Consider the following 56,593-nt stretch of genomic DNA (forward strand, 5'->3'; position numbering starts at 1 on the left):
CATCGCCCCACCCAAACACAAAAAAAAACACAAAAAAACAATACTTGTGGTCGCCGGCCGATCGGGCCGGACACCCCTCCGCCCGTGCGGGCGCCGCGTCACTGCCGTGTCAGTGCGCCGCGGACTCCCAGTCCGCGCCGACACCGACCGAGACATCGAGCGGGGCACGCAACTGCACCGCCGTCGACATCTCGTGGCGCAGGATCTCCTCGACCTGCTTGCGCTCGCCCTTGGCGATCTCCAGCACGATTTCGTCGTGGACCTGGAGCAGCATCCGCGACTTCAGCTTCGCCTCGGTCAGCGCCCGGTCGACGTGGAGCATGGCGACCTTGACGATGTCCGCCGCCGTGCCCTGGATCGGTGCGTTGAGCGCCATCCGCTCGGCCGTCTCGCGTCGCTGCCGGTTGTCGCTGTTCAGATCCGGGAGATAGCGGCGGCGGCCGAAGACCGTCTCCGTGTAGCCGGTGGCCCGGGCCTCCTCCACTACCCGGTGCAGATAGTCACGGACGCCGCCGAACCGCTCGAAGTACGTGTCCATCAGGCCGCGTGCCTCGCCCGCCTCGATGTTCAGCTGCTGCGAGAGACCGAACGCGGAGAGGCCGTACGCCAGTCCGTAACTCATGGCCTTGATCTTGCGGCGCATCTCCGGGTCGACGGCGGACTTGTCGACGCCGAAGACCTGCGACGCGACCGTGGTGTGCAGATCCTCGCCGGACGTGAATGCCTCGATCAGGCCCGCGTCCTCCGACAGGTGGGCCATCACCCGCAGTTCGATCTGGCTGTAGTCGGCCGTCATCAGCGTCTCGAACCCGTCGCCGACGACGAAGCCGCGCCGGATCGCCCGGCCCTCGTCGGTGCGGACCGGAATGTTCTGCAGATTGGGATCGGTCGACGAGAGCCGGCCGGTCGCCGCCACCGTCTGGTTGAACGTGGTGTGGATACGGCCGTCCGCCGCGATCGTCTTGACCAGGCCCTCGACCGTGACCCGCAGCTTCGCCTGCTCGCGGTGGCGCAGCATGATGACCGGCAGCTCGTGCTCCGTCTGCGCGGCCAGCCACGCCAGCGCGTCCGCGTCCGTCGTGTAACCGGTCTTCGTCTTCTTCGTCCTGGGCAGGCCCAGCTCACCGAAGAGGACCTCCTGCAGCTGCTTGGGCGAGCCCAGGTTGAACTCGCGGCCCACCGCCCCGTGCGCCTCCTTCACCGCCTGCTGCACGGCGCCGGCGAACTGCTGTTCCAACGATTCGAGATGCTCCCGGTCGGCCGCGATGCCGTGCCGCTCCAGGCGGGCCAGCAGCACAGACGTCGGCAGCTCCATGTCGTGGAGCAGCTCGGCCGCACCGACCTCCTTCAGCCGGGCGGTGAACGCCTCCCCGAGGTCCAGGACCGCACGGGCCTGCGCCATCAGCGCATCGGCCTCCGCCTGGTCGTCCGCGCCGAACGCCAGCTGCCCGTCCGCCGCCGCGGGGGCCAGCTCCCGGCCCAGGTACTCCACCGACAGCGCGTCCAGCGCGAACGAACGGCGGCCGGGCTTGACCAGATAGGCAGCCAGCGCCGTGTCCATCGTGACGCCCTCGACCTGCCAGCCGTGCTCGGGGAACACCCGCATCGCACTCTTCGCGTTGTGCATGACCTTCGGCTGCCCGGCGTCCGCGATCCACGCCGCGAACGCCCGCTCGTCCGCCTCGTCGAGCCGCGCCGGGTCGAACCACGCCGCCGCCCCGTCGGCCGCGGCCAGCGCGATCTCCGCAACACTGCCGACGCCCAGCGCCCACGCGTCGACCGTGGCAACACCCAGCGGCTGCCCGCCGTGCTCGGCCAGCCACGGTGCGAGCTCGCCCGCAGCCAGCACAGCACCGTCCAGCTCGATGCCCGCAGCAGGCGCCGGAGCCTCGTCCTCCGCAGCCCCCGGGTCCACGGCGAGCAGCCGCTCGCGCAGGCTCGGGTTACGGATCTCCAGCACATCCAGCACACCCGTGACCGCCGAGCGGTCGTACGGCGCGCGCTCCAGGTCCTGCGCAGTCTTCGACAGCTCCACGTCACGGACCATCTCGGTCAGCCGCCGGTTCAGCTTCACGGACTCCAGGTGGTCCCGAAAATTCTGCCCGGCCTTCCCCTTGACCTCGTCCGCACGCGCGACGAGGTCGTCGAACGACCCGAACTGGTTGATCCACTTCGCCGCCGTCTTCTCCCCGACGCCCGGAATGCCCGGCAGATTGTCCGACGGGTCCCCGCGCAGCGCCGCGAAGTCCGGGTACTGCTGCGGGGTCAGCCCGTACTTCTCCTCGACCTTCTCCGGCGTGAACCGCGTCAGCTCCGAGACACCCTTCGTCGGGTACAGCACCGTGACGTTGTCCGTGATCAGCTGGAACGAATCCCGGTCACCGGTGACGATCAGCACCTCGAACCCGGCCGCCTCCGCCTGCGTCGCCAGCGTGGCGATCACATCGTCCGCCTCGAAACCATCGACCGCGAAACGATCGGCATGCATCGCATCCAGCAGCTCGCCGATCAGCTCGACCTGCCCCTTGAACTCGTCCGGAGTCTTCGAACGATTCGCCTTGTACTCAGGGAACTCCTGCGACCGCCACGTCTTGCGCGAAACGTCGAACGCCACCGCGAAATGCGTGGGCGCCTCATCACGCAACGTGTTCGCCAGCATCGACGCGAAGCCGTACACCGCATTCGTCGGCTGTCCCGCCCCCGTCGTGAAATTCTCCGCAGGGAGCGCAAAGAACGCCCGGTACGCCAGGGAGTGCCCGTCCATCAGGAGCAGGCGCGGTCGGTTGTCTGCCGTCTTCTTCGATGCCGTCTCAGCCACGCCCCCGATCCTGCCACGGACCACTGACAATCCGGACCGCACACCACTCGCCCGTCACACGCCCCGCGCCGCGTGACACGATCGAAGACAGGAACAACCACAGGAACGCATGCAGCGACACCGCGCAGGTTCGCAGCTGGCTCAAAGGGGAGCGCAATGGCCACCAAGCCGCCCACCGGTGACCCGGTTCAGGACGCACCGAACGTCGAACCGGCCCAGCATGCCGCCGCCGGAATTCCCGCCGTCGCCCACAGCCTGCGCATCGCCCAGCAGCAGATGGGCATCCGCCGCACCGCCCAGACCCTCCTCAAGGTCAACCAGAAGGACGGCTTCGACTGCCCCGGCTGCGCCTGGCCCGAAGGCGACAAACGGCACACCGCCGAATTCTGCGAGAACGGCGCCAAGGCCGTCGCCGAAGAAGCGACCCTGCGCCGTGTCACCCCGGACTTCTTCGCCGCACACCCCGTCGCCGACCTCGCAGGCCGCAGCGGGTACTGGCTCGGCCAGCAGGGCCGCATCACCCAGCCGATGTACCTGCCCGAAGGCGCCGACCGGTACGAAGCGGTGACCTGGGAACGCGCCTTCGACATCATCGCCGAGGAGCTGCGCGCCCTCGACTCCCCCGACGAGGCGCTCTTCTACACCTCCGGCCGCACCAGCAACGAGGCCGCGTTCCTGCTGCAGCTGTTCGCCCGCGAATTCGGCACCAACAACCTGCCGGACTGCTCCAACATGTGCCACGAGTCCTCCGGCTCCGCACTCACGGAAACCATCGGCGTCGGCAAGGGCAGCGTCTCCCTCGAAGACCTCCACCATGCCGACCTGATCATCGTCGCCGGGCAGAACCCCGGCACCAACCACCCCCGGATGCTCTCCGCCCTGGAGAAGGCCAAGGCCGCAGGCGCCAGGATCATCTCGGTGAACCCGCTGCCCGAAGCCGGACTGGAACGGTTCAAGAACCCCCAGACACCCCACGGCATGATCAAGGGCACCGCACTCAACGACCTGTTCCTGCAGATCCGCATCGGCGGCGACCAGGCTCTCTTCCGGCTCCTCAACAAGATGATCCTGGAGACCGAAGGCGCCGTCGACGACACATTCGTGGCCGAACACACCCACGGCTACGAAGAGTTCGCGGCCGCCGCCCGCGCCGCCGACTGGGACGAGACCCTCACCGCCACCGGCCTCGACCGCGCCACCATCGAGCAGGCCCTCACCATGATCCTCGCCTCGAAGCGCACCATCGTGTGCTGGGCCATGGGCCTCACCCAGCACAAACACTCCGTGGTCACCATCCGCGAAGTCGTCAACTTCCTTCTGCTGCGCGGCAACATCGGCCGCCCCGGCGCCGGGGTCTGCCCCGTCCGCGGCCACTCCAACGTCCAGGGCGACCGCACCATGGGCATCTTCGAACGCCCCTCGTCCGCATTCCTCGACGCCCTCGACAAGGAATTCGGCATCACCTCACCGCGCCACCACGGCTACGACGTCGTCCGGTCCATCCAGGCCCTGCGCGACGGCGACGCAAAGGTCTTCTTCGCGATGGGCGGCAATTTCGTCGCAGCCACCCCCGACACCCACGTCACCGAAGCCGCCATGCACCGCGCCCGCCTCACCGTCCACGTCTCCACGAAGCTCAACCGCTCGCACGCCGTCACCGGCCGCCGCGCCCTGATCCTGCCCACCCTCGGCCGCACCGACAAGGACATCCAGGCGAGCGGCAAGCAGTTCGTGACCGTAGAGGACTCCATGAGCATGGTCCACGCCTCACGCGGCAACCTCACCCCCGCAAGCCCCCACCTGCTCTCCGAGCCCGCCATCGTCGCCCGTCTCGCCCGCGCCGTCCTCGGCCCCGAATCCACCACCAACTGGGAAGAGTTCGAGAAGGACTACGCCACGATCCGCGACCGCATCTCCCGCGTCGTCCCCGGCTTCGAGAACTTCAACGCCCGCGTCGCCCACCCCGGCGGATTCACCCTCCCGCACCCACCGCGCGACTCCCGCCGCTTCCCCACCGCCACCGGCAAGGCCAACTTCACCGCGGCCCCCGTCGAATACCCCGAACTCCCCGAGGGCCGGCTGCTGCTGCAGACCCTGCGCTCCCACGACCAGTACAACACCACGATCTACGGCCTCGACGACCGCTACCGCGGCATCAAGGGCGGCCGCCGCGTCGTCATGATCAACCCCGACGACGCCCGCACCCTCGGCCTCGCCGACGGCGCGTACACCGACCTCGTCAGCGAATGGAAGGACGGCACCGAACGCCGCGCACCCGGCTTCCGCATCGTCCACTACCCCACCGCCCGCGGCTGCGCCGCCGCCTACTATCCCGAGACCAATGTCCTGGTCCCCCTCGACTCCACCGCCGACACCAGCAACACCCCCGCGAGCAAGTCCGTCGTCATCCGCTTCGAGAACATCAAGGGGTAGACGTCCGGGAGCGGAACATCCGGGCGCCGGCGTCCGCGAGCAGGGCATCCGGGAGCAGGGCATCCAGGAGAGAATCCGCACACCCAACCCACTAAGCGTTCGCTCAGTCGTCTGATAAGAACGATGCACACAGCAATAGAACGATGAACCACCGCAGACGATCGGAGCCGGACCCCATGGGCGAGCACACCGCACCCAAGTTCCCCCAGGAGATCATCGACGAGTACGCCGCACTCGGCGTCGACCTGCCCGCCCTCTTCTCCGCCGGCCACCTCGGCGAACGCATGGGCGTCCAGATCGTCGAAGCCTCCGCGGACCGCGTCGTCGGCACCATGCCCGTCGAAGGCAACACCCAGCCCTACGGACTCCTGCACGGCGGCGCCTCCGCCGTCCTCGCCGAAACCCTCGGCTCCGTCGGCAGCATGCTCCACGGCGGCGCCACCAAGCTCGCCGTCGGCGTCGACCTGAACTGCACCCATCACCGAGGGGCACGGAGCGGACTCGTCACCGGCGTCGCGACCCCCGTACACCGTGGCCGCTCCACCGCCACGTACGAGATCGTCATCACCGACGAACAGGACAAGCGCGTCTGCACCGCCCGCCTCACCTGCATGCTCCGCGACGCCCCCAAGCCCGCCGCCGCCTGACGCACCGGCACCCCGCCACACCTCTGCCCGGCCCGGACCGCAAACCCGGCCGGGCAGAGCCGTATCCACCCATAACCACCCGCACAGGAACGAGCGTTGAGCGACTTCCACCCCCAACGCTCTTGACCGCGCGACCCGTTGTATGACCCACTCAACAGCCGCACGCACCCCATGGACACCACGGGGCGTGGACCGCACCACCCTCCGGCGTAACACTGCGTAACAAGCGCGCAATACCCGGGCACCGCCGGGCGGCACACAGGACCCGGCCCCGCGGCCGCCGGGCACTTCGTCGCGCCCTCACCGCCCCCCGCGACGCGACAGCACCAAGATCGCTTCAAGCGCCTTAGCAGAGCTGCGCGTTCTCAGCATGCGGTCACTTCACCGTCCAGTAAATAGCCGTACATGTCACCACAGCCACCTCAAGCCTTCCTCAACGTCATAACAAGACAGTCACATCCTCCGCCGACCCATCCCCGACCCCGCCACCTGCGCCTAGAGTCACGGCCAGTCACCGCTCCGCCGGGCGCGACTGAGATCGCGGCGCTTCCACGCACCAGCACGGCCCGGCGAGTGCAACGGCACCTCAGCAGAGGGGGCCGCGCCTGGGAAAGGATTCACCGTGCGACACCGTTCCTTGCTCATTCTCACCGCTGTGATGACCACCGGTGCTCTTACCTTGACCGCCTGCGGTTCGCGCGACGACAACAAGAGCAGCGACAAGAACACCACCGTGATCATCGGCGTGGACGCCCCGCTCACGGGCTCGCTCTCCGCCCTCGGCCAGGGCATCAAGAACTCCGTGGACCTCGCCGCCAAGACGGCGAACAAGAACAAAGAAGTCCCCGGCGTCACCTTCAAGATCCAGGAGCTGGACGACCAGGCCGTACCGGCCACCGGCCACCAGAACGCCGTGACGCTCGTCGCCAACAAGGACGTCCTCGGCGTCGTCGGCCCGCTGAACTCCGGTGTATCGCAGTCGATGCAGAGCGACTTCGCCAAGGCCCACCTCACCCAGGTCTCGCCGGCCAACACCAACCCGGCGCTCAGCCAGGGCGACAACTGGGCCACCGGCGACCTCAAGCGCCCCTTCGACACCTACTTCCGTACGGCCACCACGGACGTCATCCAGGGCCGCTTCGCCGCGCAGTACTACTACAACGACGCGAAGAAGCGGAAGGTCTACGTCGTCGACGACAAGCAGACCTACGGCGCCGGCCTCGCGGCCATCTTCTCCAAGGAGTTCGAGCGCCTGGGCGGCAAGGTCGTCGGCACCGACCACATCACGGTGAAGGAGACCGACTTCTCCAGCACCGCCGACAAGATCAAGAACTCCGGCGCCGACTCCGTCTACTTCGGCGGCCAGTACCCCGAGGGCGGCCTCCTCTCCGACCAGGTCAAGAAGGCCGGAGCAAAGATCCCCGCCATGGGTGGCGACGGCATCTTCGACCCCGCCTTCATCTCGGCGTCCGGCGTCGCCAACGACGGTGACCTCGCCACCTCGGTCGGCTACCCGGTCGAGCAGCTCGACACCGCCAAGAAGTTCATCGCCGACTACTCCGCAGCCGGCTACAAGGACCCCTACGCGGCCTACGGCGGCTACTCCTACGACGCCGCCTGGTCCATCATCCAGGCGGTCAAGTCCGTCGTCGCCGACAACGACGGCAAGCTGCCCGACGACGCCCGCGCCAAGATCACCGCGGCCATGGCCAAGGTCTCCTTCGACGGCGTGACCGGCACGGTCGCCTTCGACCAGTACGGCGACACCACCAACAAGCAGCTCACCGTGTACGAGGTCAAGGGCGGCGAGTGGGTGTCCGTGAAGAGCGAGACCTTCAAGGACTGACCACCGCAACACCCGGCACGACCCGCACTACTTGAACCAGACCGCGCGAGGGCGCAAACAGCGCCCTCGCGCGGTGTCATATCCGACACGCTTATCGGAGGCCTGCGGTGCACGAACTGCCGCAAACGCTGGCCAACGGCCTGACCCTCGGTGCCCTCTATGGCCTTATCGCCATCGGCTACACCATGGTGTACGGGATCGTCCAGCTCATCAACTTCGCCCACGGCGAGATCTTCATGATCGGGGGCTTCGGCGCCCTCACCATCTACCTCTGGCTTCCCAGCGGAACAGCCCTGTGGATGGCCATCCCGCTCATGCTCATCGGCGGCGTCATAGCCTCGGTGGCCATCGCCACCGCCGCCGAAAGATTCGCCTATCGGCCACTGCGCACCGCGCCCCGCCTGGCCCCGCTGATCACCGCAATCGGTCTCTCCATCGCACTGCAGCAGATCGTCTGGGGCTTCTACCCCGACGCCAAGAAGGCCCGCAGCTTCCCCGAATTCACCGGCGACGCCTTCAAGATCACCGACAACCTGCAGATCCAGCGCGCAGACCTCTTCCTCCTCGTCGCCGCACCCCTGTGCATGCTGGCCCTCGGCGTCTTCGTCGCCAAGAGCCGCTCCGGCCGCGCCATGCAGGCCACCGCACAGGACCCCGACACCGCCCAGCTCATGGGCATCAACACCAACCGCATCATCGTGATGGCCTTCGCCATCGGCGCCGCCTTCGCCGCGGTCGCAGCGGTCTCCTCCGGCCTCAAGTACGGCCAGATCAACTACGAGATGGGCTTCATCGCCGGCCTCAAGGCCTTCACCGCAGCCGTCCTCGGCGGCATCGGCAACATCTACGGCGCCATGCTCGGCGGCGTCGTACTCGGCCTCGCCGAAGCCCTCTCCATCCAGTACATCCAGGACATCCCCGGGATGGACAAGCTCGGCGGCGGAGCCTGGGCCAACGTCTGGGCATTCGCCCTGCTCATCGTCGTCCTCCTGGTCAGGCCACAAGGCCTGCTCGGCGAACGTGTCGCGGACAGGGCGTGATACCCATGACAAACACTCACGAGACCACCCCCGTCATCCCGCTCCCCGAGGCCGGCGCACGACTCGCCACCACCGTCGGAGCCATCGCCACCCTCGCGAGCACCTTCCTCGCCTGGACCTGGACCGACGAATTCCCCGGCAACCTCACCGTCACCGGCTACCCCGGCGGCCTCCAGGTCCTCACCCTCGTCGGCGCCGCACTCACCCTGCTGTTCGCCCTCGCAGGCCACGGCGTACGCGGCCTCGGCTGGCTCAACCCCGCAGGCAGCAACAACGCCCTGCTGCTCATCACACTCGGCACCTTCGGCACCACCTGGTACACCGTCATCGCCATCGCCCAGGAACTCGGCGGCATCGCCAACCTGGAACCCGGCGGATTCGTCGCCGCGGCAGCCTCCCTCATCACCCTGCTCGCCGCACTCGGACTGCCGCTCCACCGCGACACCGACCCCGCCAGCAGCGGCCTCAAGAAAGCACTCGCCGCGGTCTTCGGCATCGGCGGCACCAAGCTCGCCCGGCCCAAGGCACTCCCCTCCTGGGCCCAAATCCTCGTCATCGCCGCCGCATTCGCCATCGGCCTGTTCGTCGCCTCCTACGGACTCCAGGCCGAAAGCGAACTGTTCGTCGGCTTCCTGATCCTCGCCACCTTCGGCGTCGCCACGCTCTCCCGCTCCGGACTGAGCGCCCGCCTCAAGGCACTCACCACCGAACACCGCAAGGTCACCGTCATCGCCGCCTTCGCGGCAGCCGCGGCCTTCCCGTTCACCCAGAACACCGACGAGTTCACCCTCCTCGCCGTCAGCATCCTGATCTTCGCGACCGTCGCCCTCGGCCTCAACGTCGTCGTCGGCCTCGCCGGACTGCTCGACCTCGGATACGTCGCCTTCCTCGGCGTAGGCGCCTACACCGCCGCCCTCGTCTCCGGATCGACCGCCTCAACCTTCGGCGTCACCTTCCCGTTCTGGGCCGCCGCCCTCACCGGCGCCGCCGCGTCGCTGATCTTCGGCGTCCTCATCGGCGCCCCCACCCTGCGACTGCGCGGCGACTACCTCGCCATCGTCACCCTCGGCTTCGGAGAAATCTTCCGAATCACCATGGGCAACCTCGACGGCACCTCCGGCCCCAGCGTCACCAACGGCCCCAACGGCGTCCCCAACATCCCCGACCTCAAGTTCTACGGATACGACTTCGGCGCAGAACACACCATCGGCGGCTTCACCCTCGGCTCCTACGCCAACTACTTCTGGCTGATGCTGCTCTGCACGGCACTCGTCATCACGATCTTCGCCCGCGCAGGCAACTCCCGCATCGGCCGCGCCTGGGTCGCCATCCGCGAAGACGAAACAGCCGCCACCGCCATGGGCATCAACGGCTTCCGCGTCAAACTCATCGCCTTCGCACTCGGCGCCACCCTCGCCGGCCTCGCCGGCACCGTACAAGCCCACGTACAGCACACCGTCGTCCCCGAAATGTACGTCTTCGCCGGACCCGTACCGCCCAGCTCCGCGTTCCTCCTCGCCGCCGTCATCCTCGGCGGCATGGGAACCATCACCGGACCCCTGCTCGGCGCCACACTGCTGTACGTCATCCCGACCAAGCTGCAGTTCCTCAACGACTACCAGCTGCTCTTCTTCGGCCTCGCGCTCATCCTCCTGATGCGCTTCCGCCCCGAAGGAGTCGTCGCCAACAAGCGACAGCAACTCGAATACCACGAGAACGACCCCATCGACGTACCAGAACCACGGCAGTCCGAAGAATCCGGCGCCGGCATCGCCAAGGCGGGGGCGTGACAGCCGAAATGACCACCGACACCATCACCGAAGGCGCCCCCAAGCCCGGCACCCCCGTCCTTGAGGCCACCGGAGTCACCATGCGATTCGGCGGACTCACCGCCGTACGCAACGTCGACCTCACCGTCAACGCAGGCGAAATCGTCGGCCTCATCGGCCCCAACGGCGCCGGCAAGACCACTTTCTTCAACTGCCTCACCGGGCTGTACGTCCCCACCGAGGGCACCGTCAGCTACAAGGGCTCCGTACTCCCGCCCAAACCACACCTGGTCACCAAAGCCGGCGTGGCACGCACCTTCCAGAACATCCGGCTCTTCGCCAACATGACCGTCCTGGAAAACGTCCTCGTCGGCCGCCACACCCGCACCAAGGAAGGCCTCTGGTCGGCCCTCCTGCGCGGTCCCGGCTTCAAAAAAGCCGAAGCCGCATCCCACGCACGCGCCATGGAACTCCTCGAGTTCATCGGCCTCCAGGACAAGGCCGACCACCTCGCGCGCAACCTCCCCTACGGAGACCAGCGCAAGCTGGAGATCGCCCGCGCCCTCGCCAGCGACCCCGGACTCCTCCTCCTCGACGAGCCCACCGCCGGCATGAACCCCCAAGAAACCCGGACCACCGAAGAACTCGTCTTCGCCATCCGGGACAAGGGCATCGCCGTCCTCGTCATCGAGCACGACATGCGCTTCATCTTCAACCTGTGCGACCGCGTCGCCTGCCTCGTCCAAGGCGAAAAGCTCGTCGAGGGAACCTCGGAAGTCGTCCAGGGCGACGACCGCGTCATCGCCGCCTACCTCGGCACCCCCTTCGAAGGCGCCCCCGGCGCCGAAGAAGTCGCCGAAGTCGAGGCCGCCGAAGCCTCCGGAGCACAGAGCAACACCAGCACGGAAGGAAACGCCCAGTGACCGCACTGCTCGAGGTCGAAGACCTCAAGGTCGCCTACGGCAAGATCGAAGCCGTCAAAGGCATCTCCTTCACCGTCGAAGCCGGCCAGGTCGTCACCCTCATCGGCACCAACGGCGCCGGCAAGACCACCACCCTGCGCACCCTCTCCGGCCTCCTCAAGCCCATCGGCGGCCAGATCCTCTTCGAGGGCAAACCACTCACCAACATCCCCGCCCACAAGATCGTCTCCCTGGGCCTCGCCCACTCCCCCGAGGGACGCCACATCTTCCCCCGGCTGACGATCACCGAGAACCTCCAACTCGGAGCATTCCTGCGCTCCGACAAGGAAGGAATCGAAAAGGACATCCAGCGCGCCTACGACCTCTTCCCCATCCTCGGGGAGCGCAGGAAGCAGGCCGCAGGCACCCTCTCCGGCGGCGAGCAGCAGATGCTCGCCATGGGACGCGCACTCATGTCCCAGCCCAAGCTGCTCATGCTCGACGAGCCCTCCATGGGTCTCTCGCCGATCATGATGCAGAAGATCATGGAGACCATCGTCGAACTCAAGGCGGCGGGCACCACGATCCTGCTCGTCGAGCAGAACGCCCAGGCGGCCCTCTCCCTCGCGGACCAGGGCCACGTCATGGAGGTCGGCAACATCGTCCTCTCCGGCACCGGCGCGGACCTCCTCCACGACGAGTCCGTCCGCAAGGCGTACCTCGGCGAGGACTGACCCGCACCACTCCATACGGATGAGGCCCGCACCCCGATCGACCGGGGTGCGGGCCTCTTCCGTACGTACCTACGCGACTACGCGCCGTCCTTCACCGCCCGCTTCTTCTCCTCGGCATCCTCGATCAACGCCTCTGCAAGCTGCTGCATCGACAGCCGACGATCCATCGACGTCTTCTGAATCCACCGGAACGCCGCCGGCTCCGACAGCCCGTAATCCGTCTGCAGAATGCTCTTCGCCCGATCCACCAGCTTCCGCGTCTCCAACCGCTGCGCAAGATCCGCGACCTCGGACTCCAGCGCCTTCAGCTCCGCGAACCGCGACACGGCCATCTCGATGGCCGGCACCACGTCGCTCTTGCTGAACGGCTTCACGAGATACGCCATCGCCCCGGCATCCCGGGCCCGCTCCACGAGGTCGCGCTGCGAGAACGCCGTGAGCATCAGAACGGGCGCGATGGACTCCTCGGCGATGCGCTCTGCGGCGGAGATACCGTCGAGGATCGGCATCTTCACATCGAGGATCACGAGGTCGGGCCGGTGCTCCCGGGCGAGCTCGACCGCCCTCTCGCCGTCTCCGGCCTCGCCGACGACCGCGTAGCCCTCTTCTTCCAGCATCTCTTTGAGGTCGAGGCGGATGAGAGCCTCGTCCTCGGCGATGACGACGCGGGTCGTCAGCGGCGGGACGTGCGACTTGTCGTCGTCGGCGACGGGCTGGGGCGACTCGGGCGTGGTCACGGGGCTCCTCGTTCAGGGCAGGTGCTGCTGCGAGGCAGCCTACCTACCTGCTGCGTGCTTCTGTCACCAGGTACACTTCTGACCGGTTGGCAAGCCGGGTTGGCGCAACTGGCTGACGCGGAGGTCTCAAACACCTCTGTCCGAAAGGACATGTGGGTTCGAATCCCATACCCGGCACCGTCACGCAAAGCGGATGTTCACGTTCTCGTGAACATCCGCTTTTTGCTACTCACGACCACACGTCGTAACACAGGGTGGTCATGTGAACTTCCACGGCATAGCAGTGCGCCAGAAGGCGCTCAGCCTCCTCCGGTCCGGCGCAAAAGGCGCGGACGTCGCACGTCAGCTGAATGTGCCTCGCGGCACCGTCTCCTACTGGCTCCATGTTGATCGCTCCAAGCGGGGCGAGTGCCCGGGGTCACACAACCCGAAGTGCCATCGGTGTGACGGCGTCGATCTCGATGCAACCGCTTATGCGTATCTTCTGGGCCTCTACCTGGGTGACGGCCATGTAAACCAGTATTCGCAGCATCGAGTGCCCAACCTCATGATCACTCTCGACGACTCGTGGCCGGGCATTCAGGACGAGGCCGAGGCGGCGATGCGCAAGGTGTTCCGGACAACGCCACCTGCCGGGTCCGTAAAACGGGATGCCACAACATCAAGGTCTACTCGAAGCACCTTCTCTGCCTGTTCCCCCAGCACGGGCGTGGGAAGAAGCACGAACGCGAGATCGCGCTGGAGCCCTGGCAGCAGATGATCGTCGATGCGAATCCCCGGGCATTCATCCGGGGGCTCATCCACTCCGACGGCTGCCGGATCACCAACTGGACAACCCGCATCGTCGGTGGCGAGCGGAAGCGCTACGAGTACCCGAGGTACTGGTTCACCAACGTCTCGGACGACATAAGGCAGCTCTACACCGACACCCTCGACAAACTGGGCGTCGAGTGGAAGCACTGCACGCGCGCGGGCAAGAAATACAACATCTCCGTCGCCCGACGGGCGTCCGTCGCGCTCATGGACGCTCACGTCGGGCCGAAGCACTGACGACCGATCTACTTGGGGTTGTCGTCCTCGCCGATGTGGTGCACGCGCACCAGGTTCGTCGATCCCGCGACGCCGGGCGGGGAGCCGGCGGTGATGACCACGACGTCGCCCTTTTCGCAGCGGCCGATCCGCAGGAGTTCCTCGTCGACCTGGGCGACCATCGCGTCCGTGGAGTCGACGTGCGGGCCGAGGAAGGTCTCGACGCCCCACGTCAGGTTCAACTGGGAGCGGGTGGCCGGGTCCGGGGTGAAGGCCAGGAGTGGGATGGGTGAGCGGTAGCGCGAGAGTCGCTTGACGGTGTCGCCGCTCTGGGTGAAGGCGACGAGGAATTTCGCGCCGAGGAAGTCGCCCATCTCGGCGGCTGCGCGGGCGACCGCGCCGCCCTGGGTGCGGGGCTTGTTGCGGTCGGTGAGCGGGGGCAGGCCCTTGGCGAGGATGTCTTCCTCGGCTGCCTCGACGATGCGGGACATCGTGCGGACCGTTTCGATGGGGTATTTGCCGACGCTGGTCTCGCCGGAGAGCATGACCGCGTCGGTGCCGTCGATGACGGCGTTGGCGACGTCGGAGGCTTCGGCGCGGGTGGGCCGGGAGTTGTCGATCATCGACTCGAGCATCTGGGTGGCGACGATGACCGGTTTGGCGTTGCGCTTGGCGAGTTTGATGGCGCGCTTCTGGACGATCGGGACTTGTTCGAGGGGCATTTCGACGCCGAGGTCGCCGCGGGCGACCATGATGCCGTCGAATGCGGCGACGATGTCGTCGATGTTCTCGACGGCCTGGGGCTTTTCGACTTTGGCGATGACGGGGAGGCGGCGGCCTTCTTCGTCCATGATGCGGTGGACGTCGTCGATGTCTTGTCCGCTGCGTACGAAGGAGAGGGCGATGATGTCGGCGCCGGTGCGCAGGGCCCAGCGGAGGTCTTCGATGTCTTTGTCGGAGAGTGCGGGGACGGAGACGGCGACGCCGGGGAGGTTGAGGCCCTTGTTGTCGGAGACCATGCCTCCTTCGATGACGGTGGTGTGGACGCGGGGGCCGTCGACGCCGGTGACTTCGAGGGTGACGCGGCCGTCGTCGACGAGGATGCGTTCGCCGGTGGTGACGTCGGTGTGGAGGCCTTCGTAGGTGGTGCCGCAGGTGTTGCGGTCGCCTTCGGTGGGTTCGACGGTGATGGTGAAGGTGTCGCCGCGTTCAAGGAGTACGGGGCCTTCGCGGAAGCGGCCGAGGCGGATCTTCGGGCCTTGAAGGTCGGCGAGGATGCCGACGCTGCGTCCGGTTTCGTCGGAGGCTTTGCGTACGTGGCGGTAGCGCTGTTCGTGTTCGGCGTAGGAGCCGTGGCTGAGGTTGAAGCGGGCGATGTCCATTCCCGCTTCGACGAGTGCCTTGATCTGGTCGTATGTATCGGTGGCGGGACCCAGGGTGCAGACGATTTTTGCTCGGCGCATGGTTTGAGCCTAGACCTTACCTACGGGTAGCAATTTGGGTCTGCGTGTCGACTCAACAACCTTTGGGTGAAGGGTTATTGACAAGTGTTGAATTGTGCACCGGGGCGCTCTGATGAGCATTCTGTTCAGAGTTTTGGGGGTGCCATGGTGAAGCGGGCGTTCACCTGGGCGTAGACGGTCTGTCGTTGGGGTTCGAGGTCGAGGGCGGGGGGTGTTTCGGGTTCTGCTCCGCCGTATGCGGCGCGGCCGCGGAAGCTGCCGGGGGCGGTGGGCACGGGTGGGAATGGGGCGGTGTTCTCGGCGCCGAGGTCGGCGAGCTCGAGGAGGGCGGTGAGGTGGGTGTCGAGGGCGTCGGCGTATTCGCGGGCGCGTTGGAGGGCTTCTCGTACGGCTTGGCGGCGGGCTTCGCTGTGGGCGGGCGAGTCGGGGCGCAGGGCCCATCGGGGGCCGTTGATGTGGGTCATGTCGAGGTCGGCGATGCGGGTGGTGAGTTCGCCGAGTGCGGTGAAGTCGCCCAGTACGGCGGTGATGTGGACGCGGCCGTGGTAGGCGCGGATTTTTTCGTCGCGTCCGCGTGCGGTGAGTTCGGGGGTGATGGAGAGGGCGCCGGTTTCGAGTTTTTCGACGGCCTGTCCGTAGGTGCGTGCGAGTTCGAGGACGTTGGCGTTGCGTCGGGTGAGGTCGTCGAGGGCTGTGCGGCGGTCTTTGCCCCGGGCGGTGACGGTGATGGTGATGTGGGCGGTTTCGGGGTCGACTTCGAGGCGGGCTTCGCCGCGGACGGCGACGCGTGGGTGGTCGGGGGTGCCGTAGGGGGCTGGTGTGTGGGTCATGGGTCCACTGTCGCATCGGGGGTGTGACACGTGTGGTCATCAGATACAAACCTGCGAGGGGTGTTGCCGGGTGCGGCTGGTGGGTCATTATCTACGCGCGTTGTGTACTGCGAGATCTGATCTGTGGGAGACGAGATGCCGCTGAACCGTAGGACGTTCCTGGGCACATCGGCTGCGGCCGGCGCCGGTGTGGCGATGGCTGGGGGTGTGGCTGTGCCTGCCGAGGCTCACGGTCGTGGTCATGGGCGTCCGCCGAAGCGGTATTCGTTCACGGTGATGGGTACGACCGATCTGCATGGGAATGTCTTCAACTGGGACTACTTCACGGACAAGGAGTTCGACGACAAGGCGCACAACGATGTGGGTCTGGCGAAGATCTCGACGCTGGTGGAGCAGGTCCGTGCGGAGAAGGGCCGTCACAACACCCTGATGATCGATGCGGGTGACACGATCCAGGGCACGCAGCTGTCGTACTACTACGCGAAGATCGATCCGATCACGGCGAAGCGTGGTCCGGTGCATCCGATGGCGCAGGCGATGAACGCGATCGGGTATGACGCGGCGGCGCTGGGCAACCACGAGTTCAACTACGGCATTCCGGTGCTGCGGAAGTTCGAGGAGCAGTGTGATTTTCCGCTGCTGGGTGCGAATGCGCTGGATGCGAAGACGTTGAGGCCGGCGTTCGCTCCGTATGTGATCAAGCGGATGCGTACGCCGCACGGTCCGGATGTGAAGGTGGCGATTCTTGGGTTGACGAACCCGGGGATCGCGATCTGGGACAAGGCGAATGTCAGCGGCAAGATGGTGTTTCCGGGGTTGGCGGAGCAGGCGGCGAAGTTTGTGCCGCGGCTTCGGTCCATGGGGGCGGATGTCGTGATCGTGTCGGCGCATTCGGGGACCAGCGGGACGTCGTCGTACGGTGATCAGGTTCCGTATGTGGAGAATGCGGCGGCGCTGGTGGCGGAGCAGGTGCCGGGTATCGATGCGATTCTTGTCGGTCATGCGCACCTGGAGATCCCCGAGTACTTCGTGGAGAACAAGGAGACGGGTAACAAGGTGGTGCTCTCCGAGCCGTTGAAGTGGGGGCAGCGGTTGACGTTGTTCGACTTCGATCTGGTGTGGGAGAAGGGCCGCTGGGTGGTGGAGGGTGCCGGTTCTCAGGTGCTGAACTCCAACGCGGTGGCCGAGGACCCGAAGATCACTGGGTTGCTGGCCGACGAGCACAAGAAGGTTGTGGCGTACGTCAATCAGGTGATCGGTACGTCGACGGTGTCGATGACGACGGCGGAGGCGGCGTGGAAGGACGAGCCGATCATTGATCTGATCAATGTGGTTCAGGCGGAGACGGTGAAGGCTGCTCTGGCTGGTGGCGAGTATGCGCCGCTTCCGGTGCTGTCGCAGGCGTCGTGTTTCTCGCGTACGGCGCAGATTCCCGCCGGTGATGTGACGATCAAGGATGCGGCGGGGTTGTATCCGTTCGAGAACACGCTTGAGGCGCGGTTGTTGACGGGTGCGCAGCTCAAGGATTATCTGGAGTTTTCGGCGCGGTATTACGTGCAGACGGCGGCTGATGCTCCGGTGGATACGGCGAAGTTGACGAATGCGGGCAACACGCCGGACTACAACTATGACGCGGTGTCGGGTCTGACGTATGACATCGACATTGCGAAGCCGAATGGTTCGCGGATTGTGAATCTGTCGTTCGAGGGCCGGGCGATCGATCCGGCGGCTCAGTTCGTGCTGGCGGTGAACAATTATCGGGCGAGCGGTGGCGGTAATTTCCCGCATGTGCCGGGTGCGAAGCAGTTGTGGGCGAATTCGGAGGAGATCCGGAACACGATCATTGCGTGGGTGCAGGCGAAGGGTTCGGTGGACGGTACGCAGTTCGCTTCGGTGGACTGGCGGCTGACGCGGGATGGTAAGCCGGTGTTCTAGCGGGTTCTTTGGTCGAGCGGCCGTCTCCTTTCCGGGAGGCGGCCGCTTCTGTTTTGTGCTATGGGTCAGTTGCCTTGTACGAGGGGGATGAGGCCGGGGTACTGGTGGGGGATTTTGGGGGTGTGCTGGGGGGTGAGGCCGAAGGTGGTGAAGGCGGTGCGTTGTGGGAGGGGGTAGGCGTCGGTGCCGGTGAGGTTGTTGAGGATGGTGGCGCTGCGCCAGGCGGCGAGTCCGAGGTCGGGGGCGCCGACGCCGTGGGTGTGGCGTTCGGCGTTCTGTACGTAGACGTTGCCGGTGACGGTGGGGTCGAGTTCGAGGCGGAAGTGGTCGTCGATGCGGGGGCGTCCGCCGGTGTCGCGGCGGATGTGGGGGGCGAGGCCGGTGAGGATGCGGTCGAGGGGGCGTTCGCGGTAGCCGGTGGCGAGGACGACTGCGTCGGTGGTGAGGCGGGTGCGGGTGCCTTGTTGGGTGTGTTCGAGGTGGAGTTCGACGCGAGTGTTGGCGAGGCGGCCTGCGGTGCGTACGTGGACGCCGGGGGTGAGGGTGGTGTCGGGCCAGCCGCCGTGGAGGGTGCGGCGGTAGAGCTCGTCGTGGATGGCGGCGATGGTGTCGGCGTCGATGCCTTTGTGGAGTTGCCATTGGTGGGGGACGAGTTCGTCGCGTACGTGTTCGGGGAGTGCGTGGAAGTAGCGGCTGTAGTCGGGGGTGAAGTGTTCGAGGCCGAGTTTGGAGTACTCCATGGGGGCGAAGGCGTGGGTGCGGGCGAGCCAGTGGAGCTTTTCGTGTCCGGTGGGGCGTGCGCGGAGGAGGTCGAGGAAGATTTCGGCGCCTGACTGGCCGGAGCCGATGACGGTGATGTGTTCGGCTTCGAGGAGTTGTTGGCGGTGGTGGAGGTAGTCGGCGGAGTGGATGACGGGGACGGATTCGGCGTCGGCGAGGGGTTTGAGGGGTTCGGGGATGAAGGGTTCGGTGCCGATGCCGAGGGCGATGTGGCGGGTGTAGGCGCGGCCGAGGGCTTCGGCTTCGCCGTGGGTGTCGAGTTGGGTGAAGTCGACTTCGAAGAGTTGGCGTTCGGGGTTCCAGCGGACGGCGTCGACCTGGTGGCTGAAGTGGAGTCCGGGGAGTTGGTCGGTGACCCAGCGGCAGTAGGCGTCGTATTCGGCTCGTTGGATGTGGAAGCGCTCGGCGAAGTAGAAGGGGAAGAGGCGGTCGCGGCTGCGTAGGTAGTTGAGGAAGGTCCAGGGGCTTGCGGGGTCGGCGAGGGTGACGAGGTCGGCGAGGAAGGGGACTTGGAGGCTGGCGCCGTCGATGAGGAGGCCGGGGTGCCAGTGGAAGGCAGGGCGTTGCTCGTAGAAGGTCGCGGCGAGGGGGTGGGGGTTGCCGGGGATGCCGTGGGCGAGGGCGGCGAGGGAGAGGTTGAAGGGGCCGATGCCGATGCCGACGAGGTCGTGTGGCTGGTCGGGGCTGGGGGTGGGTCGGTCGGTCATCGGGGTGTGTTGCCTTTCTTGAGGTCGTGGGTGAGGTGGGTGACGTGGTCGAGGAGGGTTTGGAGGTCGTGGGGGGTGGTGTGGGGGTTGAGGAGGGTGGCTTTGAGCCAGAGGCCGTTGTGGGTGTGGGCGCGGCCGAGGACGGCTCGGCCGTTGGTGAGGAGGGTGCGGCGGATGGTGGCGACGGTGTGGTCGTCGGTGTTGGTGGGGCGGAAGAGGACTGTGGTGATGGTGGGGCGGGCGTAGAGGTCGAGGGTGGGGGTGTGGGTGATGAGGTCGGCGAGGTGGTGGGCGGTGTTGATGGTGCGGTCGATGAGGTCGGCGAGTCCGGTGCGGCCGAGGGCTTGGAGGGTGACGGCGATTTTGAGGGCGTCGGGTCGGCGGGTGGTGCGCAGGGAGCGGCCGAGGAGGTCGGGGAGGCCGGCTTCGGTGTCGTCGTGGGCGTTGAGGTAGGGGGCTTGGTGGTGGAGGGCTTGGAGGTGGTGGTGGTCGGGGACGGCGAGGATGCCTGCAGGTGCGGGCTGCCAGCCGAGTTTGTGGAGGTCGAGGGTGACGCTGTGGGCGCGGTGGAGGCCGTGGAGTTTGGTGCGGTGGGTGGGGCTGAAGAGGAGGGGGCCGCCGTAGGCGGCGTCGATGTGGAGTTCGGCGCCGTGGGTGGTGCAGAGGTCTGCGATGTCGTCCAGGGGGTCGATCTGGCCGGTGTCGGTGGTGCCTGCTGTGGCGGTGACGAGGAGGCGTTGGTGGTGGTGTCGGGTGAGGGTTTCTTCGAGTGCGGTGAGGTCCATGACGCCGGTGGGGGCGGGGATGGTGAGCGGTTCGGGGAGGCCGAGGAGCCAGGCGGCGCGGTTGATGCTGTGGTGGGCGTTGGTGGCGCAGATGGTTTGTACGGGGCCGTGGCGTTCGCGGGCGAGGAGGAGGGCGAGTTGGTTGGCTTCGGTGCCGCCGGTGGTGATGAGGGCGTCGGGGTGGGGGTGGTGGGGGTAGATCTCGCGGGCGAGTGCGGTGGTGGTGTCGGCTTCGAGGGTTGACGCAGCGGGTGCCTGGTCCCAGGAGTCCATGGAGGGGTTGAGGGCGGAGGCGGCGAGGTCGGCCGCGGTGGCGAGGGCGAGGGGCGGAGTGTGGAGGTGGGCTGCGCAGTGGGGGTGTGCGGGGTCTGCGGAGCCTCGGGTGAGTGCGGTGATGAGGGTGCGTAGGGCCTGGTGGGGGCCGGTGCCGTGGTCGGGGATGACGGGGTGGGTGGCGGCGTGTATGCGGGGGGTGGTGGTGTCGGGTCCGCCGGCGGGGATGGGTCCGTTTCGTTGGTGGGCTCCGTCCTGGAGTGCGGTGAGGACGGTGTCGAGGAGGGGGCGGAGGGCGTCGGGTCCGGTGGTGGATCCGGCGAGGGGTGGGGTGGGCACGGTGGTGAGGCCCTTCGGGTGCGCGCGTGTGGACATGCCAGCTTGTCCGGGTTTCTGGTGGCGCGGCCGGTGAGCGTGGTGATCTGAACTCGAATGGGGGATGGGTGGTGGGGGGTGGGGGGCTTGGTGGGGGTGCCGGTGGTATGGGTGTGCCCGGTGTCTCCCCCTGAGGTGGGGGTGGCGCCGGGCACGGGTGCTGCGGTGTGTGGGGTTGTGGGGGGTGTCGGTGGGGTGGCTCAGTGGGCGTTGCGTACGGCGAGGGCCCGGCGCAGGTCGTCGATCTGGTCGGTCAGTTTGCGGTGGAGGGCGGGGATGAGGGTGGGGTCGTTCAGCGCTTGTTCGCCGCGCCGGAGGTTGTCGGTGTCGATGGCGTAGTGGGGGAAGGCGTAGCGGCCTGCGGCTTCGGCGATGGCGGGGCCGCGGCGGGCGGCGAGTGCGGTGGCTTCGGGGTAGTAGCGGGGGACGTAGGTGTGGACGAGGTAGGCCTGTTCGGGTTGCCAGAAGCCCTGGGCGGTGGCGGTGAAGAGGTAGTTGGAGAGAGTGTCGTCGTTGAAGAGGCTGTGCCAGGCGGTGGCTTTGGCTTCGGGGGTGGGGAGGGCGGCGCGGCAGCGGGCGGCGCCTTCCTGTCCGGTGGCGCTGGGGTCGTTCTCGAGTTCGGTGGCGATGGCGGTTTCGTCGGTGGCGCCGAGGACGGCGAGGCGGGTGAGGATGCGCCAGCGGAGTTCGGGGTCGAGTTCGGGGCCGCCGGGGACGCTGCCGTTGGTGAGCCAGTCCTGGATGGTGTCGGGCTGGGTGGCGGCGTCGATGAGGTGGCGTACTGCGGTGAGGCGGAGTCCGGGGTTCGTGCCGTCCTCGGTGCGGCGGATGAGGTCGCGGCAGAGGTCCGTGAGAGTGGCATGGGCGGCGGGGCGGTCGTCGGGGGTGGTGTAGCGGCGGGTGATCTGGGTGTCGGCGAAGGTGAGGACGCCTTGGACGAGGGCGAGGTCGGTCTCGTGCGGGAGGTGGGTGCGGGCCGTGCGGAGGTAGGTGGTGGGGTGGAGTTCACCGTCGCGGACCATGTCGCGGGCGGTGTTCCAGATGACGGCTCGGGTGAGGGCGTCGGGGATGCCGGAGAGGGTGTGTAGGGCGGTGTTCCAGGATTCGGGGTCGAGGCGGACCTTGGCGTAGGTGAGGTCGTTGTCGTTGGGGACGATGAGGGCGGGGCGGCGGCCGGGGTGGATCTTGGCGGTGTTGTTGTGGGGGACGTCCAGCTCGAAGCGGTCGCGCAGGATGAGGCGGTCGGGTCCCGACTGGGTGTCGAGGGCATGGTCGTAGGCGCCGACGGCGATGCGGTGGGGGCGGTGGCCGTGCTGGTCGATGGTGAGGGACCAGGCGCCGTCCGATTCGTCGACGTGGGGGGTGAGGGTGTCGACGCCGGTGGTGCGGAGCCATTGTTCGGCCCAGGCGTGGACGTTGCGGTCGGTGGCGGAGGCGAGGTTGTCGATGAAGTCGGCGAGGGTGGCGTTGGCGAATTTGTGTCGGGCGAAGTGGGTGTTGATGCCGGTGAGGAACTCTTTTTCGCCGAGCCAGGTGACGAGTTGGCGCAGGGCGGATGCGCCCTTGGCGTAGGAGATGCCGTCGAAGTTGAGCATGGCGGATGCGGTGTCGGGGACGGCGGCGGGGTCGGGGGCGACGGGGTGGGTGGAGGGGCGTTGGTCGGCGTCGTATCCCAAGCCCTTGCGGGCTACGCCGAAGTCGACCCAGGTGTCGGTGAAGCGGGTGGCTTCGGTGAGGGTCTGGTAGCCCATGCACTCGGCGAAGGACTCGTTGAGCCAGATGTCGTCCCACCAGGCGAGGGTCACGAGGTCGCCGAACCACATGTGGGCCATTTCGTGGGAGATGACCATGGCGCGGGTCTGGCGTTCGGTGTCGGTGACGGCTGAGCGGTAGATGAATTCGTCGCGGAAGGTGACGAGGCCGGGGTTCTCCATGGCGCCCGCGTTGAATTCGGGGACGAATGCCTGGTCGTAGGAGTCGAAGGGGTAGGGCTCGTCGAATTTTTCGTGGTAACGGTCGAAGCAGGCGCGGGTGATGTCGAGGATTTCGTCGGCGTCGGCGTCGAGGTGAGGGGCGAGGGAGCGGCGGCAGTGGACGCCGAAGGGCAGTCCGGCATGCTGGGTGGTGACGGAGTGCCAGGGACCTGCGGCGACGGCGACGAGGTAGGTGGAGATCAGTGGTGTGGGGGCGATGGTCCACCGGCCCTTGCCGGTGTGTTCGGCGATGCAGTTGCCGAGGACGGTCCAGCTTGCGGGGGCGGTGACGGTGAGAGCGAAGACGGATTTGAGGTCGGGCTGGTCGAATGCGGCGAAGACGCGTTGGACGTCTTCCATGAAGAGCTGGGTGTACAGGTACGTTTCGCCGTCGGTGGGGTCGGTGAAGCGGTGCATGCCTTCGCCGGTGCGGGAGTAGTGCATGGCGGCGTCGATGCGCAGTTCGTGCGGGCCGGCGGTGAGTGCGGTGAGGGGGTACCGGTTCTCGGTGAGGCCGGCGGGGTCGAGAGGGTGTCCGTCGAGGCTGATGGAGCGCAGGGTGGCGGGCTTGAGTTCGACGAAGGTGTCTCCGGCCGCCAGGGCGGTGAACTGGATGACGGTGCGGGAGTCGAAGGTGCCCTCACCCGTGGTCAGATCGAGGTCGATCGTGTACCGGTGTACGTCGAGGAACTGGGCTCGGGTCTGCGCTTCGCTGCGCGTCAGTACGGACATGGATCCATGCTGCCGCATGACGTGGGACGTGCGCAGTGGGGTTCTCGCGGGGCGGAGTGCGCGGTGGGCGGGGTGCCGTGCAGGTGGGTGCTGCGAGGCTGCGGGGGCCTTTGAGGGCTAAGATTCTTACCCATTGTGTTCCTGCACGGAGGGTGCCCGGGATGGCGAAGAAGACGACTTCCGCGACGCGGCAGGATGCGGTGGCGTCGATCGTCGAGGACTGGCGGCGGGAGCGGCCGGATCTGGATACGGCTCCGCTGGAGGTGTTCGGCCGGCTGCATCGGGCGTTCTTGCGGTACAGCGCGGCGATTTCGCGGCCGGTGGAGCGCAAGGGTCTGTCGATGGCGGGGTTCGATGTGCTGACCGCGTTGCGCAGGGCGGGTGCGCCGTTCCGTCGTACGGCGGGTGAGCTGGCGGATTCGGGGCTGGTCAGTTCGGCGGGAGTGACGTTGCGGATCGACCGGCTGGAGAAGGACGGGCTGATTCTGCGGGAGCGGGATCCGCAGGACCGTCGGGTGGTGCATTCGCGGTTGACGGACGAGGGGCTGTCGACGATCGACGAGTTGTTCTCGGAGCATCTGGAGAACGAGCGGCGGATGCTGGCGGGGCTTACTCCTGCGGAGTGTCGGCAGTTGGCGCGGCTGTTGGAGAAGTTGGAGCGGTCTGTGCTGGCGGCGGAGGAGGGGGCCGGCGAGGAGGGGTAGGGCCGGGGTCGCCCGGTAGCCGCTTTGTCCTCAAACGCGGGACAGGCTTGATTTGCGGGACGGGCTCGAGATTGCTCGGCCGGGCCCGTGCGTGAACCTCGATCGCCGGACGGGCTTGGGAATCAAGCCCGTCCGGCGATCGAGGACATTTTTGTGTGCGGGGCGGCTCAGCCGGTCGTGGGCGCCTGGGCCTGGGCCTGGGCCTCTGCCTCCGTGCGGTACATGCGGCGGACGCGGACGACGCCCAGGTCGTGCTGGTACAGGTTCTCCGCCTGGTCGGCGTCGCTGCGGAGTTCTTCGAGCATGATCCGGTCCTGTTCGAGGACGTCCCAGTGTCGGTCCTCCAGCACGGTCCTGTAGAGGAAGCGCCAGGTGTCGCGCTGCCAGTCCGTGACGCGGCGGTAGCGCCAGAAGAAGACGGCGCAGCGGTCCTCGTCGATGGGGGTGGCCATGCCGACGATGCCGAACGGGCCGCCGGGGCCGGCGGTGGACGGGTACGGGATGGTCAGGTCGACCCAGTCGACGCCGGTGCGGCAGAGTTCGACCCAGTCGAAGTTCACACCGCTCTGGTCGGTCTTCTCGAAGAAGAAGCCGCGTTCGGTCTCACGGATCCGGAAGCGGGCGGTGGTCTGCCCTTCGGACATGCTGTGCGAGTCGCGGTGCAGGAACGATCCGTGCATGGGGTCGAGGAGGTTCTCGACGGCGTAGCGCCAGTTGACGTTCCATTCCGCGTAGCAGAGGAAGGCCGTGACGCCGGGGTCGGTGAGCTGTTCCGGCAGGACGAGGGGGGCCGGTTCGGGGTGCTGGTTGTCGCCGAAGTAGGCGAGGATCGCGCCGCCGGTCTCGATGACATGGGGTGCGGCGACGAGCTGTTTGCCTTCGAGGTTGCAGCCGGGCAGGCCGGGTACGGCGGCGACGGTGCCGGTGCCGTCGACCTGGACGCCGTGGTACCAGCAGGCGATGCGGTCGCCGAGGTGTTTGCCGAGCGAGAGGCGGGCGCCGCGGTGGGGGCAGCGGTCCTCCAGCATGTGGAGCGTGCCGTCGGCGCGACGGAAGAGGAGCCATTCCTCGCCGAGGAGGGTGAGGCGCTTCATGCCGCCGGCGGGGACACGGTCCGAGGGGCAGACGGCGTACCACTGGTTGCGTATTCCGGTGGTGAAGAGGCGGTCGGCGGTGCGGTTGCCGGGGCGGGCGACTTCGGAGGGCCGGGTGGCTTCGCCCGTGTGTGCTGCGGTGTCGGTGGTCATGGTCGTTTCACGCTCCCAGTCGTCGCATCTCGGTGCGGAAGGTGTCCTCGGTCCACGGGTTGCCGTCGGGGGCGGGCAGGTCGCGGGCGTTGAGTCCGGCGACGAGGCCGGGCAGGTCGTGGGCGCCGCCGCCGAAGACGTCCTCGATCACTGCGGCGAGCTTCTTCTCGTACGGGGTGGGGTCGGCGGTGCGTGCCTGGTGGGGGTTGAGGTACTGCGGGGTGGTCATGTCGGCTCCCTTCGGGGGTGGTTCAGAGGTCGAGGACGAGGCGCGGGGTGCAGGCGCGGGAGACGCAGAGCATCATCGAGGCGCCGGCGGCCTTCTCGCTGTCGGAGAGCAGGAAGTCCCGGTGGTCGGGGGTGCCTTCGAGGACTTTGGTCTCGCAGGTGCCGCAGATGCCGTCGCGGCAGGAGGAGGGTACGGAGATTCCGGCGCCTTCCAGTGCGTCCAGGACGGAGGTGTCGGGGCCGACCTGGACGGTGGTTCCGGTGCGGGAGCAGATGACGTCGAAGCCGGTGTCCTCTCCGTCACGGGGGGCTGCCGTAGGGGCGGCGAAGCGTTCCGTGCGGGCGGTGGGGCAGCGTTCCTCGACGGCGGCGAGGAGGGGTTCCGGTCCGCAGGAGTAGACCTGGGTGTCTGCGGGGAGGTCGCCGAGGAGGGCGTCGAGGTCGAGGTGGCCCTGCTCGTCCTGGGGGACGAACTCGACTGATCCGCCGGAGCGTTCGGCGAGTGCGGTGAGTTCGGCGCCGAAGGCCATGGAGGCGCGGGTGCGGCCGCCGTGGACGAGGCGCCACGGGACGGCGCGGCGGGCCGCTTCGCGGGCCATGGCGAGGATCGGGGTGATGCCGATACCGCCTGCGATGAAGAGGAGGCTTCCGGCGTTGTTGTCGGCGTCGAGTTCGAAGTGGTTGCGGGGGCCTTGGACGCGGAGGGTCTGGCCGGGCCGCAGCTGGGTGTGGAGGTGGGCGGAGCCACCGCGGGATACGGGTTTCTTGAGGATGCCGATGCGCCAGTGGGTGGGGTCGGCGGGGTCGGAGCACAGGGAGTACTGGCGGATGTGGCCGCCGGCGTGTACGTCGATGTGGGCGCCGGGGGCCCAGGCGGGGAGGGGGGTGCCGTCCGGGTGGGTGAGTTCGATGCCGAGGACGCCGTCGGCTTCCCAGGTCATGCGGTGGACGAGCAGGTCGAGCTGGGGTTCTTGTCCGGTGGTGGTCATCGCGGGTCGCCTCCCTGTCCGGTGGCGGTCGAGGGGAGCTTGACGGGCGAGGTGAACGGGGTGTTCATCGGGCCGAGTGCGGCGAGGTCGATCTCGACGAGGGTGGGCCCGTCGGAGGCGGTGGCTTCCTTGATGACGGGGCCGGCGTCGGCCTCGGTGGCGATCCGGGCGTACGGGAGTCCGACAGCGGCGGCGAGCCCGGCGAAGTCGGGGGTGGTGAGGTCGACTCCGGAGCGGCGGGGGAAGTGGGTGTCCTGCATGTTGCGCAGGACGCCGTAGCCTCCGTCGTTGAAGACGAGGAGGGTGAGGCGGGGCCTCTCCTGGGCGAGGGTGAGGAGTTCGCCGAGGTGGACGGCGAGGCCGCCGTCGCCTGCGATGACGACGGTGGGGGTGCCGGGGCGGCCGAGTGCGGCGCCGATGCCCATGGCGAGTCCTTGTCCGATGCCGCCGCCGCGGGGGAAGACGTTGGTCGCCGGGTCGGTGATTTCCAGGAGCCGGTTTCCCCAGGTGGAGGAGGGGATGGTGACGTCGCGTGCGATGACGGATGCGGGCGGGCAGGCGTCGCGGATCGCGTCGTTGATGGCGGCCTGCGGGCCGATCGCGTGGCGCTGTGCGCTGCGGGCGTCGTGACGGGCCTTGCGTACGCGGGCGGGCCAGCCCGTCTCCGTACCCCTGCTGCTGATGCGTGCGAGGAGGGCGGTGAGGACGGCGGCCGCGTCGCCGTGCAGGGCGCAGGTGGCGGGGTAGACGCGGCCGGGGGCGGCCGGGTCGAGGGCCAGCTGGATGTGCGCCGCGGGCAGTTCGAGGCTGTAGTCGGCGGTCTCGTTGGAGCGGAAGTGGGTGCCGATGGAGAGCAGCACGTCGGCTTCGGCGAGGAGGGCGCGTCCGGCGGGGGCGGTGGCGTAGTTGCCGAGGACGCGTTCGTCGGACTCGGGGACGGAGCCGCGGCCGGAGTTGGAGGTGACGAGTCCGGCGTTCAGGGCGTCGAGGAGTGCGGCGAGTTCGGGGCGGGCGCTGTTGGCTCCGCCGCCGGCCCAGACGAGGGGGCGCTGTGCGGCGGCGAGGAGGGCGGCGGCCTGGTCGAGAAGTGCCGGGGCGGGCAGGGCCGGGGGTGCGCTGACGGGTACGGGGGTGCCGGTCAGCTGCTGGGGGGCGAACTGCAGGTCGATGGGCCATTCGACGCTGACGGGGCCGTGCGGGGCGGTGAGGGCGCGGGCGGCGGCGTCGCGCAGGATGTCGCCCGCGTCGGCGGCGTCGGTGACGGTGACGGCGTGGGTGGAGACCGCGCGCAGCATGCCGAGCTGGTCCTTGGTCTCGTGGATGAAGCCGCGTCCTGAGCCGAGGTATTCGCTGTCGATCTGCCCGGTGATGTGGAGTACCGGGGTGCCGGAGCTGAGGGACTCGATGAGGGAGCCGGCTGCGTTGCCTGCTCCGGTGCCGGTGCTGGTGAGGGCGCAGCCGAGGCGTCCGGTGGCGCGGGCGTATCCGTCGGCTGCGTTGACTGCGGCGGCTTCGTGGCGGACGGGGACGAAGCGCAGGTCGCGGTCCACGGCTTCGACGAGCGGCAGGTTGTGCACGCTGACGATGCCGAACACCGTGTCGACGCCGAGTCCGCGCAGCGTCTCGACGAGCAGGTCGCCGCCGTTGGGTTGGGTCATGTCGTTGCGCTCCTGAGGTACGTGTACGGGGTGGGGGTGGGCGTTATGCGATGGCGCGGTTGACGCCGCCGCAGACGTCGACGGTGGTGCCGGTGATGTACGAGGCCCGGGGGGAGAGAAGGGTGGTGACGGCGTACGCGACTTCGTCGGCGTTGCCGAGGCGGCCGAGTGCGATGCCCCGGTCGGCGGCGAGTTCGGCCTGCCAGGCGGGGTAGTCGAGGGGGGTGCCGGATGCTGCGTAGCGGCGCTCCCACTGTCCGGTGTCGATGAGGCCGAGGCAGACGGAGTTGACGCGGATGCCGTCGGGGGCGAGTTCCTTGGACAGGGACGTCGAGAGGTTGAGGATGCCGGCGCGGGCGGCGCTGGTGGTCATGAGCCGGGTCTCGGGCTGTTTGGCGAGTACGGCGTTGATGTTGACGACGGAGGCGTTGCCGGACTTGCGCAGGTGGGGCAGGGCGGCGTGGAGGGGGTTGAGGACGCCGAAGAATTTGAGTTCGAGTTCGTCGCGCCAGTCGTCGGCGGTGGTCTCGGCGAAGGGTTTCATCCGGGAGGCGCCGGCGTTGTTGACGAGTCCGTCGAGGCCGCCGAAGCGGTCGGCGGCTTCTTCGGTGAAGGCTTTGACTGCCGCTTCGTCGCGTACGTCGCAGGGGGCGTGGTGGAGCCGGTCGGGTCCGGCGAGTCCGTCGAGGGCGGTGGTGAGGGCGTCGGCGTGGCGGCCGCAGGTGGCGACGCGGGCGCCTTCGGCGAGCAGCATGCGGACCGTGGCGAGGCCGACGCCGGAGCTGCCGCCGGTGACGAGGATGCTGCGGTCGGCGAGGCCGAGGTCCATCTCGTACTCCTTGGTGTGAGGGGGGTGTCCCGGGCGGCTGCCGCACCGGGGCCCCGTGGGGGGTGGTCCGGTGCGGCGGTGTGCCCGTGGGGTCAGTGCATGGTGAAGCCGCCGTTGACGGCGAAGGTCTGGCCGGTGATGTAGCCGGACTCGTCGCCGACGAGGAAGGCGATCAGGCCGACCAGGTCCGCCGGTTGCTGGGGCCGGGAGATCGCCCGGTTCAGCCGGTACAGCTCGTGCCGTTCGGCGGGGATGTCGACGGAGGACTCCCCCTCGGTCAGTCCGGGGGCGACCGCGTTGACGGTGATGCCGAAGTCTCCGGTCTCGCGGGCCATGGCCCGGGTCAGGGAGATGACGGCACCCTTGGAGGCGATGTAGTGGGCGAGGCGGGGTGACCCGTACAGCGCGGCGTCCGAGGCGAGGTTGACGATCCGGCCGCTGCCGCCCGCCTTCATGAGCGGGAGGAGCGCGCGGGCGACGAGCCAGGGGCCGCGGGCGTTGACCGTCATGATGCGGTCCCACGCCTCCACGTCGATCTCGTGGAACGGTTTGCCGCCGACCGCGTTGGCCAGACCGGCGTTGTTGACCAGGCCGTGGAGCCTGGTGCCGTCGTCGGCGAGGGTGGTGGCGAGGGCGTCGACGGAGTCCGGGTCGGCGACGTCGAGCGGGTGGAAGTCCGCGGTGATGCCGTCGGCGCGCAGGTCGTCGGCGGCCTGTTTGCCGGTCTGTTCGTCGAGTTCGGCGATGACGACGCGGTAGCCGTCGCGGCCGATCCGGCGGGCCGCGGCCAGTCCAAGGCCGCGGCCGGCGCCGGTGACGACGACCGTACGAGAGCCGTCCACTGTACGGGAGGTGTCGTCGGCGGCCATCAGTCGCGGGTGATGCCGTGCATCGGGGAGTGCTCGGGGTACGTCGGGACCTGCGGCTTCCGGGTGCCGATGATGACGCAGAACAGGGCGTCGGTGTCGCCCTCGTTCTTCAGCGAGCGGGCCACTCCGGCGGGCACGACGATCATGTCGCGGTAGCCGAGGGTGCGGTACTCGGCCTCGTCGGCGCCGCGGTGGATGCCGACCCTGACCTGGCCCTCCAGGACGAAGAAGGCTTCCTCGACGTCGTGGTGGGTGTGCTCGGGGCCCTCGGCGCCGGGCGGCAGCAGCATGTTGGAGAAGGTGAAGCCGCCGGGCGGGATGATGCGGTTGTCGTTCTCGTGGTTGCCCGTGGCGCCGGAGCCGACGTAGCGGATCTGGGCACGCTTGTACTGGTCGCCGGCCTTCGCCTGGAAGGAGAGGGTGTTCCAGTCGGGCTCGCGGGAGTCCTTGGTGGCGATGAGGGAGTCGGTGTACTTCGCGAGGTCGCCGTCGGTCTCGTAGGGGGTGTTGTCGATGGGCACGGGTTGCTCCTCGGTTCGTTGGTGCGGGTGGGGGCGGGCCGTCGTCACGCGGGGGTGCGGGCGACGACGTGGAGGTGGGCGCGGACCCAGGCGTTGAAGGCCTCGGGCCGTTCCTGGTTGGAGAGGTGTCCGGCGCCGGAGAGGGTGACGTACACGGACTTGGTGAGGCCGCCCGCGATGGCTTGGGATTCCTCGGTTCCGGTGACGGTGTCCTGTTCGCCGCAGAGGACGAGGGCCGGTGCGGTGATGGTGGGCAGGTCGTCGGTGAGGTCGGTCCCGGCCATCGACTCGGCGGCGTACCCGTATCCGGGGGTACGGATGGAGGCGGCCATGGTTGCCACGACCCGTTCGACGAGTTCGGCGGGGGCATCGGCGGAGACCAGGCGCGGGCCGCGGGCGGCGGCGAAGGCGTCCGGGCCTTCGGCGGCGAGCTGTGCCGCGCGGGCGCGCATGGCGGCTGCCTTGTCCGGGTGGATACCGGAGCCGCGGCTGGAGTCGGCGACGATCAGGGACTCGACGAGGTCGGGGTGGCGGGCGGCAAGGCGCAGGGCGATGACGCCGCCCCAGGAGACGCCGAGCACATGGGCGCGGCCGCCGCGGTCACGGATCAGCGCGGCCGCGGTGTCCGCGTAGCCGTCCAGGCCGGGAGCCCCGCCGGGGTCGGCGGAGGCGGCGTACCCGGGGGCGTCCCAGGCGACGACCCGTACCTGGTCGGAGAGTGCGGCCAGTTGCGGGGCAAAGGCGGCGGAGGAGGAGCCGATGCCGTGCAGGCAGAGCAGCAGCGGTGCGTCGGGGTTCCCGGCCTCCTGGGTGTGGACGGCCTCGGTGGTGAGGGTGGCGGTCACAGGATCTGTCCTGCCCGCCCGACGACGGCTGCGAGGCTGCGCAGTACGGCGTGCGGCACGACCTGGCTGGTGGCGGGGTTCGTGGCGTCGGGCCGGTGGGCGACTTCGAAGCGGTACGTGCCGTGCGGGCCGTCCGCCTCGATGACGTGCCGGGTGAGGGTGGCGGCCGGGTCGGCGACGACGACGACCTCGACGAGGTCGGGGTCGCCGGTCGCGAGTGCCACGGAGGCGGCGACGTTGGTCGACTTGGGGAACTTCACCGGGACGTCGCGGGCGGTGCCGCGCATCACTTCCACCGGTTCGGTGGTGGTCCGCAGCCGTTCGGTGAGCTCGGGGTCCATCCACGGCTGGTGGAGGGTGGCGGGCAGTTTGGTGGTGGTCAGGCGTACGGAGGTGAGGGCGCCCAGCCCCGTGACGGCCTGCAGGAGGTCGAGTCCGCCGACGGCGCCGCCGGTGAAGTAGACACGTCCGGGGCCAGCTGTGCGCAGCCGGTCGACGAGTTCGGGGTCGACGAGTGCTCCGGTGGAGGCGATCAGCAGGTCGGCGCCGCTGTCGAGGACCCGCTCGGCCCATTCCCGTACGACGGCCTGGCCGGCGGCTTCGACGATGAGGTCGCAGACGCTGAGGGCGTCCTCGAAGGACAGCTGGGGCGCGGGGGCGTCGACGAGGGGCCGGTTGTCGACGATGCAGGTCAGTTCGGCGCCGGGAATGCGACCTTCGGCGAGGGCGGTGCCGACGACACGGCCGATGGCTCCCCAGCCGACGAGTCCGATGCGTCGCGCGGGGCGGGCGGGGCGGGCGACGGGAGTGGGGCGGGTGGTGGTGGCGGTCATGCGGACACCTCGTCGGTGGCGGGGGCCAGTGGCCCGGGGTCGGGTTCGCCCGCCATGTGGCAGCGGATCTTCTGGGACGGCGGACCTGCTGTCCCCCACAGGTCGGAGAGGTCGGGGGTGCGCCGCCAGACCTTGGCGATCCAGGCGTCCTCGACGATCTGGGCGACCTCAGAGGTGTATTCGCAGACGAGTCCGGCGGGGTCGGTGAAGTACGAGAAGGTGTTGTTGCCGGGTCCGTGCCGGCCGGGCCCCCACTGGGGGTTGATGCCGTGGTGGCGGAGCCGGCCGAGGCCGCGCATGAAGTGGTCCACCGATGTCATCTCGTACGCGACGTGGTTCAGCGACGCCCATGCGGCCTGGTTGAAGGCGATGCAGTGGTGGTCGGCGTTGCAGCGCAGGAAGGCCATCTGGTGCTCGGACCAGTCGGAGACGCGCAGACCGAGGACCGAGGTGTAGAAGGCGACGGCGGCGTCGATGTCGGTGGTGTTGAGGACGGTGTGGGTGACGCCGACGGGGACGGCGGCGTCCCGGCCGCGCGGGGTGACGGCGTGTGTCTGGGCACTGAGTTCGATGAGCCGGCCCTCGGGGTCGGTGAAGCGGAGGCCGTATCCGCCGCCGACCTGGTCGAGGGGGCCGGGACCGGCGACGGGGACGATGCCCCTGGCGAGGAGGCGGCGGGCGGCCTCGTCGATCTCGGCGGGGGTGGCCACGGCGAAGGTGATGCGGCCGAGGCCGTTGCGTTCGCCGCGGGTGAGAGCGAGGACGTGGTGTTCTTCGCCGGCGCCGCGCAGCCACGCGGCGTCGCGGTCCTGCTCGACGGGTTCCAGGCCCCACACCTCGGTGTAGAAGTCGGTGGACTCGGTGAAGGCGGGGGTGTGCAGCTCGACGGAGCGCAGGGCGCGCAGCCGGGCGACGGGTTCGAGCGGGACGGCGGTGGGGCGGGTGTGGAGGTTCTCGTACGCCCCGCGGTTCTCGTGAGTCATGTGGTTCTCCGGCTCCTCGTCTGTCGGCATCAGTTGGCGGCCCAGGGCAGCGGCGTGGTGCCGGTGCCCCAGTAGAGGGACTTCTGCCGCTGGTAGCCGCGGATCAGGTCGCGGCCCTTCTCGGTGCCGATGCCGCTGTCCTTCAGCCCGCCGAACGGGGTGGAGATGCTGAACTGCTTGTACGTGTTGATCCAGACCGTTCCGGCGTCGATACGGCGGGCGACCCGCCAGGCCTTGGCGTGGTCCCGGGTCCACAGTCCGCAGGCGAGGCCGTACACGCTGTCGTTGGCCTGGGCGACGAGGTCGTCCTCGTCGTCGAAGGGCAGGGCGACGAGTACGGGTCCGAAGATCTCTTCCTGGCAGACCCTGGCGGTGTTGGGGAGGCCGTCGAGGACGGTGGGCAGGTAGTAGGCGCCGTCGCGGTAGGCGTCGCCCACGGGGGCCGCTCCCCCGCACCGGACGGTGGCGCCTTCCTCGCGGGCCAGGTCGACGTAGGCGGCGACACTGTCGCGGTGCTTGTGGTGGACGAGCGGAGCGACCTGGGTGTCCGGGTCGGTGCCGGGTCCGACGCGCAGCTTCTCGGTGCGGGCGACGAGTTCGCCGACGAATTCGTCGTACCGCGAGCGGGCGACGAAGAGCCGCGACCCGGCGATGCAGCTCTGACCGCTGGAGGAGAAGACGCCGTACATGACGCCTGCCAGGGCCTGCTCGAGGTCGGCGTCGTCGAAGACGATCGTCGGCGACTTGCCGCCGAGCTCCAGTGATACGGGGATCAGCTTGTCGGCGGCGGCGTGCGCGAGAGTGCGGCCGGTGTTCGTACCTCCGGTGAAGGTGATCTTCCCGACGGCCGGGTGTCGGACGATCGCGTCGCCGATGACGCTGCCGCGGCCGGGCAGCACGGAGAGCAGTGCGGCGGGCAGTGCAGCCTCGGTCAGTGCCTGGTGGACGAGGCGGCCGAGGGCGAGGGCGACGAGCGGGGTCCACTCGGCGGGCTTGAGGACGACCGCGTTGCCCGCGGCGAGTGCGGGGGCGAGCTTCTGGGCGTCGCTGGCGATGGGCGAGTTCCACGGGGTGATCGCGCCGACCACGCCGATCGGCTCGTGGACGCTCATCGTGACGTACGGGCCGCGGGACGGGGTGATCGCGTCCTCGGCGGTCTCCAGTGCGGCGGCGGTGTAGCGGAAGGTGCCCGCGGCGCTGAGCACGAGAGCGCGGGTCTCGGTGCGGCACTTGCCGGTGTCGGCGGTCTGCAGGGCGGAGAGCCGGTCGGCGTCGCGCTCGACGAGGTCGGCGATGCGGTGCAGCAGCCGGGCCCGCAGATGGGCGGGCAGCTCACGCCAGGCGGGGTCGTGGGCCGCGTGGACGGCGGCGGTCACGGCGTCCTCGACGTCGTCGAGGGATGCGGCGTGCACGGTGGCGATGACCTGGCCGGTGGCGGGGTCGACGGTCTCGATGGGGGCACCGCGGCCCTGCCGCCACTGTCCGGCAACCAACACTTCGTCGGCAAGCATCAGTTGGCCTCCTGCAGTCGATACGGTTACCTCAGGACTAAAAATCTAAGCGCTTAAGTAATTGATCGCAAGGCCTCTCGGTAAAAACTCTTTTGCCCTGGAGGTCTTGACGACCTCCACCCCCGGACCGATAAAACTTAAGCCCTAAGAAGCTAGGCACCTTAGAGAGCAGTCGGCGGCAGTGGGTGGTCTCACAAGCTCACGAGCCCCACACCGCCACCCCGTCCCCGTACGCTCAGCCCGTTCCCGTACACCCCCCTGCTCTCCTCCACACCTGGCTCCCCAACCGCTCCGCCCCCACCCGGAGCAGGAGGAACCCTGGATGTCCCGGCCCACCGCCGCCCCCAGCGAAGCCGTCGCCGCCCGTGACGCCATAGCCGCTCGCTTCGAGCGGCTGCCGGCCTCTCGCTGGCAGATCACCGTCCGGCTCATTGTCGGCGTCGTCACCTTCTTCGAGGCGTTCGACCAGCTGCTGATCGCGTACGCACTGCCCGAACTCCGGCAGGAGTGGCACCTGACCGACGGCGAGGCCACGTCGGTGCTCACCGTCGGCTCGGTCGGCATGCTCATCGGCGCGCTGCTGTCGGGCCGGCTGGCCGACAGGTTCGGCCGGGTCCGGGTGATCGCGTACTGCGTGGCGGCCTCGGGGCTGGCCGGCCTCGCCCTCGTCGCCTGCACGTCGCTCACCCCGTTCCTGGCGCTGCGCTTCGTCCAGGGGCTCGCGATCGGCGGCGAGGTGCCGGTCGCCGCCGCGTTCATCAGCGAAATCACCCGGAGCTTCAAGCGGGGCCGCTTCGTCCTGCTGTACGAACTCGTCTTCCCGGCCGGACTGACCGTCGGCGCCCTGGCCGCCGCGTGGCTGGTGCCCGCGGCCGGCTGGCGCGTGATGTTCGCGGTCGCGGCCGTGCCCGGACTGCTCGCGTTCCTCGTCCAGCGCACGGTTCCCGAGTCGCCGCGCTGGCTGGCGGACCGGGGACGGACGGCGGAGGCCGAGGCGGTCATGGACGAGATCGAGGCGAAGGTGTCGGCGGCAACGGGTGAACCCCTGCCGCCGCCGGTCCGCCACTCCCCCGCGCCTCCCGGGTCCCCGGCACCTCCCGGGTTCCCGGCGGCGAAAGCGGCCACCGACGCGGAGCGCACCGCCACCGGTCTGCGCTCCCTGTTCACCGGCCGCTACCGCCGCCGCACCCTGGTGGTGGGCGCGATCTGGTTCACCGGCTACTTCGTCAACTACGGCGTGACGTCCTGGCTGCCCAGCATCTACAAGGACGGGTACGGCCTCACACTCTCCGACGCCCTGCTCTACTCCACGGTCACCTCGGTCGCCGGACTGCTCGGCTGCCTGCTGGTGGCCCTCACCGTGGACACCCTCGGCCGCCGCAGGATCTTCGCGATCTTCCTGGGGGGCTCCGCCGCGCTTCTGCTGACTCTGGCCGCGCTCGGCGCCCACACCCCCACCCAGGTCCTGATCTGGACCTCGCTGTCGGCCGTCGGCTTCTTCGGCTCCAACATCTGCCTGTACCTGTACACACCGGAGCTGTACCCGACCCGGATGCGCGCCCTCGGCTGCAGTGTCGGCGGCGCGGTCAACCGCCTCGGCGTGATTCTGGGTCCGATCCTGGTCGGTGCGGTCTACAACGCCGGGAACAACGTCGCCGCGGTCTTCGTGATGCTCGGTGCGGTGGCGCTGGTCGGCGCGGTGGTGGCGGGCGCCCTCGCCGAGGAGACGGCCAACCGGCCACTGGAGGAGATCTCCCCCTGACCACCCCGCGCGCCGGGATGAATCACACGGTGGTGACGGGCAGCGCGACACCGGTGAGGCGTTCGGCCTCGGACCACAGGCGAGCGTTGGCCGCGGCGTCGAGGGCCCTGCGGGTGATCCGGGCGGTGGCGGTGGGGCCGACCAGGCCGAATCGTCCGCCCGGACCGTAGTAGCCGCCCGCGACGGCATCGGGGTCGGTCGCGGCATACAGCAGCGGCTCGGCGCCCTGCTCGACCCCTTGCGAGGGCAGAAAGTCAATGGCACCGACCAGCGCGTGCAGACGCGACGGCTTGCCGCGGCCCAGGCTTGCACCGGCGGTCTGGAGGTTCGTCCGGGTGTAGCCGGGGTGCGCGCCGGTGCTCAACAGGCCCCAGCCGCGCTCGGCGGCGATGTCGGCGAGCTGCCGGGTCAGCATGAGGTCGGCGAGCTTGGACTGGGCGTAGGCGAGGTTGGGGCTGTAGCGGCGGCGCTCCCACTGCAGGTCCTCGAAGTGGACCCGGCCGTAGTTGGCCGTGCCGCTGCTCATGGTGGCCACGCGCGGCGCCGGGGCGGCGAGCAGCAGCGGCAGGAGCCTCAGCGTCAGGGCGAAGGGGCCGAGGAAATTGCTGCCCAGCTGCAGTTCGAAGCCGTCGGCCGTGGTCATGCGGGTGGGCGGTGCCATCACCCCGGCGTTGTTGAGGAGCAGGTCCAGAGGGGTGCCGTCGGCGATCAGCCCGTCGGCGAACTCCTCGACGGATGCCAGGTCGGCCAGGTCGATCCGGCGCACTTCGAGCCAGGCGTCCGGATGCTGCGCCAGGATCTCGGCGCGGGCCCGCTCTCCCTTGGCGACCGTACGGACGGCCATCACGACCCGTGCGCCGGCGGCGGCGAGGCGGCGGGCGGCCTCCTTACCGGTGCCGCTGTTGGCTCCGGTGACGACGGCGAGCCTTCCGGTCTGCTCGGGGACGACGTACATGGTGGCTCCCTCGGTGTTCAGTACGGAACACTTCGCAACAGACCATCGGTCCGTTACATCGCAAGCTAGCAGACCGCTGGTTCGATAACAACAGACCGAGGGTCTGTAGGCTGGGGGCATGTCGACACCCTTCCAACGCGCACGCAGCGAGGAGCAGCGAGCCGTACGCCGGCAGGCGATCCTGGACACGGCGGCAGCGATGCTGACCGAGATGCCCGTGGCGCAGGTGAGCCTCAACGAGCTGAGCCGGCGCGTCGGCCTGGCGAAGTCGAACGTGCTGCGCTACTTCGAGTCCCGCGAGGCGGTGCTGCTCGAACTGCTGGACGTCGCGTCGACGGAGTGGCTGGAGCAGCTCGCCACCGAACTCACCGCCGCGGTCGACGCCGACGCGCCCCCGGCCGAGCGCGGCGACCAGGTGGCCGCCACGCTCGCGACGTCGCTGGCGGCCCGCCCCGTGCTGTGCGATCTGATCAGCGCCCAGGCCGCGGTGCTCGAACGCAATGTCTCCCCGCAGGTGGCCGCGGAGTACAAGCGCACAGCGATCACGAATGTCGGGGTACTGGCCCGGCTGGTTGCCGGACACGTGCCGGGGCTGAGCGAGGACACCGCGATGCGGTTCGCCGGCGCGGCCGTCATGGTGACCGGCGCGGTGTGGACGCATTCACAGCCGTCGGCCGCGATGCTGGCGGCCTACGAGGCCGATCCCGCACTGGCGGCCATGCGGCTCGACTTCACGGCGACACTCCGCGAGGTACTCGAAGTACTGCTCACCGGGGTGCGGGCCCGCGCATCGTCCTGAGCGCGCGGACGGACGCGCGGACGGAGCCTGCCGTGGCCGGGCAGCTCCGTGCGGGAGATCATCGCCCTGCCGCAGCGCACTCCTCGGGACGCCGGTAGTGGAGCAGAACGACCCCGTTGCCGAAGCTCCGGGTCCCGGCGAGTCGCAGATCGCTCTTCGCGTCCGTCGGCCGGAACAGTGGCTTGCCCCGGCCGATGAGGACCGGATGAACATAGACGCGGTACTCGTCGATCAGATCGTGCTTCCTGAAGGCCGCGGCAAGATCGGCGCCGCCGAGGGCCAGATCCCCGCCCGGCTGCGCCTTGAGCGCCAGGATCTCCTCGGGGACGACGCCCCGCACGACGGTGGTGTTCCAGTCGGCCCGCTCCAGAGTCCTGGAGAAAACGAACTTGGGCATGTCCCGCCAGATACCGGCGAACTCCGCCACCGGCCCGGCATTCGAGGGGTCGGCGTCGGCCGTCGGCCAGAACTCGGCCATCAGCTCATGGGTGACACGACCGCTCAGGAAGCCGCCCATCGCGCTGAGTTGGTCGTTGAAATGACTGTGCAGCTCGTCGTCGACCAGGTGCCAGCCGATGTCGCGGTCCGGCCCCTCGATGAATCCGTCGAGGGACACCGACAGCATCAGGATGATCTTTCTCATCACGGTCCTCGCCAACCATCGCGGTCCGGGGGGGCGGCTCGGGCCGGACATGCGCCGACCGGGGCCTGCCGAGCAAGCGGTCAGCCGCCGGGCGCCTCGACGGGAAGGTCCCGCTCGAAGCCGCGACGGTCAGTTCCTTGTCGTACGCGACGAAAGCCGTCAGCACAAGTGCCAGATGCTCTGCGCGCCCGGTGGGCGAGCGCCACGAGGCCGGGGAACCGTCGTGGACGGCCGTCGCGGACGGACCGGCCTCTGCTGGCCCGTCCACATCCGGAGCCGGCTTCAGATGCTGCGGACGCGATCCGCCTGCGGGCCCTTCTGGCCCTGCGTGACCTCGAATTGGACCTTCTGCCCGGCGTCCAGGGTTCTGTAACCGTCCGACTCGATCGCGCTGTAGTGGACGAACACTTCCTGTCCGCCGTCGGCTGCGATGTAGCCGTACCCCTTATCCGCGTCGAAGGACTTCACTGTGCCTTGGGCCATGGTCGTGTCTCCCTGCGGTCCGATGTCCGAGTTGCCTGACAGGCACTCCAAGACCTACCCGCCGGGACGGCCACAGCGGGGAATGCCACCCGATCAGTGGAGGCCGGCGGGCTGCAGACGGACGCCAGGGGTCATCCCTCGGGGACCGCGTCGCCGGCCGGAGGATCGCCGGCGATCCGCTCGTGGTGCCTGATCACTTCAGCGATGATGAAGTTGAGGAGTTTCTCGGCGAAGGCCGGGTCCAGTTTCGCGTTCTCCGCGAGGCGCCGCAGGCGGGCGATCTGTTCGGCTTCGCGGGCGGGGTCGGCCGGGGGCAGTCTGTGGTTCGCCTTGAGATGGCCGACCTGCTGGGTGCATTTGAAGCGCTCGGCGAGCATGTGGACAACAGCAGCGTCGATGTTGTCGATGCTTTCGCGGAGCCGGTTCAGTTCCGCGCGTACGGACTCGTCGGTGTCGCTGGTGGTCATGGTCGACGAGCTTAGACGGCCAGGTCCGGGCCCCTGCTACGGGCTGATCATCGGTGGGTGGTCCGGGTCGGGAATCGTGTCGCTCCAGCCGCCCGGCACGGCGCGGCCCTGCTGTTCGCGGAAGCGGACCGGGGCGGTGCCGACACGGCGGGCGAACAGGCGGGAGAAGTAGGCGGGGTCGTCGTAGCCGACGCGGCGGGCGACCGCGGCGACGGGCAGTTCGGTCGCGGCGAGGAGTTCCTTGGCGCGGCCGAGCCGGATGCCCAGGAGGTAGTCCTTGGGGCTGCAGCCGGCGCCGCGTCGTACCGCGGTGCGCAGTTCGGCGGGTGTCATGTTGTGCCGGGCGGCGTGTTCGGCGACCGAGAGCGGCTGGAACGCGTCGCGGGCGAGGGCCTGCAGGACCGGGTCGCCGTCGGGGCCGACGTCGGCGCGGGCCCGGCGCAGGGCGACGAGGAGTTCATGGACGGCGGCGCCGGTCTCGACCTCCAGCAGCGGGTTGCCGCGTCGGGCCGCACGGATGATCCGGCTCACCGCAGCGCGCGGCCCCGCCGTGTCGGCGAGGGGGACGAGCGGGCGGTCCGGTTCGATGTAGCCGAGTTCGGTGTACGTGGCGGTGGCGGGGCCGGTGAAGTCGACGAAGCTCTCGTCCCAGCCGGTGCCCGGGTCTGCGCCGTAGTGGTGCGGGGTGCCGGGGGTCAGCCAGATCAGGCTGGGGGCGGTGACGGGCATCCGGCGGCCATCGGGGCCGCCGAACCAGCCGCTGCCCGAGTTGATGACGACGGCCACATGGTGGTCCAGGGTGCGGGGGCCGACGGTGGGCAGCGCGCCGTGCTGCAGGCCGACTCCCAGGCAGACGAGGCCCAGCCGGTGGTGGAGCGGGCTGGGCGTGAAGAAGCGCATCCAGGTGTGGTACGTCGACATCGGCTTTCCTTCCTCCGCTCGGCCCGGGTCGGTTCGGTGATCTGCGCATTGTGTCCAAACAGCAGCGATCTTTGTCCATGGACCGGCCGCACGCCAGGGGGCGAGGGTGGATGCAGCATTCCTCCCGGGTTCGCCCGCTCCGTGGTGCGTACCGTCGTGCGGCCTCGGGGCGCGCGGCTTCGGGGGTGGGACCGGCGCAACAGGAGAGTACGAGCACGATGGCTGACTTCACCGTGGGGGACGACCACTTCCGGCTCGACGGGAACCCCGTACGCCTGCTGTCGGGGGCGCTGCACTATTTCCGGGTGCACGAGGCGCAGTGGGATCACCGGCTTTCGATGCTTCGGGCCATGGGCCTGAACTGTGTCGAGACGTACGTTCCGTGGAACGTCCATGAGCCGGAGCCCGGTGTGTTCCGGGACGTGGCGGCGCTCGGCCGGTTCCTGGACGCGGCGCACCGGGCCGGGCTGTGGGCGATCGTCCGCCCGGGTCCGTACATCTGCGCCGAGTGGGAGAACGGCGGGCTGCCGGTCTGGGTGACGGGGCGGTTCGGGCGGCGTGTGCGCAGCCGCGATGCCGGGTATCTGGGGGCGGTCGAGCGGTGGTTCGCGCAGTTGCTGCCGCAGGTGGTGGAGCGCCAGATCGACCGCGGCGGCCCGGTGATCATGGTCCAGGTGGAGAACGAGTACGGCAGCTACGGCACCGACGGGGTCTATCTGCAGCGGCTGGCGGACATGCTGGGCGAGCACGGGGTGAGTGTGCCGCTGTTCACGTCCGACGGGCCGGAGGACCACATGCTGACGGGCGGTTCCGTGCCGGGCCTGCTCGCCACGGCGAACTTCGGGTCGGGGGCGCGTGCGGCGTTCGAGGTGCTGCGCCGGCATCAGCCGAAGGGGCCGCTGATGTGCATGGAGTTCTGGTGCGGCTGGTTCGGGCACTGGGGTGCTCCGCCGGTCGTGCGGGAACCGGCACAGGCCGCCGACGCGCTGCGGGAGATCCTGGAGTGCGGGGCGTCCGTGAACATCTACATGGCGCACGGGGGGACGAATTTCGCGGGCTGGGCGGGGGCCAACCGGTCCGGTTCGCTGCAGGACGAGGATTTCCTGCCGACGGTGACGTCGTACGACTACGGCGCCCCGATCGACGAGTACGGGCGGCCCACGGAGAAGTTCTGGCTGTTCCGGGAGGTCCTCGCCGAGTTCGCGGACGGTCCGCTTCCTGATCTGCCGCCGGAGCCGGCCGGGCTCGCGGCGCCGGTTCGGGCGGAGCTGACCGGGTGGGTGCCGCTGTCCGGCGTGCTGGAGGCGCTGGGCGACCCGGAACCGGCGGAGTCCGGTGTTCCGCCGACGTTCGAGGAGTTGGGCGTCGACCGGGGCCTGGTGCGCTATCAGGTGGATGTTCCGGGTCCGCGGCAGCCGTACACACTGGGTGTGACGGGGCTCCGGGACCGGGCCGTGGTGTACGTGAACGGCGTTCGGGAAGGCGTACTGAGCGACGAGAGCGCCACCCTCGACGCGCCGGTGGCCGGGCCTGCGTCCGTCGAACTGTGGGTGGAGTCGCTGGGCCGGGTCAACTACGGGCCGCGGCTGGGTGAGCCGAAGGGCATCACGGGCGGGGTGCTGCACGAGCGGCAGTACCTGCACGGTGTACGGGCCAGGGCGCTGCGGCTGGCCGCGTTCGAGGTACCGGGCGCCGTGGCCGGGGTGCCGTTCGGGGATGTCGTGGAGGGGCGCTCCGGGCTGTACCGGGGGTCTTTCGAGCTGACGGAACCGGGTCACACCGATCATGCGGGCCTCGAACTGCCGTGCTGGACACGCGGGTTCGTCTGGGTGAACGGCTTCTGCCTGGGCCGCTACTGGTCGGCGGGCCCGCAGCGGACGCTGTACGTGCCGGGTCCGGTGCTGCGGGTGGGCGCCAATGAGGTGTGGGTGCTGGAGGTGGAGGGTGCGGGGGCACCGTATGCGGAGCTGGGTCCGGGTGTGCCCGTCCGCACGGACACACCCGGAGAAGTTCGGAGCTGAGGGTGCGGCGTCAGAGCGTGGCTGCCGCGGAGGCGATATTGGCGGCGAAGGTCGAGACCTCGCTGTACACACCGGGGTAGCCGGGCTCGGCGCAGCCCTGGCCCCAGCTGACGATGCCCACCTGGATCCAGGCTCCGGCATTGTCCTTGCGGAACATGGGGCCGCCGGAGTCACCCTGGCAGGTGTCCACACCGCCGGTGTCGAAATACCCGGCGCAGATCTCGTCGCCGGGGACGAGATCGCTGCCGTACGCGTCCTGGCAGTCGGCGTCGGAGACGAACGGCACAGTGGCCTTCAGCAGGTGGCGCTGCTGGCCGCCGCCCTCGGTGGCGGCGCCCCAGCCGGCGACGGTGAAGGTGCCGTTGTTGTACGTGGTGCTGGTGGCGATCTTCAGGGTGGGCAGGTCGATGGGCTTGGCGAGTTTGATCAGCGCCCAGTCCTTGCCCATGCCGTTGTAGCCGGGGGCCTGCAGGACCTTGGTGGACTTGACCTTGATCGCGCCGGCGGACTGCAGGTCGACGACGCCGGCCGTGGCGGTGATGGAGGTGTTGTTGCCCGAGCCGTTCACACAGTGCGCAGCGGTGAGGACGATGCTCTTGGTGTAGAGGGCGCCGCCACAGCCCATGGAGAGCCGGACCATGAAGGGGAACTCACCCTGGGCGGCGCGGGTTCCGCCGACGACGGGCGTCGGGGCGGCGGACGCTCCGGCGGGCTGCAGGCTGACGGCGGCGAGGACCACCGCGGCTATGACGGAGCATCTTTTCAGGGTGCGCAGAAGCTGCTTCAACGAAGTGCCTTCTTTCGTGGGGGGTGCGTGGGGGGTACGTGGGGGGTGGATCGGCATGTGCCCGACAAGGGCATGAGCCGGATTATCGGGAAGCGATCACAGACCCCACAAGGTCCACTTTTCGGCCAACGTCACGGGCGGTCCTCGCGCCCGTCCTCGCCGCCGATCGGCCCGCATCCGCTTACAGTGGAGGCCGGTTGAGCGTCACAGATGGGGGTGCGGACGTGCCGAACGACAGTCCGGTGGTGCACGGCTTCCCTCATCTCGACACCGTCCGGTCCGCGATCACCGCGCTGTACCGGAGGCTGTCGTACGACGGTGTCCGCAGTTACGCCCCGAGCCTCGTGCCCGCCGACGCCGCCTTCTCCGACCAGGACGATCTGTATCTCGGCGCCCAGCGGGTGGCGCGGGCGATGGTCCAGCACCTGCATCTGCCGGACGCCCGCATGATCGTCGCGTTCCGGGCGATGGAGCATGCGGGGAGTGTCGAACTGGCGGCGGGCCCCGAGTACTTCATCGAGCTCAACGACCGCTTCCGCACCCACCGCAGGGACATCGGCGCCGCGCTCTCGCACGAGGTCATGCATGTGCTGCTGCACCGGCTCGGCCTGGAGTTCCCCGGTACCCGCGACAACGAGATCCTCACCGACACCGCGGCGACGTATCTGGGCGCGGGCTGGCTGCTGCTCGACGCGTTCCGGGAGGACGCCACGTCCAGCCAGAAACTCGGCTACCTCACCCCGGAGGAGTTCGGATACGTCCTGGCCAAGCGGGCATTCGCCTTCGACGAGGATCCCGCACCGTGGTTCACCAGCCCGCAGGCCTACGAGGCGTTCGCGGCAGGGCGGGACCGGGCGCTGCGGGACACCCGGCAGCCGCCGCTCCTGGCGGCAGGCTGGGCGGGCCGCCACCGTTATGCGAAGGACCGGCGGCACGCCCAGGACCATCCGGGCGTCCCCGCGGCCCCCGGTGTTCCGTACACCTTCGAGGGCGGTCCGGACGGACTGCGGGTCTCCTTCGCATGCCCGACGTGCCACCAGCGCATCCGGGTCCCGGTGCGGGGCCGGGTACGGGCGCGGTGCGGGTTGTGCCGTACGGTGCTGGACTGCAACACGTGAGCGTGGGCGGTGGGGTTGGTGCGCCCGCGTCGAGCGGTGTCCTCTGCCCGCCGCTTCCCGGCACCAGGGGAGCTGCCCCGTAACCCCCGCTCCTCGGGTCGCCGGAGGGGCTGGTTCTCCCGCCGTTGCCGGGCACCTTTCCGCCCGTCACCGCACCCCGTACACCGGCCGCCCCTCCCCCGCCTCCGCCAGCAGCTTCCGTGCGGCCTCCCCCGCCTCCACGGGCGCCCACCGTGCGCCCCGGTCCACGGAAGGGCCCGGGCGCCAGCCCTCCATCACCGTGATCCGGCCCGCCTCCGCCTCGAAGACCCGCCCGGTCACCCCGTCGCTCGCGGCCGAGCCCAGCCACACCACCAGTGGTGACACGTTCTCGGGCGCCATCGCGTCGAACGCCCCCGTCCCCTCCCCCGGCGCCGCCATCGTCTCCGCGAACGTCTGCTCGGTCATCCGGGTGCGGGCCGCCGGGGCGATCGCGTTGACCTGGACTCCGTACCGGCCCATCTCCGCCGCGGCGACCAGTGTCAGGCCGACGATGCCGGCTTTCGCGGCGGAGTAGTTGCCCTGGCCGACGCTGCCGAGCAAGCCCGCACCCGAGGTGGTGTTGATGACCCGGGCGACGGAGGTGCGGCCCGCCTTGGTCTCGGCCCGCCAGTGCGCCGCCGCGTGTTTCAGCGTGAGGAAGTGACCCTTGAGGTGGACGCGCATCACCGCGTCCCAGTCGTCCTCGTCCAGGTTGACGAGCCTCCGGTCGCGCAGGAAACCCGCGTTGTTGACCAGTGTGTCCAGCCTCCCGTAGGTGTCCAGCGCGGCCCCGATCAGCGAGGCCGCGCCCGCCTCGGTCGCGATGTCACCGCCGTGGGCCACTGCCGCGCCGCCCGCCGCCTCGATCTCGTCGACCACCTGCCGGGCCGGTCCGCGGGACGCCCCGCCGGCCCCGTCGAGTCCGACGCCCAGGTCGTTGACCACGACCTTCGCCCCCTCGGCGGCGAACGCGAGGGCATGGGCCCGGCCGAGCCCCCGCCCGGCCCCCGTCACGATCACCACACGGCCCGCGCAGAGCCCCGTGCCATGTCCGTCGTTGCTTGCGGTCATCTCACATCTCCTTGTTGGCGATGCGGGGGCAGGCTGCTACCTTCCACACCTAACAAATGTTTGGTGGAAAGGTAGCTGATCCGCTCATGGGTGTCTCCACCGCAAGCCCCGTCAAGGGCGTATCCGTCGTCACCGTCGACCACCCGCCGGTCAACGCCCTGCCCGTGCGGAGCTGGTACGACCTCGCGGACGCGCTCCGTGCGGCGGGCCGCGACCCCGAGGTCCGCTGCGTCGTCCTGGCCGCCGCCGGGCGCGGGTTCAACGCGGGCGTCGACATCAAGGAGATGCAGCGCGACTCCGGGCACGACGCCCTGATCGGCGCCAACCGCGGCTGCTTCGAGGCGTTCGCCGCGGTGTACGAGTGCGAGGTGCCGGTCGTCGCCGCGGTGCAGGGCTTCTGTCTCGGCGGCGGTATCGGCCTGGCCGGCAACGCCGACGCGATCGTGGCGAGCGACGACGCGACATTCGGCCTGCCCGAGCTGGACCGGGGCGCGCTCGGCGCCGCGACGCATCTCGCCCGGCTCGTCCCGCAGCATCTGATGCGCGCGCTGTACTACACCTCGCGCACCGCCACGGCCGCCGAACTGCACGCCCACGGTTCGGTCTGGAAGGTCGTGCCGCGCGCCGGACTCCAGGACGCGGCACTGGAACTGGCGGGCGAGATCGCCCGTAAGGACGGGTATCTGATCCGGCTCGCCAAGGCCGCCATCAACGGCATCGACCCGGTGGACGTCCGCCGCAGCTACCGCTTCGAACAGGGCTTCACCTTCGAGGCCAACCTCAGCGGAGCCGCCGACCGCGTCCGTAACACCTTCGGCAAGGAGGCATGACGGTGACCGACAAGACCATGGCGGCCGACGAGGTCGTCTCCCGGCTCAGCAGCGGCATGACGATCGGCATCGGCGGCTGGGGCTCGCGCCGCAAGCCGATGGCGCTGGTGCGGGCGCTGCTCCGGTCCCGGATCACCGATCTCACCGTGGTCTCGTACGGCGGCCCCGACGTCGGCCTGCTCGCCGCCGCCGGCCGGATCCGCAGACTGGTCGCGGCCTTCGCCACTCTCGACTCGATCCCGCTCGAACCGCACTTCAGAGCGGCCCGCCAGCGCGGCGACCTCGAGCTGACGGAGGTCGACGAGGCGATGTTCATGTGGGGGCTGCACGCCGCCGCGAACCGGCTGCCGTTCCTGCCCGTCCGGGCAGGTATCGGATCGGACGTCATGCGGGTCAACCCCGGCCTGCGTACGGTGCGTTCGCCGTACGAGGACGGCGAGGAGTTCGTCGCGATGCCTGCCCTGCGCATGGACGCGGCGCTGGTCCACCTGAACCGCGCCGACCGGTTCGGCAACGGCCAGTACCTCGGGCCCGACCCGTACTTCGACGACCTGTTCTGCGAGGCCGCCGACACCGCGTACGTCTCCTGCGAACGGCTCGTCGAGACCGCCGAACTCACCGCGCGGGCCGCCCCGCAGACCCTGCTCGTCAGGCGGCACGCGGTCACCGGCGTCGTCGAGGCCCCGAACGGCGCGCACTTCACCTCCTGCGCCCCCGACTACCCGCGCGACGAGGCGTTCCAGAAGGCGTACGCCACCGCGGCCGCCGACCCGGCCGCCTGGGCGGCGTTCACCGCCCGGTTCCTGCCCGCGGACGGCAGCGAGAAGAGCTATCGGTCGGCCGTCCGGACCTGGCACGAGGAGCAGAAGTGACGACCCCTGAGACCACGCCCCCCGGGATCCGGACCGCCACGCGCGCCGAGTACTGCGTGATCGCCTGCGCCGACGCCTGGCGTGACAACGGCGAGGTGCTGGCCAGCCCGATGGGCCTGATCCCGTCGGTCGGCGCCCGCCTCGCCAAGCGCACCTTCTCGCCCGATCTGCTGCTGACCGACGGCGAGGCGATGATCGTCGGTCTCGACGGCACGCCCGAGGGCTGGCTGCCGTACCGCCGGCACCTGGCCATGGTCACCGGCGGCAGGCGCCACGTGATGATGGGCGCCGGCCAGATCGACCGGTTCGGCAACCAGAACATCTCCTGCATCGGCGACTGGGAACAGCCCGCACGCCAGCTGCTCGGCGTGCGCGGCGCCCCCGTCAACACCCTCAACAATCCGGTCAGTTACTGGATCCCCAAGCATTCGCCCCGGGTGTTCGTCGAGCGCGTCGACATGATCAGCGGGGTCGGTTACGACAGTGCGGCGGCCGCCGGCCCGTCGGCGACCCGCTACCACCGCATCCCGCGTGTCGTCACCGACCTCGGCGTCCTCGACTTCGCGACCGCGGACCGCTCGATGCGCCTCGCCTCGCTGCACCCGGGCGTCACCGCCGACCAGGTCCGCGAGGCCACCGGCTTCGCGCTGACGATCGCGGACGACGTCCCGTACACCCGCGAGCCGACCCCCGAGGAGCTCCTGCTGATCCGCGAGGTGATCGACCCGGAGGGCGCCCGCAACCGCGAGGTCGGGGCCTGATGGATCCGATGCGCACGCCCCTCACCGAGCTTGTCGGCGTCCGCTACCCGATCGTGCAGACCGGCATGGGCTGGGTCGCCGGGCCCCGGCTGGTCTCCGCCACCGCCGAGGCGGGTGCGCTGGGCATTCTGGCTTCCGCGACGATGACCGTGGAGCAGCTGCGCGCGGCAGTACGGGAGGTCAGGTCCCGTACACAGGCACCGTTCGGGGTCAATCTGCGCGCCGACGCCGGTGATGCGCGCGAGCGCATACGGATCATCGTCGACGAGGGCGTGAAGGTCGCGTCGTTCGCGCTGGCCCCGTCGAAGGAGCTGATCGCCGAACTGAAGGACGCGGGGGTGGTCGTCGTTCCGTCGGTCGGCGCCCGGCGTCATGCCGAGAAGGTCGCGGCGTGGGGAGCGGACGCGGTGATCGTCCAGGGCGGCGAGGGCGGCGGGCACACGGGCGAGGTGGCGACGACGGTGCTGCTGCCTCAGGTGGTGGATGCGGTGGACATCCCGGTGATCGCGGCGGGCGGCTTCCACGACGGCCGCGGGCTGGTCGCGGCGCTGGCGTACGGGGCTGCGGGCATCGCGATGGGCACGCGGTTCCTGCTGACGTCGGACTCGACGGTCCCGGACGCGGTGAAGGCCCGCTATCTGGCGGCGGGTCTCAGGGACGTCACGGTCACCACGGCGGTGGACGGGCTGCCGCACCGGATGCTGCGTACGGAGATGGTCGCCGCGCTGGAGCACGCGGGCCGCACCAGGACCCTGGTCCAGGCGGTGCGCCGGGCGGCGGGCTTCAGGCGGATCTCGGGGCTCAGCTGGTCCCGGATGGTGCGCGACGGCCTCGCGATGAGGCACGGCAAGGATCTGTCCTGGAGCCAGGTGCTGCTGGCGGCCAACACCCCGATGCTGCTGAAGGCCTCCATGGTCGACGGCCGGACCGATCTGGGGGTGATGGCGTCGGGCCAGGTGGCGGGCGTCATCGAGGACCTGCCGAGCTGTGCGGAGCTGGTGGACCGGTTGATGAAGGAGGCACAGCGGACGTTGGAGGCATTGACCTCGATCGCCGGACAGGCGGATACATCAAGCCTGTCCGGCGATTGAGACCGGGATGCGGGGCAGAGTCCCGGTGCGGTGACCCGGTCGGCCGGTCACCGCACCGCGTACGCTGCTACGCCGCCCTGCGGCCTCGCGCGGCCGCGCTGCCATTGCTTCGCCCGGAGCCACCCGCACGCCCCGAACCTGCTGCGCCCGAACCGTTGCCACGGCTCGCGCCGCCGGCCCGCGCCGCACCGCTCGAGCGCATCTCGCCACCGCCCTGCGCAGACCCGGCACCGGCACCGGCTCCGCCGCGACGGCCACGGCCCCGGCTGCCCGCGCGGAACGCACCGCCGGCACCGGCACCCGCACCGCCCGACCGCGTACGCGCCTTCGGCTGCGTCGGCTGCGTCGGCTGGGGAACCTCGACCACGACCGCGATGCCGGACGGCTCACGGGCCCCGGTGATCCGCGTGAGTTCCTCGTCGCTGGACTTGATCCGCGTGGTCCGCGGAGCAATGCCCGCGTCGGCCATCAGCCGGGTCATCTCGCGCTTCTCCTCCGGCAGCACCAGCGTGACGACGCTGCCGGACTCCCCGGCGCGCGCCGTGCGCCCACCGCGGTGGAGGTAGTCCTTGTGGTCCGTCGGCGGGTCCACGTTCACCACCAGGTCGAGGTCGTCGACGTGGATGCCACGGGCCGCGACGTTGGTCGCCACGAGCGCGGTGACCTGACCGTTCTTGAACTGGTCGAGCGTCCGGTTGCGCTGCGGCTGGGACCGTCCGCCGTGCAGAGCGGCAGCCCGTACACCGCTGGCCAGCAGCCGCTTGGCGAAACGGTCGGCGGCCCGCTTGGTGTCCACGAACATGATCACCCGGCCCTCGCGGGCGGCGATCCTGGTGGCGACGGCCTTCTTGTCGGTCTCGTCGGCCACATGCAGCACGTGGTGCTCCATGGTGGTGACGGCGCCCGCAGACGGGTCGACCGAGTGCACGACCGGGTCGGTCAGGAACATCTTGACCAGCCGGTCGATGTTCTTGTCCAGGGTCGCTGAGAACAGCATCCGCTGACCGTCCGGCTCGACCTGCTTGAGCAGCGCGACGACCTGCGGCATGAAGCCCATGTCGGCCATCTGGTCGGCCTCGTCGAGGACGGTGATGGAGACCTGGTCGAGCCGGCAGTCACCACGCTCGATGAGGTCCTTCAGCCGGCCGGGCGTGGCGACGAGCACCTCGGCACCGCGTCGCAGCGTGCCGGACTGCTTGGTGATCGACATGCCGCCGACGACGGTGGCGAGGCGCAGGTTCACGGACGTCGCGTACGGCGTCAGCGCGTCGGTGACCTGCTGCGCGAGCTCGCGGGTCGGGACAAGAACGAGCGCCAGCGGGGCGCGCGGCTCGGAGCGACGGCCGGCGGTGCGGGCGAGGAGCGCGAGGCCGAAGGCCAGGGTCTTGCCGGAGCCGGTGCGGCCGCGGCCGAGGATGTCCCGGCCGGCGAGCGAGTTCGGCAGGGTGGCGCCCTGGATCGGGAACGGGTCGGTGACGCCCTGTGCGGCAAGGGTCTTCAACAGGGCGGCGGGCATGTCCAGCTCGGCGAACGCCTCGACGGCGGGCAGTGCGGGGGTCATGGATTCGGGCAGGGCGAATTCGCCCTGCGGCGGCGTGGCCCTGCGACGGGGCGACGCCTTGCCGGATCCCTTGCCGGAACCCTTGGCGGTTGCCTGTGCCGGGGCCGTGCCGCGCCCCCTCGACGGGCGAGTGCGGGCGGGTCGGTCCTGGCGTTCGGAGCGGGTCATACGGAATTGCCCTCCTGGGGATTCCTGGGAACTACGGGAGGCTGCCCGGGACTTTCCGCGCACCCCCGGGACAGCACAAGCCGGGACCCGCACCTTCACGGTGCGGGCCCCGGCTGCGAGGTACGCGTCGCGGCAATTAGGCCGGGACGATGTTCTCCGCCTGCGGGCCCTTCTGGCCCTGCGTGACGTCGAAGGAGACCTTCTGGCCCTCCTGGAGCTCACGGAAGCCCGAGGTGGCAATGTTGGAGTAGTGGGCGAAGACGTCGGCGCCGCCGCCGTCCTGCTCGATGAAGCCGAAGCCCTTTTCCGAGTTGAACCACTTCACGGTTCCAGTAGCCATGTCATTCTCCTAAAGAGGTGCAGTGCCGGAAATCCGCACTTTACGAATTCCAAGTCGCCGCATTGAGCCCCATCCGGAGAAAGCCGGAAAACAATAATGCGCCTGAGGAAGCATTCCCGTCAGGCGCACATAAAGTTCATGGGTACCAAAACTGCAACTCGGCAACCGTAGCACGTTCTGCAGACCCGCGGTGTGATCCACCGCACGACCGCACGGCGCGGTCGTGCGGGAACCTTGGCGCGCCTGGCTCAGAGCCTTTCGATGATCGTCACGTTCGCCTGTCCGCCGCCCTCGCACATGGTCTGCAGGCCGTAGCGGCCGCCCGTGCGCTCCAGTTCGTGCAGGAGCGTCGTCATCAGACGGGTGCCGGTGGCGCCGAGCGGGTGGCCGAGCGCGATCGCCCCGCCGTTGACGTTGACCCTGTCCGGGTCGGCGCCGGTCTCCTTCAGCCAGGCCAGCACCACCGGTGCGAACGCCTCATTGATCTCGACCAGGTCGATGTCGTCGATGGTCATGCCGGCTTTCTTCAGCGCGTACGCGGTGGCCGGGATGGGCGCCGACAGCATCCGGATCGGGTCCTCACCGCGTACCGAGAGGTGGTGGATGCGGGCACGCGGGGTGAGGCCGTGTTCGGCGACGGCGCGTTCGGAGGCGATGAGCATCACGGCGGCACCGTCGGAGACCTGGGAGGAGCAGGCGGCGGTGATCGTGCCGCCGTCCAGGACCGGCGGCAGTGCGGCCATCTTCTCCAGGGTGGTGTCGCGGCGCGGCCCCTCGTCGACGGTGACGTCCCCGTACGCGACGGTTTCGCGGGCGAAGCGGCCCTCGTCGACGGCGCGGATCGCCCGCCGGTGGGAGCGGAGCGCGAACTCCTCCATGTCGCCACGGCTGATGCCCCACTTCTCGGCGATCAGCTGGGCACCGCGGAACTGGTTGACCGGCTGGTCCCCGTACCGCGCGCGCCAGCCCTCGCTGCCCGCGTACGGGCCTTCGGTGAGGCCGAGGGGTTCGGCGGCCCGACGGGAGGCGAAGGCGATCGGGATCTGCGTCATGTTCTGGGTGCCGCCCGCGACGACCAGGTCCTGAGTCCCGGAGAGGACGCCCTGGGCGGCGAAGTGGACGGCCTGCTGCGAGGAGCCGCACTGGCGGTCGATGGTGACGCCGGGGACCTCTTCGGGCAGTCCGGCCGCCAGCCAGCAGGTCCGGGCGATGTCGCCGGCCTGCGGTCCGACGGTGTCGAGGCAGCCGAAGACGACGTCCTCGACGGCCGCCGGGTCGATGCCGGTGCGCTGGACGAGGGCCCGCAGGACATGGGCGCCGAGGTCGGCGGGGTGGACGGCCCCGAGGCCTCCCTTGCGCCGGCCGACGGGGGTGCGTACCGCTTCGACGATGTAGGCCTCGGCCATGGCTGCTGCTCCTCGGTGAGCTCGGGTGGGGTCAGGTGTCGAGGGCGATGCCGTCGAGGACCATGGAGAGGTACTGGCGGGCGATCTCCTCGGGGCTGTGCTGTCCGCCGGGCCGGTACCAGGAGGCCGCGACCCAGACGGTGTCGCGGACGAACCGGTACGTGAGCCGGATGTCGAGGTCGGGGCGGAAGACCTCGGCGGCGACGCCGCGTTCCAGCGTGCCGAGCCAGGCCTTCTCGAACTTCTGCTGGGAGTCGACGAGGTAGGCGAAGCGCGGCTGGGTGGCGAGGTGCTTGGACTCCTTCTGGTAGATGGCGACGGCGGCGCGGTGCCGGTCGATCTCCCGGAAGGACTCGGTGACGAGGGCCTCGATCGTCTCGCGGGGGCCGAGATCGGCGGCGAGCACCGCGTCGTACCCCTCCCAGAGTTCGGTGAGGAAGGTGGAGAGGATCTCGTCGATCATCGATTCCTTGGAATCGAAGTGGTAATAGAGGCTGCCCGCGAGCATCCCTGCCTCGTCCGCGATCTTGCGGACGGTGGTGGCGTTGTATCCCTGCGCGGCGAAGACCTCGGCGGCGGTGTCGAGCAGTTCGCGGCGGCGCTCGGGCGAGGGGGTCACCTGGGGCTTCTTCTTGGTAGGCACCCGACCATTCTCCGCCTGTGCGATGCCCCTGCGGACGCCCCTGCGGGTGCGCGGTCAGGCATGTTGGCTGCTGACGGGGACGACTTCGCCCGTCATGTACGAGGAGTAGCCGCTGGCCAGGAAGACGATGACGTTGGCGATCTCCCAGGGTTCGGCGTACCGGCCGAAGGCCTCCTTGCGGGTCAGTTCGTCGAGGAGTCCGGCGGAAGTGACCTTCACCAGGTGCGGGTGCATGGCGAGGCTGGGGGCGACGGCGTTGACCCGCACGCCGTACGCCGCGGCCTCGACGGCGGCGCACCGGGTGAGCGCCATGACGCCCGCCTTCGCGGCCGCGTAGTGGGCCTGGCCGGTCTGGGCGCGCCAGCCGACGACGGAGGCGTTGTTGACGACGACGCCGCCGCGGCCCGCGGACCTGAGGGAGCGCAGGGCGGCGCGGGTGCAGCGGAAGGTGCCGTTCAGGGTGACGTCGAGGACCGTGGACCACTGTGCGTCGGTCATCTCGGTGAGCTCGGCGGTACCGCCGAGTCCGGCGTTGTTGACGACGATGTCGAGGCCGCCGTAGGCCCGTTCGGCGTGGGCGAAGAGGGCCTGGACCTGGGTCTCGTCGGTGACGTCGCAGGGCAGTGAGGTGACGTTTGCGGCGCCGAACTCCTCGGCGAGCGCCTGCTCGGTCTCCCTCAGCCGGCGGGCGTGGGCGTCGCCGATGACGATGCGGGCACCTTCCTCCAGGAATTTCCGGGCGGTGGCGCCGCCGATCCCGGCGCCGGCGGCCGCGGTGATGACGGCGGTGCGGCCGGTCAGCAGCTGGTGTCCCGGTATGTACTGCGGTGCGCTCACGCCCGTGCCTCCTCGGGTGCCCGGCTCCTCGACGGCCTCGTGCCCGCACGTTAACCTACCAAACACTTGTTAGGGAAGCTGCCGATGACGACAGACAGGGCGGGCGTCCGATGGATCTGACCTTCACCCCCGATCAGGACGCGTTCCGGGCCGAGGCCCGGCAGTGGCTCCGGGCCCATGTGCCTGCCGAACCGCTGCCCTCCCTGGAGACAGCGGAAGGTTTTGCCGCGCACCGGGAGTGGGAGGCGCGGCTGTACGCGGACCGCTGGTCGGTCGTCTCCTGGCCGTCCGTGTACGGCGGCCGGGGTGTCGACATCGTCAAGTGGCTGATCTTCGAGGAGGAGTACTACGCGGCGGACGGCCCCGGCCGGGTCTCGCAGAACGGCATCAACCTGCTCGCCCCGACACTCTTCGACCACGCGACGGACGAGCAGCGCGCCCGGGTCCTGCCTCCGATGGCCGGCGGCGAGGTGGTCTGGGCACAGGCCTGGTCCGAGCCGGAGTCGGGCTCGGACCTGGCGTCGCTTCGGTCGCGCGCGGTGCGCACGGACGGCGGCTGGCTGCTGTCCGGCCAGAAGACCTGGTCGTCCCGGGCCGCGTTCGCTGACCGGGCGTTCGGGATCTTCCGTACGGACCCCGGGGCAGCTAGGCCGCACCACGGGCTGACCTATCTGATGTTCGACCTGTCGGCACCGGGGGTCTCGGTCCGGCCGATCGGACGGCTCGATGGCAAACCGGCCTTCGCCGAACTCTTCCTGGACGAGGTGTTCGTACCGGACGAGGACGTCATCGGCGAGCCGGGCCAGGGCTGGCGTATCGCCATGTCGGCCACGGGCAACGAGCGCGGGCTGACCCTGCGCTCGCCCGGCCGCTTCCTGGCCGCCGCGGACCGGCTGGCCGAGCTGTGGCGTACGCACGGGGACCCGTCGGACACGGCGATGCGGGACCGGGTCGCGGACGCGGTGATCGGGGCGCGTGCGTACCAGCTGTTCACGTACGCCAGTGCGTCGCGCTTCGCGGCGGGCGAAAGGGGTCACCCCGCTCGGACGGAGCCGGGAGCGGGGGGCATCGGCGCCGAGTCGAGTCTGAACAAGGTGTTCTGGTCGGAGTACGACATCGCGCTGCACGAGACGGCGCTCGATCTGCTCGGCCCGGACGGCGAACTCGCGGAGGGCGAGTGGGCGCAGGGATACGTCTTCTCCCTCGCGGGCCCGATCTACGCCGGCACGAACGAGATCCAGCGGGACATCATCGCCGAGCGGCTGCTCGGCCTGCCGAAGGGACGGCGCTGATGCGATTCCTCCTCGACGACGAGCAGCGGGAGTTCGCCCGCTCGCTGGACGCGATGCTGTCGGCCGCGGACACGCCCGCGGCCGTACGGGCATGGGGCGCCGGGGACCACCGCCCGGGGCAGGCACTGTGGGCGCGGCTCGCGGAGGCGGGTGTGTTCGCGCTCGCCGTACCGCAGGCGTACGAGGGTGTCGGTCCGCTTCCGGTGGAACTCGCGGTGGCCTTCCTTGGGCTGGGGCGGCACGCGGTGCCGGGGCCGGTGGTGGAGACGGTGGCGGCGGCGGTGCTGCTGAGCGGGGTGGGGGGCCCGGTGGCGAAGGAGTGGCTGCCCCGGATGGCGTCGGGGGCGGTGTCGGCGACGCTCCTGCTGGACGACGGGGCGTTCGCGCTGGACGCGGACGCGGTGGACGCGGTGTTCGCGGTGTCGGGGGACGAGCTGCGGCTCGCGTCCGGATACGGCCCGCTCCGCGCGTCGTCCGACCCGGCGCGGCGGCTGTTCCGGGTCGATCCGGGCGGGCAGCTGCTCGCCTCGGGGCCGCGGGTGGTGGAGGCGGCCGGTGCGGCGGCGGACTGGGCGGCGTTCGCAACGGCGGCGCAGGCGCTCGGGACGGGCGAGGCGCTGCTGCGGGCCACGGTCGCGTATGTGAAGCAGCGCACCCAGTTCGGGGTGGCGATCGGGTCGTTCCAGGCGGTCAAGCATCGGCTGGCGGACACGCTGATC

The 56,593-nt window shown here is 69.5% G+C and carries 49 protein-coding genes, 1 tRNA gene and 1 pseudogene (1 of these 51 cut by a window edge); 21 read left to right on the forward strand and 30 right to left on the reverse strand.

What is annotated here, in order from left to right:
* Positions 1–109 precede the first annotated feature (109 nt).
* Positions 110–2,818: a DNA polymerase I gene (gene polA / locus ABZV38_RS06905; RefSeq protein ID WP_356325328.1), complete on the reverse strand. Its 2,709-nt coding sequence runs from the start codon at positions 2,816–2,818 to the stop codon at positions 110–112.
* A 156-nt stretch (positions 2,819–2,974) separates the two neighbouring features.
* Here polA and ABZV38_RS06910 point away from each other — a divergent pair, with 156 nt between their 5' ends.
* The 7 genes from ABZV38_RS06910 to ABZV38_RS06940 all read left to right on the forward strand — a co-directional run bounded on the left by ABZV38_RS06910 (position 2,975) and on the right by ABZV38_RS06940 (position 12,189).
* Positions 2,975–5,251, forward strand: a complete 2,277-nt coding sequence (locus tag ABZV38_RS06910) for an FdhF/YdeP family oxidoreductase (protein ID WP_356325329.1) — start codon at positions 2,975–2,977, stop codon at positions 5,249–5,251.
* 176 nt (positions 5,252–5,427) lie between these two features.
* A complete protein-coding gene (locus ABZV38_RS06915; RefSeq protein ID WP_326603079.1) occupies positions 5,428–5,898 on the forward strand; it encodes a hotdog fold thioesterase in 471 nt (156 codons plus the stop codon).
* 622 nt (positions 5,899–6,520) lie between these two features.
* Positions 6,521–7,744 (forward strand): branched-chain amino acid ABC transporter substrate-binding protein, encoded by a 1,224-nt coding sequence (locus tag ABZV38_RS06920; RefSeq protein ID WP_356325331.1) that lies wholly within the window; start codon positions 6,521–6,523, stop codon positions 7,742–7,744.
* A 107-nt stretch (positions 7,745–7,851) separates the two neighbouring features.
* Positions 7,852–8,784 (forward strand): branched-chain amino acid ABC transporter permease, encoded by a 933-nt coding sequence (locus tag ABZV38_RS06925; RefSeq protein WP_356325333.1) that lies wholly within the window; start codon positions 7,852–7,854, stop codon positions 8,782–8,784.
* A 5-nt stretch (positions 8,785–8,789) separates the two neighbouring features.
* Positions 8,790–10,574, forward strand: a complete 1,785-nt coding sequence (locus ABZV38_RS06930; RefSeq protein ID WP_356325335.1) for a branched-chain amino acid ABC transporter permease — start codon at positions 8,790–8,792, stop codon at positions 10,572–10,574.
* 8 nt (positions 10,575–10,582) lie between these two features.
* A complete protein-coding gene (locus ABZV38_RS06935; RefSeq protein ID WP_356325638.1) occupies positions 10,583–11,476 on the forward strand; it encodes an ABC transporter ATP-binding protein in 894 nt (297 codons plus the stop codon).
* The gene (locus tag ABZV38_RS06940) at positions 11,473–12,189 is read left to right on the forward strand and encodes an ABC transporter ATP-binding protein (RefSeq protein ID WP_356325337.1); all 717 of its coding nucleotides are present in this window, start codon (positions 11,473–11,475) and stop codon (positions 12,187–12,189) included. Before ABZV38_RS06935 ends, ABZV38_RS06940 begins: the two co-directional genes overlap by 4 nt.
* A gap of 77 nt (positions 12,190–12,266) precedes the next feature.
* On the opposite strand, the gene ABZV38_RS06945 is transcribed toward ABZV38_RS06940, so the two are convergent.
* Complete coding sequence (locus ABZV38_RS06945; protein ID WP_356325339.1) at positions 12,267–12,926, reverse strand: response regulator; 660 nt, start codon at positions 12,924–12,926, stop codon at positions 12,267–12,269.
* 93 nt (positions 12,927–13,019) lie between these two features.
* Here ABZV38_RS06945 and ABZV38_RS06950 point away from each other — a divergent pair.
* Positions 13,020–13,103 (forward strand) — tRNA-Leu (locus ABZV38_RS06950).
* 85 nt (positions 13,104–13,188) lie between these two features.
* Positions 13,189–13,976: pseudogene (locus ABZV38_RS06955) on the forward strand (helix-turn-helix domain-containing protein).
* An 8-nt stretch (positions 13,977–13,984) separates the two neighbouring features.
* Here the strand turns inward: ABZV38_RS06955 and pyk are convergent.
* Both pyk and ABZV38_RS06965 read right to left on the reverse strand, forming a co-directional pair.
* Positions 13,985–15,418 (reverse strand): pyruvate kinase, encoded by a 1,434-nt coding sequence (pyk, locus tag ABZV38_RS06960; RefSeq protein WP_356325341.1) that lies wholly within the window; start codon positions 15,416–15,418, stop codon positions 13,985–13,987.
* Between the two features lie 125 nt (positions 15,419–15,543).
* Positions 15,544–16,248 carry an SIMPL domain-containing protein gene (locus tag ABZV38_RS06965; RefSeq protein WP_356325343.1) on the reverse strand — a complete coding sequence of 235 codons (705 nt, stop codon included), beginning with the start codon at positions 16,246–16,248 and terminating at the stop codon, positions 15,544–15,546.
* Positions 16,249–16,383: 135 nt separating this feature from the next.
* Between ABZV38_RS06965 and ABZV38_RS06970 the strand changes: the two genes are divergently transcribed.
* Positions 16,384–18,183 carry a 5'-nucleotidase C-terminal domain-containing protein gene (locus tag ABZV38_RS06970; RefSeq protein ID WP_356325345.1) on the forward strand — a complete coding sequence of 600 codons (1,800 nt, stop codon included), beginning with the start codon at positions 16,384–16,386 and terminating at the stop codon, positions 18,181–18,183.
* Between the two features lie 65 nt (positions 18,184–18,248).
* Here the strand turns inward: ABZV38_RS06970 and ABZV38_RS06975 are convergent, their stop codons facing one another.
* From ABZV38_RS06975 to pepN, 3 genes are all read right to left on the reverse strand, one after another.
* Positions 18,249–19,670 carry a SidA/IucD/PvdA family monooxygenase gene (locus tag ABZV38_RS06975; RefSeq protein ID WP_356325347.1) on the reverse strand — a complete coding sequence of 474 codons (1,422 nt, stop codon included), beginning with the start codon at positions 19,668–19,670 and terminating at the stop codon, positions 18,249–18,251.
* Positions 19,667–21,067, reverse strand: coding sequence for an aminotransferase class V-fold PLP-dependent enzyme (locus ABZV38_RS06980; protein WP_356325641.1), 1,401 nt, complete (start codon positions 21,065–21,067; stop codon positions 19,667–19,669). The genes ABZV38_RS06975 and ABZV38_RS06980 overlap by 4 nt, the downstream gene beginning before the upstream one ends.
* A 236-nt stretch (positions 21,068–21,303) precedes the next feature.
* Entirely contained in the window at positions 21,304–23,808 is a 2,505-nt protein-coding gene (gene pepN / locus ABZV38_RS06985) for an aminopeptidase N (protein ID WP_356325349.1), read from the reverse strand.
* A gap of 161 nt (positions 23,809–23,969) precedes the next feature.
* Between pepN and ABZV38_RS06990 the strand changes: the two genes are divergently transcribed.
* Positions 23,970–24,512 (forward strand): MarR family transcriptional regulator, encoded by a 543-nt coding sequence (locus ABZV38_RS06990; RefSeq protein WP_356325351.1) that lies wholly within the window; start codon positions 23,970–23,972, stop codon positions 24,510–24,512.
* A 167-nt stretch (positions 24,513–24,679) separates the two neighbouring features.
* Here ABZV38_RS06990 and ABZV38_RS06995 read toward each other — a convergent pair whose 3' ends face one another.
* From ABZV38_RS06995 to ABZV38_RS07045, 11 genes are all read right to left on the reverse strand, one after another.
* Positions 24,680–25,759, reverse strand: coding sequence for an aromatic ring-hydroxylating dioxygenase subunit alpha (locus tag ABZV38_RS06995; RefSeq protein ID WP_356325353.1), 1,080 nt, complete (start codon positions 25,757–25,759; stop codon positions 24,680–24,682).
* Between the two features lie 7 nt (positions 25,760–25,766).
* Positions 25,767–25,988 (reverse strand): recombinase-like helix-turn-helix domain-containing protein, encoded by a 222-nt coding sequence (locus tag ABZV38_RS07000; RefSeq protein ID WP_356325355.1) that lies wholly within the window; start codon positions 25,986–25,988, stop codon positions 25,767–25,769.
* 22 nt (positions 25,989–26,010) lie between these two features.
* Positions 26,011–26,976, reverse strand: a complete 966-nt coding sequence (locus ABZV38_RS07005; RefSeq protein ID WP_356325357.1) for a PDR/VanB family oxidoreductase — start codon at positions 26,974–26,976, stop codon at positions 26,011–26,013.
* A complete protein-coding gene (locus ABZV38_RS07010) occupies positions 26,973–28,634 on the reverse strand; it encodes a thiamine pyrophosphate-binding protein (protein WP_356325359.1) in 1,662 nt (553 codons plus the stop codon). Before ABZV38_RS07010 ends, ABZV38_RS07005 begins: the two co-directional genes overlap by 4 nt.
* A gap of 43 nt (positions 28,635–28,677) precedes the next feature.
* A complete protein-coding gene (locus tag ABZV38_RS07015) occupies positions 28,678–29,463 on the reverse strand; it encodes an SDR family oxidoreductase (protein ID WP_356325361.1) in 786 nt (261 codons plus the stop codon).
* Positions 29,464–29,555: 92 nt separating this feature from the next.
* Positions 29,556–30,332, reverse strand: coding sequence for a 3-oxoacyl-ACP reductase family protein (locus tag ABZV38_RS07020; RefSeq protein ID WP_356325363.1), 777 nt, complete (start codon positions 30,330–30,332; stop codon positions 29,556–29,558).
* Positions 30,332–30,847: a cupin domain-containing protein gene (locus ABZV38_RS07025; RefSeq protein ID WP_356325643.1), complete on the reverse strand. Its 516-nt coding sequence runs from the start codon at positions 30,845–30,847 to the stop codon at positions 30,332–30,334. The genes ABZV38_RS07020 and ABZV38_RS07025 overlap by 1 nt, the downstream gene beginning before the upstream one ends.
* Positions 30,848–30,897: 50 nt before the next feature.
* On the reverse strand, positions 30,898–31,698 hold the full coding sequence (locus ABZV38_RS07030) for an alpha/beta hydrolase (protein ID WP_356325365.1): 801 nt from the start codon (positions 31,696–31,698) through the stop codon (positions 30,898–30,900).
* Positions 31,695–32,531 (reverse strand): aspartate dehydrogenase domain-containing protein, encoded by an 837-nt coding sequence (locus tag ABZV38_RS07035; RefSeq protein ID WP_356325367.1) that lies wholly within the window; start codon positions 32,529–32,531, stop codon positions 31,695–31,697. The genes ABZV38_RS07030 and ABZV38_RS07035 overlap by 4 nt, the downstream gene beginning before the upstream one ends.
* Positions 32,528–33,514, reverse strand: a complete 987-nt coding sequence (locus ABZV38_RS07040) for a VOC family protein (protein ID WP_356325369.1) — start codon at positions 33,512–33,514, stop codon at positions 32,528–32,530. The genes ABZV38_RS07035 and ABZV38_RS07040 overlap by 4 nt, the downstream gene beginning before the upstream one ends.
* 29 nt (positions 33,515–33,543) lie before the next feature.
* Positions 33,544–35,025, reverse strand: a complete 1,482-nt coding sequence (locus ABZV38_RS07045) for an aldehyde dehydrogenase (protein WP_356325371.1) — start codon at positions 35,023–35,025, stop codon at positions 33,544–33,546.
* 322 nt (positions 35,026–35,347) lie between these two features.
* On the opposite strand from ABZV38_RS07045, the gene ABZV38_RS07050 reads away from it, so the two are divergent.
* On the forward strand, positions 35,348–36,787 hold the full coding sequence (locus ABZV38_RS07050) for an MFS transporter (protein WP_356325374.1): 1,440 nt from the start codon (positions 35,348–35,350) through the stop codon (positions 36,785–36,787).
* A 22-nt stretch (positions 36,788–36,809) separates the two neighbouring features.
* On the opposite strand, the gene ABZV38_RS07055 is transcribed toward ABZV38_RS07050, so the two are convergent.
* A complete protein-coding gene (locus ABZV38_RS07055) occupies positions 36,810–37,742 on the reverse strand; it encodes an SDR family oxidoreductase (RefSeq protein WP_356325376.1) in 933 nt (310 codons plus the stop codon).
* Positions 37,743–37,860: 118 nt separating this feature from the next.
* Between ABZV38_RS07055 and ABZV38_RS07060 the strand changes: the two genes are divergently transcribed.
* Positions 37,861–38,541, forward strand: a complete 681-nt coding sequence (locus ABZV38_RS07060) for a TetR family transcriptional regulator (protein WP_356325378.1) — start codon at positions 37,861–37,863, stop codon at positions 38,539–38,541.
* Positions 38,542–38,599: 58 nt separating this feature from the next.
* Here ABZV38_RS07060 and ABZV38_RS07065 read toward each other — a convergent pair whose 3' ends face one another.
* The 4 genes from ABZV38_RS07065 to ABZV38_RS07080 form a co-directional block, all read right to left on the reverse strand.
* Positions 38,600–39,184 carry a dihydrofolate reductase family protein gene (locus ABZV38_RS07065; protein ID WP_356325380.1) on the reverse strand — a complete coding sequence of 195 codons (585 nt, stop codon included), beginning with the start codon at positions 39,182–39,184 and terminating at the stop codon, positions 38,600–38,602.
* Between the two features lie 282 nt (positions 39,185–39,466).
* A complete protein-coding gene (locus ABZV38_RS07070) occupies positions 39,467–39,667 on the reverse strand; it encodes a cold shock domain-containing protein (protein ID WP_356325382.1) in 201 nt (66 codons plus the stop codon).
* 131 nt (positions 39,668–39,798) lie between these two features.
* Positions 39,799–40,134, reverse strand: a complete 336-nt coding sequence (locus ABZV38_RS07075; RefSeq protein WP_356325384.1) for a chorismate mutase — start codon at positions 40,132–40,134, stop codon at positions 39,799–39,801.
* A gap of 36 nt (positions 40,135–40,170) precedes the next feature.
* Entirely contained in the window at positions 40,171–41,055 is an 885-nt protein-coding gene (locus ABZV38_RS07080; RefSeq protein WP_356325386.1) for an AraC family transcriptional regulator, read from the reverse strand.
* Between the two features lie 218 nt (positions 41,056–41,273).
* Here ABZV38_RS07080 and ABZV38_RS07085 point away from each other — a divergent pair, with 218 nt between their 5' ends.
* The gene (locus ABZV38_RS07085) at positions 41,274–43,076 is read left to right on the forward strand and encodes a beta-galactosidase family protein (RefSeq protein ID WP_356325388.1); all 1,803 of its coding nucleotides are present in this window, start codon (positions 41,274–41,276) and stop codon (positions 43,074–43,076) included.
* 10 nt (positions 43,077–43,086) lie between these two features.
* On the opposite strand, the gene ABZV38_RS07090 is transcribed toward ABZV38_RS07085, so the two are convergent.
* Positions 43,087–43,863, reverse strand: a complete 777-nt coding sequence (locus ABZV38_RS07090; RefSeq protein ID WP_356325390.1) for a serine protease — start codon at positions 43,861–43,863, stop codon at positions 43,087–43,089.
* Between the two features lie 197 nt (positions 43,864–44,060).
* Between ABZV38_RS07090 and ABZV38_RS07095 the strand changes: the two genes are divergently transcribed.
* Positions 44,061–44,981, forward strand: coding sequence for a hypothetical protein (locus tag ABZV38_RS07095; protein ID WP_356325391.1), 921 nt, complete (start codon positions 44,061–44,063; stop codon positions 44,979–44,981).
* Positions 44,982–45,128: 147 nt separating this feature from the next.
* Here the strand turns inward: ABZV38_RS07095 and ABZV38_RS07100 are convergent, their stop codons facing one another.
* Entirely contained in the window at positions 45,129–46,073 is a 945-nt protein-coding gene (locus ABZV38_RS07100; RefSeq protein WP_356325393.1) for an SDR family oxidoreductase, read from the reverse strand.
* Between the two features lie 86 nt (positions 46,074–46,159).
* On the opposite strand from ABZV38_RS07100, the gene ABZV38_RS07105 reads away from it, so the two are divergent.
* Genes ABZV38_RS07105 through ABZV38_RS07120 form a run of 4 tightly spaced genes read left to right on the forward strand, consistent with a single transcriptional unit; the run spans position 46,160 to position 49,627 of the window.
* Positions 46,160–46,903 carry an enoyl-CoA hydratase family protein gene (locus ABZV38_RS07105; protein ID WP_356325395.1) on the forward strand — a complete coding sequence of 248 codons (744 nt, stop codon included), beginning with the start codon at positions 46,160–46,162 and terminating at the stop codon, positions 46,901–46,903.
* Positions 46,900–47,775: a CoA-transferase gene (locus ABZV38_RS07110; protein ID WP_356325397.1), complete on the forward strand. Its 876-nt coding sequence runs from the start codon at positions 46,900–46,902 to the stop codon at positions 47,773–47,775. Before ABZV38_RS07105 ends, ABZV38_RS07110 begins: the two co-directional genes overlap by 4 nt.
* On the forward strand, positions 47,772–48,536 hold the full coding sequence (locus ABZV38_RS07115; RefSeq protein WP_356325399.1) for a CoA-transferase: 765 nt from the start codon (positions 47,772–47,774) through the stop codon (positions 48,534–48,536). The genes ABZV38_RS07110 and ABZV38_RS07115 overlap by 4 nt, the downstream gene beginning before the upstream one ends.
* Positions 48,537–48,544: 8 nt before the next feature.
* Positions 48,545–49,627, forward strand: coding sequence for a nitronate monooxygenase (locus ABZV38_RS07120; RefSeq protein WP_356325401.1), 1,083 nt, complete (start codon positions 48,545–48,547; stop codon positions 49,625–49,627).
* A 67-nt stretch (positions 49,628–49,694) separates the two neighbouring features.
* On the opposite strand, the gene ABZV38_RS07125 is transcribed toward ABZV38_RS07120, so the two are convergent.
* The 5 genes from ABZV38_RS07125 to ABZV38_RS07145 all read right to left on the reverse strand — a co-directional run bounded on the left by ABZV38_RS07125 (position 49,695) and on the right by ABZV38_RS07145 (position 54,582).
* Positions 49,695–51,356, reverse strand: coding sequence for a DEAD/DEAH box helicase (locus ABZV38_RS07125; RefSeq protein WP_356325403.1), 1,662 nt, complete (start codon positions 51,354–51,356; stop codon positions 49,695–49,697).
* Between the two features lie 136 nt (positions 51,357–51,492).
* Positions 51,493–51,696 (reverse strand): cold-shock protein, encoded by a 204-nt coding sequence (locus ABZV38_RS07130; RefSeq protein ID WP_003969786.1) that lies wholly within the window; start codon positions 51,694–51,696, stop codon positions 51,493–51,495.
* 248 nt (positions 51,697–51,944) lie between these two features.
* Positions 51,945–53,102: an acetyl-CoA C-acetyltransferase gene (locus ABZV38_RS07135; protein WP_356325405.1), complete on the reverse strand. Its 1,158-nt coding sequence runs from the start codon at positions 53,100–53,102 to the stop codon at positions 51,945–51,947.
* Between the two features lie 31 nt (positions 53,103–53,133).
* The gene (locus tag ABZV38_RS07140) at positions 53,134–53,745 is read right to left on the reverse strand and encodes a TetR/AcrR family transcriptional regulator (RefSeq protein WP_356325407.1); all 612 of its coding nucleotides are present in this window, start codon (positions 53,743–53,745) and stop codon (positions 53,134–53,136) included.
* A 54-nt stretch (positions 53,746–53,799) separates the two neighbouring features.
* The gene (locus tag ABZV38_RS07145) at positions 53,800–54,582 is read right to left on the reverse strand and encodes an SDR family oxidoreductase (protein ID WP_356325409.1); all 783 of its coding nucleotides are present in this window, start codon (positions 54,580–54,582) and stop codon (positions 53,800–53,802) included.
* A gap of 110 nt (positions 54,583–54,692) precedes the next feature.
* On the opposite strand from ABZV38_RS07145, the gene ABZV38_RS07150 reads away from it, so the two are divergent.
* Positions 54,693–55,874, forward strand: a complete 1,182-nt coding sequence (locus ABZV38_RS07150; RefSeq protein WP_356325411.1) for an acyl-CoA dehydrogenase family protein — start codon at positions 54,693–54,695, stop codon at positions 55,872–55,874.
* Positions 55,874–56,593: the 5' portion of an acyl-CoA dehydrogenase family protein gene (locus tag ABZV38_RS07155; protein ID WP_356325413.1), read on the forward strand. The gene runs 288 nt beyond the window's last position; only the first 720 of its 1,008 coding nucleotides appear in the window; its start codon is at positions 55,874–55,876; its stop codon lies beyond the right edge, outside the window. Before ABZV38_RS07150 ends, ABZV38_RS07155 begins: the two co-directional genes overlap by 1 nt.

It is taken from the genome of Streptomyces sp. NPDC005181 (assembly GCF_040608395.1).
GTDB lineage: Bacteria > Actinomycetota > Actinomycetes > Streptomycetales > Streptomycetaceae > Streptomyces.

What these genes read in the sequence shown, in the direction of transcription:
- ABZV38_RS07015 (WP_356325361.1), bottom strand. Translation starts at nt 29,463, where the DNA reads ATGGACCTCGGCCTCGCCGACCGCAGCATCCTCGTCACCGGCGGCAGC.
- pepN (WP_356325349.1), bottom strand. Translation starts at nt 23,808, where the DNA reads ATGTCCGTACTGACGCGCAGCGAAGCGCAGACCCGAGCCCAGTTCCTC.
- ABZV38_RS06910 (WP_356325329.1), top strand. Translation starts at nt 2,975, where the DNA reads ATGGCCACCAAGCCGCCCACCGGTGACCCGGTTCAGGACGCACCGAAC.
- ABZV38_RS06975 (WP_356325347.1), bottom strand. Translation starts at nt 19,670, where the DNA reads ATGACCGACCGACCCACCCCCAGCCCCGACCAGCCACACGACCTCGTC.
- ABZV38_RS07035 (WP_356325367.1), bottom strand. Translation starts at nt 32,531, where the DNA reads ATGACCGCCACCACCACCCGCCCCACTCCCGTCGCCCGCCCCGCCCGC.
- ABZV38_RS07020 (WP_356325363.1), bottom strand. Translation starts at nt 30,332, where the DNA reads ATGGCCGCCGACGACACCTCCCGTACAGTGGACGGCTCTCGTACGGTC.
- ABZV38_RS07005 (WP_356325357.1), bottom strand. Translation starts at nt 26,976, where the DNA reads ATGACCACCACCGGACAAGAACCCCAGCTCGACCTGCTCGTCCACCGC.
- ABZV38_RS07150 (WP_356325411.1), top strand. Translation starts at nt 54,693, where the DNA reads ATGGATCTGACCTTCACCCCCGATCAGGACGCGTTCCGGGCCGAGGCC.
- ABZV38_RS06935 (WP_356325638.1), top strand. Translation starts at nt 10,583, where the DNA reads ATGACCACCGACACCATCACCGAAGGCGCCCCCAAGCCCGGCACCCCC.
- ABZV38_RS07055 (WP_356325376.1), bottom strand. Translation starts at nt 37,742, where the DNA reads ATGTACGTCGTCCCCGAGCAGACCGGAAGGCTCGCCGTCGTCACCGGA.
- ABZV38_RS07060 (WP_356325378.1), top strand. Translation starts at nt 37,861, where the DNA reads ATGTCGACACCCTTCCAACGCGCACGCAGCGAGGAGCAGCGAGCCGTA.
- ABZV38_RS07045 (WP_356325371.1), bottom strand. Translation starts at nt 35,025, where the DNA reads ATGCTTGCCGACGAAGTGTTGGTTGCCGGACAGTGGCGGCAGGGCCGC.
- ABZV38_RS07000 (WP_356325355.1), bottom strand. Translation starts at nt 25,988, where the DNA reads ATGACCACCCCGCAGTACCTCAACCCCCACCAGGCACGCACCGCCGAC.
- ABZV38_RS07120 (WP_356325401.1), top strand. Translation starts at nt 48,545, where the DNA reads ATGCGCACGCCCCTCACCGAGCTTGTCGGCGTCCGCTACCCGATCGTG.
- ABZV38_RS07105 (WP_356325395.1), top strand. Translation starts at nt 46,160, where the DNA reads ATGGGTGTCTCCACCGCAAGCCCCGTCAAGGGCGTATCCGTCGTCACC.
- ABZV38_RS07080 (WP_356325386.1), bottom strand. Translation starts at nt 41,055, where the DNA reads ATGTCGACGTACCACACCTGGATGCGCTTCTTCACGCCCAGCCCGCTC.
- ABZV38_RS06990 (WP_356325351.1), top strand. Translation starts at nt 23,970, where the DNA reads ATGGCGAAGAAGACGACTTCCGCGACGCGGCAGGATGCGGTGGCGTCG.
- ABZV38_RS06965 (WP_356325343.1), bottom strand. Translation starts at nt 16,248, where the DNA reads ATGACCCACACACCAGCCCCCTACGGCACCCCCGACCACCCACGCGTC.
- ABZV38_RS07065 (WP_356325380.1), bottom strand. Translation starts at nt 39,184, where the DNA reads ATGAGAAAGATCATCCTGATGCTGTCGGTGTCCCTCGACGGATTCATC.
- ABZV38_RS07085 (WP_356325388.1), top strand. Translation starts at nt 41,274, where the DNA reads ATGGCTGACTTCACCGTGGGGGACGACCACTTCCGGCTCGACGGGAAC.
- ABZV38_RS07040 (WP_356325369.1), bottom strand. Translation starts at nt 33,514, where the DNA reads ATGACTCACGAGAACCGCGGGGCGTACGAGAACCTCCACACCCGCCCC.
- ABZV38_RS06970 (WP_356325345.1), top strand. Translation starts at nt 16,384, where the DNA reads ATGCCGCTGAACCGTAGGACGTTCCTGGGCACATCGGCTGCGGCCGGC.
- ABZV38_RS07125 (WP_356325403.1), bottom strand. Translation starts at nt 51,356, where the DNA reads ATGACCCGCTCCGAACGCCAGGACCGACCCGCCCGCACTCGCCCGTCG.
- ABZV38_RS07070 (WP_356325382.1), bottom strand. Translation starts at nt 39,667, where the DNA reads ATGGCCCAAGGCACAGTGAAGTCCTTCGACGCGGATAAGGGGTACGGC.
- ABZV38_RS07130 (WP_003969786.1), bottom strand. Translation starts at nt 51,696, where the DNA reads ATGGCTACTGGAACCGTGAAGTGGTTCAACTCGGAAAAGGGCTTCGGC.
- ABZV38_RS07135 (WP_356325405.1), bottom strand. Translation starts at nt 53,102, where the DNA reads ATGGCCGAGGCCTACATCGTCGAAGCGGTACGCACCCCCGTCGGCCGG.
- ABZV38_RS07050 (WP_356325374.1), top strand. Translation starts at nt 35,348, where the DNA reads ATGTCCCGGCCCACCGCCGCCCCCAGCGAAGCCGTCGCCGCCCGTGAC.
- ABZV38_RS07010 (WP_356325359.1), bottom strand. Translation starts at nt 28,634, where the DNA reads ATGACCCAACCCAACGGCGGCGACCTGCTCGTCGAGACGCTGCGCGGA.
- ABZV38_RS07100 (WP_356325393.1), bottom strand. Translation starts at nt 46,073, where the DNA reads ATGACCGCAAGCAACGACGGACATGGCACGGGGCTCTGCGCGGGCCGT.
- ABZV38_RS06995 (WP_356325353.1), bottom strand. Translation starts at nt 25,759, where the DNA reads ATGACCACCGACACCGCAGCACACACGGGCGAAGCCACCCGGCCCTCC.
- ABZV38_RS06930 (WP_356325335.1), top strand. Translation starts at nt 8,790, where the DNA reads ATGACAAACACTCACGAGACCACCCCCGTCATCCCGCTCCCCGAGGCC.
- ABZV38_RS07110 (WP_356325397.1), top strand. Translation starts at nt 46,900, where the DNA reads ATGACGGTGACCGACAAGACCATGGCGGCCGACGAGGTCGTCTCCCGG.
- pyk (WP_356325341.1), bottom strand. Translation starts at nt 15,418, where the DNA reads ATGCGCCGAGCAAAAATCGTCTGCACCCTGGGTCCCGCCACCGATACA.
- ABZV38_RS06915 (WP_326603079.1), top strand. Translation starts at nt 5,428, where the DNA reads ATGGGCGAGCACACCGCACCCAAGTTCCCCCAGGAGATCATCGACGAG.
- ABZV38_RS07075 (WP_356325384.1), bottom strand. Translation starts at nt 40,134, where the DNA reads ATGACCACCAGCGACACCGACGAGTCCGTACGCGCGGAACTGAACCGG.